This window comes from Bacillus coahuilensis m4-4 (assembly GCF_000171615.1).
Taxonomy (GTDB): Bacteria; Bacillota; Bacilli; order Bacillales; family Bacillaceae_K; genus Bacillus_T; species Bacillus_T coahuilensis.
In genome coordinates, this window is record NZ_ABFU01000028.3 from 115,344 (window position 1) to 173,014 (window position 57,671).

A 57,671-nucleotide genomic window follows, 5' to 3' on the forward strand; every position below is an offset into this window, starting at 1 on the left:
TTAATCCGGTTACCAACTTCTAGTTTCTCCATTTTTAGTCTTGGATCGTTCACTCGATTTCTAAGTAAGCTCATATTGTTTTCAAGTTTTTCATTAAAGCTCACTTTAGGACCATAAACTAAGGATTCTGATTCTGCCGTTTCTATAGATCTACTTTTAATATCTGCAACATCTAGTAATAAACCAAAAGGGTCGCCTTCAATAAATAAGTAGACATGTCCTCTAATAATGCCCATTAACACTTCATCTATAAGATTTGTCACATTTATATTTGATACGGGTAGTGTTGAATATAATGATTTATAGGACAGATCCAAAACTCTATTTGTTAAGGGAGTTAATACTTCTTCACTCATCCTGTCACTGCTTATGTTTTCTGAAAAAAAGCAAGTAGAATTTTTTTCCCTGAAGATGCATGATTTTTATAGTCAAGTCATCACTGTTGGATAACCCTTCTATAAGTTCTTCTTTCAATCTTTTTAAAGTAAGAGAGTGAACGGTAGCTTTTCGTTTTGTTTTTTTAAACATGTCATCCACTCCAATCTTGAAAGATTTATTTGTTTTAGTATTTATTATTGGTAAAAATTTATACGAAATTAAACTGAATAAATTAGGGCGATGAATAGAAAGATAAGCTAGAGGTGATAAATAATGAAAAAGAACAAAAAATGATCCATCAAGAGCGCAACTAGGTTCAAGTTTCACAAAAGGACAAGGTACTGACAAGGGTACATCTTCAAATTTCAAAAAGAAATGATTGAATAACAGTATTGACTTTTGCTGGAAATAGCGTAAAATAGAGTGTATATCTATAAATTTGAAATTACATTCACATGAGGAAACGCTCAAAACGATCCAATGTGAATGTTTTTTACATAGGCTACAGATTAATTAGACTTACTTGTTTGCCTACAAATAACTGAAAGGGGTTATCATATGGCATTTGGAAGAAAACAAGAAGAAGAAATTAAAACAGCAGAAACCACGATTTGGGAGTGTAATTCTGATTCATGCAATGCATGGGTTCGCGATAACTTTAAAATGAAGAAGAACCGTCTTGTCCTATTTGTGGGGGCTTAATGGAATCAAACACTAAAGTTCTACAAGTAGTAGAAAATCCTCATAAATCTTTTTAAACAAAAGCCTTGGCTTTTTGTTTTTTTTAATTTTGTTTTCCATTTGAAAAATCTTACGAACGCCCATATCAAAACGTAGCCCATAACATAGACTATACCGACACCAATAAATTTCGGTATGGGAGGGCATTGAATATGGAAAGCGTAAACATGAAGAAGAAAAGAAAGAACAACTTCATGAAGAACCGCAGGAAGAGGCACTATCACCTGCGCAATTCTGGGATGAATTTTTCTTAGGAAGAAAAATAGAAGTTGAGGTTGAAGCTGCTGCAATTGAAGAGGAAGAAACTAAAGAATTTAGATGGTTCTAACATGCCTAAGCCCAATCTATGGGTCTTTTTTTTGTTTACATAATAGTTGAGTGGGAATAGACGAGTATATAATTAAAGAGGTGAGATAAATGAGAGCATTAATTGTTAACACATCTTTAAAGAAAAGCAGTGAAACATCAAATACTCAAGCATTATTAGAGAACAGCGTACAACTTTTTTCTGAAAATGATATACATGTTGAAACGGTTCGGTTAGCTGACTATTCTATTGTATATGGTATTACTCATAAAAAAGTTGATGATCATGATCAGTGGCCAGAAATTCTCGATAAAGTTAAAGAAGCGGATATACTGTTAATAGGAACTCCTCTATGGATTGGTGAAAAATCTTCATTATGTACGTTATTTATGGAAAGACTGTATGGAAGTAGTTCTATTACGAATGATAAAGGTCAATATCACTATTACAATAAGGTAGCGGGGGTTGCAATAACTGGAAATGAAGACGGTGCAAAAGATGCAGCGAAATCCGTTATTTATGGATTAAGTCATATTGGCTTTACTATTCCTCCAAATGTTGATACGTATTGGGTAGGAGAAGCAGGGCCAGGTGAATCTTACATTGAAGCTGGCGGGAATCAAAATGAATTTACTCAGAATCATAGTAAAATTATGACGTACAATTTAATGCATTTCGCTAAGTTACTTAAGAATTATCCCATTCCTGCTGAAGGAAATGTAATCGAATAAAATAACCCCCTCATTTCTAGTGAGGGGGTTTTTTCTACTACATTGATTTCTTAAATTCTAAATACTCATCATATGTCATTAACTTATCAATGATACTTCCATCATCTTGAATGTCTATAATTCTGTTCGCAATGGTTTCAACAAATTGATGGTCATGAGAAGAGAAAAGTAAGGATCCTTTAAAATTGATAAGGCCATTATTTAACGCTGTAATGGATTCGAGATCTAAATGGTTTGTTGGCTCATCTAGAATTAACACATTTGCACCACTTAACATCATTTTAGAAAGCATGCAACGAACTTTTTCTCCACCAGATAAAACGCTGGGCTTCTTATTAACTTCTTCTCCAGAAAACAACATTCTTCCTAAGAAGCCTCTTAAAAAGCTTTCACTCTGATCATTTGGTGAAAATTGACGTAACCAATCCACGAGTGTTCTTTCTTCTCCGTTAAAGAATTCAGAGTTGTCTTTTGGGAAATAACTTTGTGAAGTAGTAATACCCCACTTAAATGTACCACTATCAGGTTCCATTTCACCTGACAATATATCAAATAATGCAGACTTGGCCATTTCATTTAATCCCACAAGAGCAATCTTGTCATCTTTGTTCATCGTAAAACTAACTTGATCTAATACTTTTACACCATCAATCGTTTTCGAAATGCCCTCTACACGTAGTAAATCATTTCCAATCTCTCGCTCAGGAGAAAACGCTACATAAGGATATTTTCTCGATGAAGGTTTAATATCATCAAGGGAAATTTTATCAAGTAACTTTTTACGAGAAGTTGCTTGCTTTGATTTTGAAGCATTTGCACTGAATCGTTGAATAAATGCTTGTAATTCTTTAATCTTTTCTTCTTTTTACGGTTTTGATCTTGTGCCATTTTAGTGGCTAGCTGGCTAGATTCATACCAAAAGTCATAGTTCCCCACATAAATTTGAATCTTACTAAAGTCAAGATCCGCGATATGTGTACAAACTTTGTTTAAGAAGTGACGATCATGCGATACGACAATCACGGTATTCTCAAAATTAATTAAGAAATCTTCTAACCACTGAATGGCAGCAAGGTCAAGGTGGTTAGTAGGCTCATCTAGTAGTAATACATCAGGTTTTCCGAATAATGCTTGAGCTAATAAAACTTTTACTTTTTCAGAGCCAGTCAAATCAGCCATTTTTTTCGTATGTAGCTCTTCAGTAATACCTAGCCCTTTTAACAAAATTGCTGCTTCAGATTCAGCTTCCCAACCATTCAATTCAGCAAATTCACCCTCTAGCTCGGCAGCACGCATACCATCTTCATCTGTAAAGTCAGCTTTCATGTAAATCGCATCTTTTTCTTGCATGACTTTATATAGTCGACTATGACCCATAATGACCGTGTTTAATACTTCATGTTCTTCATATTCGAAGTGATCTTGCTTAAGTACTGCTAAACGTTCATCTGGGCCCATTGATACGTTACCTGTTTGCGCTTCAATTTCTCCAGATAATATTTTTAGAAATGTAGATTTTCCTGCTCCGTTAGCACCAATTAGCCCATAGCAGTTTCCTGGTGTAAATTTTATATTTACGTCTTCAAATAACTTACGATCTCCGTATCGTAAGCTTACGTTTGATACTGTAATCATTTTTTCAGCCTCCAAAACTCATATCCATCTGATTATATCATCTTTAACCTAAAAACTAAACAAAGGACTAACTTAACTCAAACTAGGTAGATTATTATATAGGTAAAATTATCTAGTAACAGCGTGGGAGAAGAAGTATACTAAATTAAATACATATTTAGACAGGAGGGTGATCAGTTGCAAACATTTAAAGATTTTTAATTAATATTTCATTATTAACTTCTTTTCTATTTTTATATACTCGGCTATATAAACGTCATCCTTTGGGAAAAATTCAACTGCCAATGAAAATAGTTATGGGTGCATCTGCTGGTATACTAGGCGTAATTCTAATGAATTTTTCAATTCAGGTTACAGAGGAAACCATCATTGACTTACGTAATATTCCTTTAATTCTTTCTGTATTATATGGGGGATGGTTACCTGGTCTCATTACTACGGTTTTCATAGTCGTCTTTCGTTTTTTAATTAGGCTTTAACATTTCTTCCATTGCAGCGGCCATTCTTATTGCTACTATGTATATTGGTTTCGTATTAATTAAGAGGAAGCAAATGAGCCTATATAACAAAACCTTTTGGTTCACATTGTATTCGTGTATTACCTCTACTATAGTATTTATCTATTTAATCCAAGACTTATTTGTTTTGGTGCGAATCGTGGTCTTATTTTGGACAAGTTCATTTTTTGCTGCTTTCGCAATGGTATATTTGCTCAATTACTTACGACAATCGTATGCTCTTTTAAAGCAATATGAAGAAGCATCTACCACAGACTTTTTAACTGGGCTTGGAAATGTACGCCAATTTGACGAAATGTATAACCAAGTTCTTCAGCAAACCATTGAAAAGAAGAAAGAGCTGTCCTTTATGATGCTAGATATTGATTATTTTAAGCGTGTAAATGACACGTATGGCCATAAAGAAGGCGATGAAATTTTAAAACAAATCAGTGCCATTTTAAAATACCAAGCAAGATCTTTTGACTTTGTATCAAGAAATGGTTGAGAAGAGTTTAGTATCGTAATGCCTGATACTCCAGTAGAAAAAGCAAAACAATTAGCTGAAAGGATTCGAATAGAGGTAGAACAAAACCAATTTATATTAACAACTGAGCAATCAATCAATATCACCATTTCAATTGGGATATCTCATTATCCTACTGTACAAGATCCAATTCATTTAATTCATTTTGCCGATCAATCTCTTTATAAGAGTAAAAGTGCAGGAAGAAATTGTGTAACAGTGTATCAGTCCATTGAAAATAATATAAATTCGTAGTATAGTAAAACCAACCTGTATTAACAAAGGAGATCATTTTATGTTAGGTGTCGTTTTTAACTAATCCGTTAACTTTATACGGTGTTTAAAGGATTTACCCATTAAATTCAAATATGGATTTATATGGGCTTATTAGGTTTACCTTTAAACAAAGTTAAAAACGTTTGCATTGAGTGAAATTAGACACGTAGGATAGGTCTACGTTTATTTATCACACTAATTTAGCCGCAATGAGCGTTTGTTCATTGCGGCTTTTTCTATTTATTTTTAGGAGGAATTAACGTTGAACGAAAAATCGTTTCAAGTACTAGAATTACAAAAGGTAAAAGACCAGGTGGCCATGTTAGCGATTACGAACGAGGGGAAAAAAGAATACAAAATATTAAACCGGTATCAAATAGTAAACAAAATCGAATCATGGTTAGCAGAAATTTCAGAAGCAAAGGAGATACTTAAAATTAGTCGCAGCGTACCAATACATGGATTAGAAGGGATGGAAAATATTCTTGTTAATTTAAATAAAGGAAGAACCATTCGCCCAAGTCAATTTAATCAAATTGTTAGTTTTTTAGATCACTGCAATAAGATAAAACGGTTTATGGAAGATAAACGGTTTGTAGCTCCTATTGTATCTTCATATGTTGAAAGTATTGAGGCTTTACCTCACCTGCTAGAAGAAATACAGCGCTGTATTCGACATGGACAGGTAGACGATTATGCTAGTAAAGCATTATTAAAAGTTAGAAAGGAATTAAAAATTGAAGAAGAGCGACTGAAAGATAAGCTTCAGCATATTGTGGGTTCAAAAAATACCAATCTTACTTGCAGGATGCGGTTGTTACACTTCGGAATGGTCGTTATACGATTCCAATTAAAAAAGAATATCATAAGAAGGTGGCAGGTACAGTGGTTGATCAGTCTGCATCAGGATCTACTCTGTATATTGAACCTGAAGAAATACAAGTTATTCAAGGAAAATTGAAGGAATCAAGTGGACAGAAGAGCTAGAGGAAGAACAAGTATTAATGTATTTAACTGGGTTGATTGAAAATGAACAATCCACAATAAATATTAGCGTGGAAACGATGTTAGTTTATGATTGTCTATTCGCCAAAGCAAAATATAGTGAACAAATTAATGGTACTAAAGTTAAGGTGAATGAATCTCATCATATCAATTTGATTGAGGCAAAACATCCTCTTCTCACAGATCCAGTTCCGTTAAATTTAACGCTTGGAAATGGTGTGCACGCACTCGTAATTACAGGACCTAATACTGGTGGAAAAACCGTGACCATTAAAACGGTGGGGATATTAACGCTAATGACTCAATGTGGGTTTCATATACCTGTACAAGAAGGGAGTGAAATCAGCATATTTCAATCGATTTATGTAGACATAGGGGATGGACAGAGCATTGAAGAAAATTTAAGTACTTTTTCATCAAGATTAGTCAATGTGATTGATATATTAAGAAAAACCAATGACCGTTCTCTCGTATTAGTAGATGAGTTAGGTTCAGGAACCGATCCAAGTGAAGGGATGGGGCTGGCCATTAGTATTCTAGATGAACTATATGAAAAAGGAGCAACCATCTTAGCAACCACGCACTTTAATGAAATGAAAAAAATTTGCCATTAATCGAAAAGGTTTTTTGAACGGCTCGATGGAATTTGACCTTGAAAAACTGCAGCCGACTTATCAATTACTTTTAGGAGAAACAGGGAATAGCCAAGCTTTCGAGATTGCCTTAAAGCTTGGGTTGCACCAAAAATTAATTGAAAAAGCACATTTTTATACGTACGGTACAGAAAAAAGCTTTAAACAAACGAATGCCAAGGAAGATACTTCCCAGCTAGCTCTGAATCGTTATGTAAAAAGAGAAACAAAGGAAATGGATATAAAAAGAAAACAAGGTCATTTTGCGTGTGGGCGATAGTGTAAGGGTAAAAGCAACAGATGAGATTGGGATTGTATACAAAGCTCCGAATGAAAAAGGAGAGATCATCATTCAAGTAAAGGGTGAAAAAAGAACCATTCAAGAAAAACGAATTGAACTATTTATTGCGAAAGAGGAATTATATCCAGACGATTATGATTTTGATATTATCTTTAAATCTGTAGATTATCGTAAAAATTCTAAACTTCTAAATAAACGGCATACTCCTGGTTTAGAGATTAATTCTGAAGATTAAAAAATAAGGAAGAGTTTTATAGATATTCTTGTATACTTTACTAAAGGAGGGATTGATATGAAAAAGGTATACAAGGATTTCTTTTTTTATCGAGACATTTTAATTGTTGTAAGTATTTTAATATTATTATTGATTGGGAATTTTTATTTCGTCAACCAATGGCAAAGTGTATTGTATTTAGCTTTAGGTGCCGTTTCATTTATATTGCTGGAATATGTTAATCACAGATTTATCTTTCATCTAAAACCACCTGAAAATAAACTAGGTATCCTTTTTTTAAAGAGAATACACTATGATCACCATTCAGATCCGGATAATTTAAAGCTATTGTTCTTACCTGTATGGTATAGTTTACCTGGCCTAATAATTCTGACAGCCATAATGTATGCGTTTACTAAAAATGCGGGTCACACTATAATGTTTGGAGAAGGACTGCTTAGTTTACTCCTCGTGTATGAATGGAAACATTACGTTGCCCATAGACCAATTACCCTAAAACTCGGTTTGGTAAATGGGTAAAGAAAACACATATTCTGCACCACTATAAAAATGAGAATTTTTGGTATGGGGTATCTAATCCTTGGATGGACTACTTTTTTGGCACAATGAAAGATGAGAAAGAAGTCGAAAAAAGTGCTACAGCAAAATCCCTTGAAAAGAGAATGTAGAATATTGTTTAACTTTGGTAATATATTTTGTATAATGGCAAGGAACGGTAATTAAATATGAGTAGTATAGGGTGACATTTTTATATGAAATGTCTTAAAAGGGAAGTTGGTGCAAGTCCAACACGGTCCCGCCACTGTAAGAGGGAGTAGTCTTAGTCATACCACTGCGATATGCGGGAAGGTTAAAGAACTACGTTGAACTCGAAGTCAGGAGACCTGCCTTATAACTAACACCAAAAGAGGCTTACGAGGATAAGCATGGTGTATGAAGACAAATTTCTGTCTTTCTACACGCGCGCATCTTCTTTCATAAGAAGATGCATATTTTATTTAGGGGGAAAGAGAGAATGAAAAATTGGAAAAAGTTTTTATTGATTTCGGTTTTTTCTACAAGCCTAGTAGCCTGTGGGAACACTGATCAACCAGTAGAAGAAGGAACCGGATTGGAGTCTAGTGAAGGAGAAAATGAAGAATTTCCTGTTACCATCACGGATGCTACTGGAGAAGAAATTTTGATTAAGAACGATCCTGAAAAGATTATTTCTTTAATTCCAAGTAATACAGAAATTTTATTTGAAATTGGAACAGGGGAAGACGTTATTGCTGTCACCGACAATGATAATTATCCGGAAGAGGTCATGGACTTAGAAAAAGTTGGTGGTTTTGAAATCAATGTAGAAAAAATTATAGCATTAGAACCTGATATGGTCTTTGCCCACGAATCTGGTCTATCTTCAATGGAATCTGGTCTACAACAAATTAAAGACGCTGGTATAACAGTATTAGTAGTAGATGATGCTTCAAATTTTGATGAAGTTTATAGCACAATTGAGTTTATTGGACAAGCTACAGGGTTTTCAGAGGAAGCATTAGAAGTGGTAGGTTCAATGAAAAATGAATTAGAAGCTATAGTTGAAAAGACGAAAACATCTGATCTCACACCTTCAGTATTTTTTGAAGTATCTCCATCACCAGAAATTTATACTGCTGGAAGTAATACGTTCTTAAATGAGATAGTAGTAATGTTGAATGCAGAGAATGCCGCATCAGATATTGAAGGATGGGCGATGCTAAATGATGAGCAAATTATAGATCGTAACCCTGAAGTGATCATTACAACATACGGTTATTATGTTGAAAATCCAATAGAGCAAGTATTGTCTCGTACTGGTTGGGAATCAGTGGATGCGATTAAAAATGAAAGAGTAATCGACATACATTCTGATCTAGTTACACGAACCGGCCCGAGATTAGTTGAAGGAGTAGAAGAAGTTGCAAAAGCTATCTATCCTGAGGTTTTCACCAAATAGATTTACCATACAATTAAGTATAGCTGTACTACTATTAATCTTATCTCTACTGTGTGGCATCTCTTTTGGTTCAGTTACCATACCGTTCAGCGAAATTGTTCAAATCTTATTTGCTTTTATAACAGGTCAGTCTATAACGGAAATACCATCTTCTACAATATCTATCGTGACCAATATACGTTTACCTCGTGTTATATTAGCGGCATTAGTTGGGGCGTCTCTTGCAATTGCAGGGGCCGCCTTTCAAGGTTTATTACAAAATCCCTTAGCTGATCCTTATACATTAGGGATATCCTCTGGGGCTTCATTAGGAGCGGTTCTAACTATATTTTACAACTATCTTTACCTTTTATTTCGTTTCTAACGTTACCAATTATGAGTATTCTTTGCTCATTTCTTACAATTTTCCTAGTGATTCAGTTTACCCAATTACTTGATAGGCAGATGAAAGTAGAATCTCTTATATTAACAGGAATTATTATCAGCTCTTTTTAGGATCCATTATTTCATTAATCATTTCCCTAACAGGGGAAGAATTAAGACAAATCATTGGGTGGTTACTGGGCAGTGTCGGCATGAGAGGATGGAGTCATATTGGGGTGCTTATACCATTTTTATCCATAGGGTTGATCATATTACTTCTATCTTCAAGAGAGTTAGATATTATCTCATTTGGTGAAGACAGAGCAAGACATTTAGGAGTGAATGTGAAAAGAAAAAAATGGTTGGTACTAGTAGGTTCCTCTATTGTTACGGGTGCAGCAGTCGCAGTTTCAGGTACTATTGGGTTTGTCGGACTCGTGATCCCACATTTTGTTCGATTGTTATTTGGCCCAACTCATAGTAGACTTCTGCCTCTATCGTTTATTTATGGAGCAAGCTTTTTAATATGGGCAGATTTATGTGCAAGAACCATTATCCAACCATCTGAGTTGCCTATAGGAGTTCTTACTAGTTTAATTGGTGCACCAGTATTTGGCTTACTATTAGTTCAACGTAAAAGAGAAAGAAGAGGATCTGTGTGATTGATGTTTTAAGATTAACAGGTGGTTATCATAATGAGCCGATTATTCGAGATCTTTCGTTTTCGGTTCAATCGAATGAATTTCTGGGCATTCTTGGTCCAAATGGTTCAGGTAAATCTACATTATTACGATTGTTATTGGGAGAACTGCCTGTCATTTCTGGGGAAGTGAAAATTAACGGAAAGAATATTAACCATTTTGATACAAAAGAATTAGCCAGAAAAATGGCTGTTCTTCCTCAACATGTTCATTTTTCACTCCCCTATACAGTGATTGAAACAATCGAATTAGGAAGGTATGCTCATAAGAAGGGATGGCTTCCTCATTTATCAAAGGAAGATCGTGACGTCATAAAAAGAATCATTGACTTAACGAGAATTCATACTTTACTTCATCGATCTTTAGACGAATTATCTGGTGGAGAACGACAAAGAGTTTTTCTTGCACAAGCATTGGTTCAGGAACCTGAAATTCTTATATTAGATGAACCTACAAACCATCTAGATATTGGGTATCAAAAAGAACTTTTAGACTTATTAAAATTATGGTCCGTGGATAAACGCTTAACTATTATTGGAGTATTTCATGATATTAATTTAGCTTCTATGTATTGTAATCGTATTGTCTTGTTGAAAGAAGGGAGAATGGTGACGATGGGGAGCCCTTATGAGACGATAAGCGAAACGAATATTAGAAGTGTGTACGAGACAGATGTTCACCAAACTCACCACCCTTCAATCCCAAAGCCTCTTATGACTCTATATGGAGATCATCCAGAACATAGTGTAACGATTAAGAAAGAAGCTATTAAAAAGACAAATGATTACATAGAGTATGTTTCACCGGTTCCACTGAGGACCATTTCATCTGATATTATCGGCGGAGGGATTAGCTGGAGAAAGAATTTTTATAACGTATGGGTAGATGAAGGGTATGATTGCAAAGATCCGAAATCAGATGTTCAATCCTTTTTAAACTCTTTAGGTAGAAACATTGATGAAAGTACTTGCATGATGACAGCTGTTCCTTTAGAACGATGTGTGGTAACCGAATTTAAGGATCAAGATGTTTCGATTGTGATTACAGTTACGGCAGGAACTTTTCATGCACTAGACATCTCGAAAGCAGAAAAATACCCTTCATTAGGAATTGGGACCATTAATACATGGATTTTCGTCAATGGACATGCTACGGATGAAGCTTTGATTCAAGGTGTAATGACAGCAACTGAAGCGAAATCAAAAGCCATGATAGATGAAGGAATACTAGATGTGACACACGGTACATTGGCTACTGGAACCCCTACTGATAGTATTGCAATCGGATGTACTCAGAATGGAGTTTTTTTAGAATATGGTGGTCCTGTAAGTCACTTAGGCTCACTCATTGCAAAAGGTGTCTACGAGACAATCAGAAAAGCGATACAATCAACGGAGTGAATGACATTGGGAGACTTACTATTTGTAACAGGTGGAGTACGTAGTGGAAAACTTCCTATAGTGAACACCTTGCTTACGAATTTCATCAAGGGTGTAATGGCAATTTAATTTACCTAGCTACCTCATCTATAACAGATTCAGAGATGTTTGAACGGATTAACCGTCATCAAAAAGATAGGAACAATTCAGCATTACCTTGGGTGACGATAGAGAAAGAAAGAGATTTAGATGAAATTTTTCACCTTTTAAAACCACAAGATGTGATCGTTATAGACTGTTTGACTACGTGGTTAAGTAACGAAATGTTTAGTGTATCTACTGTTCTAAATCCAAAGAATAAAATGATTCAAACGATAAAAAGTATACTAAAAAAATCGGCCATCGTGATCATTGTGAGCAATGAAATAAGTTTTGAATGGATTGAACCAAACTCGTTAACCTATTCCTATTGCGAAACCTTAGGCGAGCTGCATACTTGGATCGTTCTTACCTGCAGCAAAGCGATTGAAATGGACATGGGAATTCCGATTATTCATAAGAAAATTAATTTTTTCACCACAAGGGGAGGCTAATGGATTGAGCCACATATGGAAAGGCTTCCTATTTTCACTACAATTTCTGACGATTATACCTATAAAAATTGACATCGATTTACATCCAACTAGTATAAAACGTTCCGTCCAATTGTTTCCTATAATAGGGATATTAAAAGGTGTTCTTCTTTTCATATGCATGAACTTCGTGGGAATAAGTGATTTATCATTCATAACACAAGCATTTTTCCTCTGGCTTGTAAGTATAGTGATTACAGGTGGACTTCATCTGGACGGCTGGATGGACACTAGTGATGCTTATTTTTCATATAAAGACCCTCTGAAAAGACTTGAAGTTATGAAGGATCCAAGAGTGGGTGCGTTTGGAGTCATCTCGTTAATTATGTTACTTAGCACTAAGTTTATATTCATTTATGAAATAATCCGAATGACATCAGAAACCTCAGGATGGTTAATCGTGATACCTCCATTTATTAGCTATATAGCATTATCTCTACAGTTGGTCACATTTCCTGCGGCTAAGAAAGATGGGATGGCCAATTTCTTTCGTCAGCATGTAAAACCAAAACACCTTTACATATGTTGGATGTATGGACTGATAGTATGTATATTTGGGTTCGTTTATGATATCTATTTAGGGTTTATTGTAATGTTATTTGTCGGTTTTGCTGTGGTATTTTACGTTTGGGTGAAAAAGAAGGTTGTAAAATGGTTCAATGGAATTACAGGAGATGTATTAGGGGCAAATCTTGAGGGAATGGAGTTATTCTTATGGGGAATACTTTTTCTATTTCACTACTGCGACATGGTATGACTCTTGCAAATGTTGAAAAAAAGTATATAGGCTGGCAGAGTTCTTCACTATTAAAAACAGAAGTGGCCAGATTAAGTCGTCTTGCTCCATACATGAAACGAATGGATTCCGTTTCATGTAGCGATTTAGTAAGAGCAATAGAGACTGCTCAATTAGTCGTGCCTAACAAACTGATTGAAAAATAAGTGAATTTCGTGAACTTCATTTTGGTGATTGGGATGGCTTGACTCATCACGAATTGCAGCACAATCCCAACTATCAGCAATGGATACAAGAGCCGTTCAACATACCCATTCCAAATGGGGAACATTTTACAGAATTCAGATGTAGAGTAAATAGAGGTTTTTCTTTGTTGCTTAAAGAAATAAGAAATAAACCAAATCATCATCATCTGATTGTATCACATGGTGGAGTAATGAGAGTTTTATTAGATTCCTTTGCTCCAGCTAGTAAGAAAAGCTTTTGGGAATGGGATATTTCCCATACAGTCTTATATACCTTAACGTGGAATTTAGAAAGAAATGAAGGAGACCATCGATGTACTTTATTACAGGTGGAGCATTTAACGGAAAAATAGATTGGACAAAGAATAATCTAGTCTATACTCAAAATGTGAAATGGGTAAAGGAGGAAGAATCTATTTTCCCACTAGGTGGTGAGGACAATTCCACTATTGTTATAACAAATTTAGAGAAGCGAATCTATTGTATGTTGGACCAAGTAGATTCTTCTAAAATTAGAATCATATGGGTTCAGATGCTGCTAGATTTAAAAAATTGGGAGCTACATGGTAACAATCGACATGTTCTCATTATTGGAAATGATATAACGAGGGGAATCGTGCCAATGGATGCATCCATAAGACAATTTCGAGATTTAGTTGGATGGCTCTATCAGGATACGGTAAAGTATTGTGATGATGTGTATAAAATATGGTATGGACTACCTACTAAACTTAAATAGGAGGAATCATAATGAAATTGTATACGAAAACTGGTGACAAAGGACAAACGAGTTTAATTGGTGGAAGAGTTCATAAAGATCACATAAGAGTGGAAGCCTACGGTACAATTGATGAATTAAATTCCTTTATAGGAGCTGCAATCGTAGAACTTCATGATAACCATGTAGAGGATATTCGAGAAGATTTAGAAAGAATTCAACATGAGTTATTTGATTTAGGAGCAGACTTATCCAATGTATCAAAGAATCTTACTGAAAAGCTTTCAGAAGAGAATATTAAAGAGTTAGAAAGCAAAATTGATCAATACACAGATGAGTGCCCACCATTGGAACGATTTATTCTACCTGGAGGAACTAGAGGAGCAGCTCTATTGCATATTGCGAGAACGATTACAAGAAGAGCAGAACGTTTAATCGTAAGCTTAGTTGCTGAACATGAGATGGTGCCAAAGCATTCTCTGGCCTATATTAATAGATTATCGGATTACTTGTTTGCTGCTGCAAGAGCTGTTAATCATCGCTCGGGAGTTAAAGATATCGAATACAATCGAGGAAGAAAAGTGTTTACTACAGCTAAGGTGAAAAAGGATGAAAACAAGTAGAGTCAATCTAATCGCAGCTTTTATTGCTTTGTCTGTCATTGGAGGCTTCATTAAAATACCATCTCCCATTAGTTCAATCGCATTAGATTCTGTCGCGCCTCTTATAGCAGCTAGCATGTTCGGAGGTATGATTGGTGGTTTTATAGGGAGTATTGGTCACTTGCTTTCTTCATTAAGCGGTGGTTTTCCACTAGGCCCCTTCCACTTTATTATTATGATTGAAATGTTTTGTATACTTTTCATTTATGCGCTTTTTTACAAGACTAATAAATGGGTCGCGTTTTTATTCTTTATTGGAGCTAACACCTTTTTAGCTCCATTGCCCTTTCTTTTTTTTCATGGGCCCATCATTTTTATTTTTTCCTTGCTTCCTTCTCTAGGGATTGCGACCGTTGTAAATATCATCCTAGTTATTATTCTTCTTCCAAAAATACAGTGGATTTATTCACATAGGTTTTCCGGTACCTTTCAGTGAGAGACATTATAACCTTACCATCTCATCAATTAATCATAAGCTGTGATAATAGCGGAGGAATTGGACAGAAAGATGAGGATGTTGTTAGAGTAGAGAATAGTCAGGTAGCTTATTATACTTTTCGTGTTGCCGTAATGGAATGTATTTCAGCTGGTGGAGCCCCTCAGTGTGTGATATTGCAAAATTTTAGTGGAACGAAAGCTTGGAACGAATATGTGACGGGTATTAAAAAGGAATGGAGGAGCTTGAGTTAGAACTACCGATAACAGGATCAACGGAAACGAATATGCCACTTCTTCAATCAGGAATTGGTATTACTATTATAGGTATAAAAACCAAGACGATAAACAGTACGTTTAATCCTGAGCTTCATGAATTAGCAATAATAGGAAAGCCTCTAGTAGGTGATGAAGTATTACATCAAGCAAATGAAATCGCTCCAATGCAAGTGTTCAAAAAGTTTACGGAACTTTCTCAAGTTTTATATACAGTTCCGGTAGGGTCTAAAGGAATTGCCTTTGAAATTGAACAAATCTTACTATATAAGAATTCTATACATTCTGATCTGGATCTGACTAAATCAAGCGGACCATCAACTTGCTTTATAGCGGGTTATAACAAAGAGATAGCAGATGATATCAAACTGCTAGCAGAAAAATATTTCATCCAATTATTGTCCTTCCTATTGATTAGGAGGATGATTTTTTGTGTATAACAAAAAATGAGTATACAATACGTGTAAAGAGTGATAACTTTAATAATGTTTCACAAGGGTGAACGAAAGGACGTGTTTGATTTGAGATTAGAAGCAGGCTTAGTATTGCCGCTAACAGTGGATAGACAAGTGGATTTTGGTTTTTTCTTAACTAATGACTATGAAGATGTATTATTACATAAAGGCGAAATACTAGAAGATATCCAAGTAGGGGATGAAATTGAGGTATTTCTGTACAACGATAAGCAAGGTCGCTTATCTGCCACTATGAAAATCCCAACGATTCGCCAGGATGTTTATGATTGGTGTGAAGTTGTAGATAGTAATGAAAAGCTTGGTGTTTTCGTATCCATAGGGTTAAAGAAAGACATACTCGTATCAGCAGACGATCTGCCAAAGTTTGATGAACTATGGCCAGCTGTTGGAGACCAGCTTTATATGACGTTAAAAACAGACAGTAACGGATTACTGTATGGTAAATTAGCGACAGAGAATGTCATTGATGAAATAAGAAAACCAGCACCTAAACAATTACTAAATCAAGATATTGAAGGCCGAGTCTATCGGGTACTTCGTGTTGGAAGCTTTCTCATTACAGAAGAGGGATATCGTTGTTTTATCCATGAAAGTGAAAGAGAAGAAGAACCAAGACTCGGCTCATTAATGAAAGCACGTGTCATTGATGTAAAAGACGACGGAAATGTTAATGCCTCTTTCTTACCTCGTAAACAAGATAAAATGAGTGTGGACGCTGAAAAAATCTATGCTTATATGGAGACTAGAGCAGGGGCTATGCCTTATGGTGATAAAACACAACCTGATATCATCTTAGATAAATTTTCAATGAGTAAAGGTGCGTTTAAGAGAGCACTTGGACAATTGATGAAGAATGGTCGAGTTTATCAAGAGGATGGTTGGACTTATTTTTCAGAAAGAAAATAGAAATGAAAAAAGGCTGATCTGAAATCAGCTTTTTTTCAATGGAATTAAACAAATTTTCCGTAATCTGGTTTAGCGATTTCCTTAAAATGATGGGCCAAGTAAGCTAATTCTTTGGATAATGCTTCCGATTCCATAGGATTACCGTGACCTGTTATGACTTTTTTAGGTTTCAAGGATTCCAAGAGGATGACAGATTGTTCGGCCTTGGCCCAGTCCTCTGTAAAATATCTAGGAGGTCCATTTACTTCTGTATCTTGTACAAATACCTTGTAAAGTGAATCTTGTCTAACTGTGACAAAAGCATCACCTGCAATCAATAGACCATCCTTTTCTCGATAAAGCGAAATGTGTCCAGAAGTATGACCTGGAGTAGCAAACCATTTCCACTCTGGTAGAGTGGGTACGGTACCATCTTTTCTAAAGAATATAAATTTTCTTTTATATTAATTCCTTCGTTGGGAAAAGTTGGAGAAATTTTAGCAACTAAACCTCCTTCAACGCTTCCATCTGGTTTAGGATAATCTTTAGTACCATCCAAATAAGGAAACTCGTCATTATGTGCATAAACCTTGCTAGGTTTAGTTGATAAAAATTTATCAATATTACCAACATGATCGAAATGGCCGTGTGTGAGGATAATGCTTTCTAGTTCTTTTCCTTTCGTTATATCGTTGATCTTAGAAACCAATAAATCATATGTATCAGGAAATCCAGTATCAACAAGTACAAAAGTTGAATCTTTCACAATAACAATTACATTTACAATTTTTGTTGTAATGGAAAATACATCATCACTTAATTTATGGATGACTCCATTTTCAATAGATGTAAAAGGTAACACTCGATCCTTCATCATTCATCCCTCCTAAGAGTAGTATGATGATAAATCAGACATTTATGATGGTAATAAAAAAAGAAAGAGTAGAGAATGAGCTCTCTACTTTAAGAATTGAATTTAATTTCGTCGTCCATCTCATGATTGTGAGTAAAAATGATAATTTTTGAAGGTGTATTTACACTTGCAACTCTTTTCGCTTCTTCAATAGCCTCTTCTCTCGTTATGGATGAATAAATTGGGGAAACATCTTCTAACTTCACGATCCACCCATTATCATTCTCGTTTGGAACTACAGAATATTCTTTCATAGTTGCTCTCTCCTTTTTCTTTGATTTATGTTTTCAGTACCCGTAGAGGAGTGGATAAAACGTGACGAAAGCATATTTTTTTGGGAAGTATCACAACCTGTCCACCTTTTGAATACACTTTTACTAGAGGGTTAAGAATGGTTCGGTTCTTTTCTCTCTTGGTCCGCAGTATGTCCTCTCTTTCTAGAAGGCTTGTTTATGTAGACAAGCCTTCTTTTTTTTGCATTCGAGTTTTACTATCAAGGATCCGAAGAAGTTTTAATCGGTTATAACGCTGTACTAGTATAAATGGAATATTTGCTCCAAACGCATAAAAGCACATAATTAAAGCGATAGTAAAATCAGTAAAGAAGAAAAAAGGGAGACAGGGTAGTATTTGAAACCAATGCGATAACTCTGCTCGGTCTATTTCTATTTTTAGTTTGGTTTAATTTATCTTTTTTTAGTGCTGACAAGCGATTTCTTTTTTGTACCTTTTATAAAAAGACCTCCAGCATCTGGAATCCTGGACTTCCATTTATGAATGCTTAAATATTTTTCATAGAGGTGCTTATGATGTAATTCAAAGGGCGAGCTAGCTATCAGCCAATCAAAATGGATTAAGAACGATATATTCCATTTTGAAGACCACCAAGCTATACCTATTTGAACGATAATCCAATAGAGAATAAAAAGTAGAATCATTTTATATCTTCACCATCTTTTCTTATGACAATGTTTCTACCTTTCCATGTAGCATTTTTCCTGATAAACGTAATGAATAACGAATACAGAAAGGTCAGAAAAAAGAACAGAAGGTGAAAAGGGAATAGGAGCACAGAATAGAACTTTATATTAATGATATATTTTAACGTTCCATTTAAAATCAATGCTACAAGTACATATCCTAAAAAGTAGGAGAAGGTGAGATTTTGTGCTAACTCAATCGTAAAGGTATATAGCAGAGAGATCCATAGAATAATTACCATTAACAAAGACAAAGGAGTCATTATCGCTCCTTTTGAAAAGCTTTTTGCCCAGCCCCTCGTCATCTCACTTAGGGATGAGTACATTCTCATGTGTAAAATATTTTTTCCTACAAAGGCTTTTAACGTATATCCATTTTTTCTTGGCATATTGCAGTAAGCTTAAATTCTCAACGATTTCCGATTTTATTGATCGATGACCACCTAAAGTAAAGTAGGTTTGTTTTGATATAACCATACATTGACCATAGCCTCCTAGAACCTCTCCCCATGCCTTTGTAGCACCAGAGGAAGCAGCAACAATAAGATGGAAAAAGGATGATAAGCTTTCAATGAATGTTTTGGTTACATGATAGGGATGTATCGAGTATATAAGGTTAGGATGAAAAGGCAGAGTTTGGAGGGCACTACTCCCACGAGGGAACCAAGTATCCGCATCAACAAACACTAAAACATCCCCTTTAGCATGCTTAGCCCCATTCCAACACGCCCAAGACTTTCCTAACCAACCTGTCGGAAGAGGAGGGGTATCAATCACCACGACTCCATACTGTAAAGAAATTTCCTTTGTACAGTCTGTTGACTGATCATTTACTACAATAATTTCAGTGAGCTTTGATTCTCCTAAAGAAGATAAAAGAGTTTCTATATTATTTTCTTCATTCCTTGCAGGAATAATAATGCTAATGCTTGTAGACTTTGGTGATGGGTCAATCTGATAAGAGATTCTCCAAAATAAATAAACATGTACTAGTATCAATAAAAATATAATCATATTGTACCTCCTAAAAATAATCTCAGCATCTCCAGCCTTACCCTAATTTATGCAGCGGATACAATCAGTTTTATTAAAAAGTGCTGGTATAGAAATTCTTAGTAAGGAAATAATGGTATCTTGATAAACTCTCATTAAGGAGGAACTTAACAAATGAAATCAAATAAAAAAAGTGATCGTTATCGGTGGTGGGCTGGCGGGAATGTCAACAGCGATGCGCCTAGCAGATCAGTATGATGTAACAATCGTTGAAAAAGGTGAAAGATTGGGCGGGAAACTAAATAAAAGAAGTGGAAAGGGATATTCCTTTGACACAGGACCTTCCATTCTAACTATGCCTTGGGTTTTAGAAAAGCTTTTTGCTAGTGCAGGAAGAAACCTAGAAGATTATTTAACGATTAGTAGAGTAGAGCCTGGATGGAGAGCTTTTTATGAAGATGGCAAAACATTAGATATGTCTGCTGATTTACCAACCATGCTAGAAGAATTACGAAAAGTTTCGGAGTCAGATGCTAAGAATTTCTTACAGTATTTACAGTATACGAGTAAAATGTATGATCTATGTATGAAAAGCTTTTACAACAAATCTATTTCTGGCATTCAAGATTTAAGAGCGATTCATGATGTTAGAGAATTACTACAAATGGATCCTTTGAAAACAATGGATCAATCAACAAAAAAATATTTTAAGAGTAAGCATGTTCAACAATTATTTAACTTTCTTATTATGTACATAGGATCATCTCCCTATCATGCTCCTGCTATCCTTTCACAGCTTGCACATGTTCAGCTTGGTATTGGAGTTCATTATGTGCAAGGTGGTATGTATGAAATTGCAAGAGCAATGGAGAAAGTGTTAAAAGAGAAAAATGTGAATTTGATTCTCGAGACGAAAGTTTCTAGAATCATGACMTCTGGAAGAAGAACGACAGGTATCATAACCGATCAAGGAAAAAGAATAGATGCAGATATCATCGTATCAAATTTAGAAGCAATTCCATGTTATGAAACACTACTTCCAAAAGAACGAAAAAATGAAGTGGTCCTTGAAGATCTTCAGAAATTTCAACCAACTGTATCCGGTCTTGTTTTGTTACTAGGAATAAATCGCAAGTATGAACAGCTTGCGCATCACAATTTCTTTTTTTCAAATGACCCCAAAAAAGAATTCGATCAAATTTTTAACAAAAAACAACTAGCCGATGATCCGACTGTCTACATCGGTATTTCATCAAAATCTGATCATACCCAAGCACCTGAAGGGAAAGAAAATTTCTTTATCCTCACACATGTTCCACCACTAAAGAAGGGAGAAGATTGGTCTATTTATAGAGATCAATATCGTGAAAATGTTTTCTCTAAATTAGAACGGATGGGACTTGATGATATAAGAGAGCATATTGAATTTGAACATCAATTCATTCCAAACGATATCCAAGAATTGTATGGTTCAAACGGTGGTAGCATTTATGGAGTAGTGACAGATCGTAAACTAAATGGTGGATTTAAAATTCCAAATCAAAGCAAAGAATATGATAACTTGTATTTTGTAGGAGGCTCCACACACCCTGGAGGTGGAGTTCCAATGGTGACGTTATCTGGTCAATTAACCGCTGATTTAATTGAAGAAATTGAAGGGCTTAAAGATCAAGATCAACATGCTGGATAATGTATTGAAAAAAGAAGGCTGTATGCCTTCTTTTTTATGTGTGCCAGGCATGGCAACTATCTAGGTGGTGAAAGTCCACTGTGGGGGTACACATCGACCAACCACTAAGGAAGCGCAAGGTACTTATCGTGAGGTAAGGGCTGGAGGAAGCGTGGAATAAAATCTTGGCTTGACGAACAGAAACCTGATACTAAGGCTCTACAAAGGGATAAGGCTCCATAACAAGTCAAAGTCCAAAAGATGTGCGTAACTTTGTAGGGTAAATCAGGCAAGTAAAAGAGGAAGGATAGTTGTCTTACCCTGGGAGGTCTTGCGGATGTACGTAGGTACAGTCGAAAAAGGTTTGTCGCAAGAAGTCAGCAGAAGCCATAGTAATGAAGTAATTCATGAAGGGCTAAACAATTTATAGTGTTTCAACGCCACGAATGCGTAAGTGACCTACTCAGAATGTGTTAATGGGGAAAGTATGAGCGTACCTCAGAGGAAAACCAAAAGGGAGTTATCACTTATTACGTGAGAGGGAAGGAGAAACGAGTGTGGAACTTCTAGAACAGATTTTGAGTAATCAAAATATGAATGAAGCCTACTTGCGTGTATATAAAAATAAAGGCGCGAGTGGAGTTGATGGAGTAACAGTCGATGAACTGAAACAATATCTGAAAGAGAACAAGGATGAACTGCGCAGGCGCATCAGAACAAGAAAATACCAACCACAAGCTGCCTTAAGAGTGGAAATCCCAAAAGAAAATGGAAAGATGCGCAAATTGGGAATACCAACAGTAGTGGATAGAGTAGTTCAGCAAGCTATTCATCAAGTACTCAGCCCGATATTTGAAAAGCAGTTCAGTGAACTCAGCTATGGCTTTAGACCAAAAAGAAGTTGTGAGATGGCAATTGTAAAAAGCTTGGAATTTCTGAATGATGAACACGATTGGGTAGTGGACATTGACCTCGAAAGATTTTTCGATACAGTCCACCATGATAAGCTTATGCGAATTATATCCAATACAATAGACGATGGAGATGTTATCTCACTAATAAGAAAATACTTAGTTAGTGGGGTTATGGTGAATGGTAGATATGAAGAAACACCAGTTGGGACTCCGCAAGGAGGTAATCTCAGCCCTCTCTTAAGTAACATTATGTTGAACGAACTAGATAAGGAACTTGAAAATAGAGGACTACGATTCGTGAGGTACGCTGATGACGCTCTTATCTTTGTGAAGAGTGAAAAAGCAGCTATTAGAGTGATGAAATCAATCGTGAGATTTATAGAAGATAAATTAGGCTTGTTAGTCAATGCAGAAAAGAGTAAAATCTCCCGCCCGGGAGATTTGAAGTTTTTGGGCTTTGGTTACTACTACGATTTTAAAAATGGTAGATATCAAGTGAAACCTCACATAACTTCTGTACAGAAATTTCAAAGGAAGCTTCGACAATTGACAAAGCGAAACTGGAGTATCCCTTTAGATTACCGAATAATGAAATTGAAACAAGTCATTTTCGGATGGGTGAATTACTTTAGAATATCAAGCATGAAAAAGGTAATGACTCGTATTGATGGGAAGTTACGCTCAAGAATTAGGGTAATCATATGGAAACAATGGAAGGTACCGAGAAAACAAATCAAATCGCTAATTCAATTAGGAATTCCTAAGGAAGAAGCGAAAGGATTAACCTTTTGTCGAAAAGGCTACCGATATATAGGATTATCGAAAGTAGTTCAAAGAGCACTTTCAAACGAAAGACTAAAGCAGAGGGGAATTCCCTCTGCTTTGGAACGTTACCTAAAAGTACACACTGTAATATAAATTGAAACGCCGTATACGAGAACCGTACGTACGGTGTTGTGAGAGGGGCGAAAATAATTATATTATTTTCCCTCTACTCGATTTTTACGTTATGAGTATTAGTTTAAAAGAAGATTACATTTCAATTAATTTTTAAAAACACAACCTTATACACGTTTAGAATGTAGTAATATAGGGGAAAGAAATAGTTGGGCTACTCTTTATTACGATTCGTAACACACGTTGATTAACCAATACGCTCCATTCAACCCGAAAATTTATAGAAGGGAGTTGTATATATGGAAAGAATTTATGAACAGTTAGTTGAGTTAAATGTTGGGAACGTAAAATATAATGAGCCATTAAAGTATCATACTACTATAAAAATTGGTGGACCTGCCGATATTTTAATTGAACCTTATTCTATTGAAGCAATCGAAAAGATTATGAAGGTTATTATTAAGGGTGAAATTCCTTGGACGGTGATTGGACGAGGTTCTAATCTTTTGGTTTCTGATAAGGGTATTGAAGGAGTGGTCTTGAAGTTAAATAAAGGATTAGACCATATTGATATCAATGAAAATCAAGTCACAGTAGGTGCAGGGTATTCTCTTATTGTACTAGCAACGCAACTAAGTAAAAAAGGTCTAAAGGGCTTCGAATTTGCTGGTGGAATTCCTGGGAGTGTAGGTGGCGCCGTCTACATGAATGCAGGTGCCCATGGGATGGATTTATCGACTATATTAGTGAAAGCAAAGGTATTATTTGATGACGGTACAATAAGTTGGGTAACAAAAGAGGAAATGAAATACAGCTACCGAACTTCTGTCCTTCAAAAAAAACGTCCAGGTATCGTATTAGAAGCCATTTTTCAATTGGAAGCCGGGGATAAGCATTCTATACAAAATGAAATGCAAGTGAATAAGGACTATCGAAAAGAAACACAGCCATGGTCGAATCCTTGTGCGGGTAGTATTTTCAGAAATCCATTGCCTGAATATGCTGGAAGGCTTATAGAGACAGCCGGCTTAAAAGGGTATACGATTGGCGGAGCTAAAATATCAGACCTCCATGGAAATTTTATTGTGAATAATGGCAATGCAAGTGCCGAAGATGTACGGAAACTTATTCAATACATACAGCAAACCATTTATGATCTATATGGAATTCGAATGGAAACAGAAATTGAAATTATCGGTAGAAAATAGTGATTGACTCTTTTCTCTCATTTAAAGATGGTTTAAAATAATCTTATAGAATGTCATACGTCTTAATTTTCCAATTCGAAGAGTTATTTCGTTACTACGGTGAACGTTATATAGATGTTCTTTAATGACAACAACAGAGGGTTGTTGTCGTTCTCTTTTTAAGGGAGATAGAATGTATGAGTGGAGGAAAATGAATGGTTAGGGAAAAAGTCGTTTCCTTAGAAGATCGAGTACCTAAGCTAAAAGAACAGCGAAAGAAAAAGGCAAATAGAAGACTTGTCATGCTTTTGTCGTTGTTTTTTATATTAATATTATTAGTCGTCTATATTCAATCTCCACTTAGTCAGGTACAGGATTTGGTGATTGAGGGAAATGAATTATTAACAAATGAAACAATCGTAAACGAAACAGAAATTGAGATTGGAACGACGATTTGGTCTATTAGGAAATCCTCAGTTGAAGAAAAGATTAAAGAGCACCCTGTGATTAAAGATGTAAGAGTCCAACTGCTTTTCCCTAATAAGTACCTAATACAAGTAACGGAATATAAACAGTCCGCATTACTAGTGAATGGTACAGAGTGGTTTCCTGTATTAGAAAACGGCTATATCGTAAACGAACCAACTACAGATTGGTCGTTACAATCATATCCCATTGTAAGAGGATTTATTGAAGATAAGTATTTAGAATCCTTACTCACTCAGCTAACTAGCTTAGATGAACAAATTGTGCAACGCATTTCTGAAATTTATTATACTCCTAAAGAGACAGATGCTTATCATATTACTCTTTATATGAATGATGGGTTTGAGGTGAGTGCAACGATTAGAACGTTAGCTGAAAAATTAACCTTTTACCCTTCAATTATTAGCCAGCTAGACCCTAATCAAAAGGGAGTCATTGATTTAGAAGTTGGTACATACTTCAAAGCATATGAAACACCGAAGCAGGAAGGTGAAGAAACCACTAATGAAGAAAATTAAAAAAAAGAGCAAGAGGGAGCTATATATTCTTATCTCTAGTTTTTCTTGTTCTAGGGTTCATTCTATCTTTTTCCTATAATTTAACCAACCAACAAAAGATATCAGAGCCTACATCGTCGCTACAATTTAAAGAGGAAGATAGCTTACGTAATCAAATCAATGATCAAAAAGAATCAAACTTGGAACTACAAGAAAAATTGTATGCACTCCAAAATGAATTAAAGGATTATGAAACAGAATTATCAAAAAAGGAAGATGTTTATTTTAATTTAGTAGAGGACGTAAATAAGTATCGAATGTTTTTAGGAGAGGTCGATGTAAAAGGCCCAGGGCTAACAGTAAAATTAGAAGACGGTGCTTATGACCCAAAAGAAGACAATGTTAATAATTATTTAGTTCATGAGCATCATGTTTTTAAGGTGATTAATGAACTCTATATTGCAGGTGCGACTGCGATATCCATAAATGGGAAGAGAATTTCAGCGGACTCTTATATTGTTTGTAATGGACCGGTCATTACGGTTGATGGGGAACAATTTCCTGCACCCTTTGTCATTTCTGCAATAGGTGATTCTGAGGTATTAGAATCAGCTATTAACATAACAGGTGGTGTTAAGGATCAAATCGTTAACGATAACATCATATTCTCAATTGAAAAAATAAATCAAATGGTGATGGAGTCTGTTATCAACGAAATTTAGTACAGATATGTAAGGAAAGGTGAAAATGGTGTTTCGAAAGGGAATGATTGGTTTTACTGTCATCACTGCAGTAGTTGGTTTCATGTTGGCAATACAATTTCAAACAGTTAAGGAACCAGTTGTTCGTGATACGAGAGACATATGGGAATTGCGTAATGACCTACTAACGGAAAAAGAAAGGTACTCTATATTATTAGATCAAATTTCTGCGTTAGAAGATACAATAGAGAAATATGAGTCTGAACGTGAGACGAGTAAAGAACAAGCATTAAGAGATACGCTTGACATGTTAAAAAATGAAGCGGGTTTAACAGAGCGTGTGGGAACGGGTCTAACACTTTCCGTTGAACCAGTTACAGAAGAGATTCTTCTAGGTTCATCCATTCAACAAGTTTCACCTGATATGCTACAAAGACTCGTCAATGAATTGAATCGCTTTGGTGCACTGGCCATTTCCATTGACGGTCAAAGACTCGTAAACACGAGTGTAATACGTGATATTAATGGTAAAACAACCGTAAATGGTTTGCCTATTAAAAATATTCCTTTTACAATTGAAATCATAACGAAGGACATTGATTCTGCTCAAAATCTGTTTAATCAATTGCAAGTATCAGAAATAGTAGAAGGATTTTTTATTGATAATCTGAGAATTTCAATTTCTTCTCCTGAGGAGAATGTTGTAGTCCCAGCATATAATGACACAATAAGGATTCGCTTAATGGAGCAAGTTGAAGAAGGGGGTAACTCATAGTGTGGTTGCCAATAATGGGACTCTTAATTGGAGTTGCTCTAGGGCTACTTACAGATATTAAAATACCTGAAGAATACTCAAATTACTTATCGATTGCTGTACTTGCAGCTCTTGACACTTTATTTGGTGGAATTAGAGCGTATTTACAAGAAATTTACGATGAAAAGGTTTTTATTTCAGGATTCTTTTTAATATACTATTAGCTGCAAGTTTAGCTTTTCTAGGAGTTCATCTTGGTGTAGACTTGTATTTAGCTGCAGTTTTTGCTTTTGGAGTTAGATTATTCCAAAATATTGCGGTTATCAGAAGAATTTTACTTTCAAAATGGTCATCTACATCAACAAAAAACAAGAAAAAAGTTAATTATTTTAAAGGATAACAACCTGATCATGACGAATATTTACATATGGTATGTTCATGAATTTAGAGTAAGTTGTTGTTCTTAAATGAATAGAGTATTTAAGGAGGTGCCAAAGATTGAACAGCAATGAAATTTATGTAAGTTTAGACATCGGTACATCCACTACAAAAGTGATTATTGGCGAAATGACAAATGATTCTTTAAACATTATTGGAGTAGGGAATGTAGAATCCGAAGGGATCAGAAAAGGTTCCATTGTGGATATAGACGAAACGGTTCAGTCCATTAAACGTGCCATAATACAAGCTGAGAGAATGATAGGAATGAACATTAAACAGGTGATTGTCGGCATCTCTGGCAATCATGTGGCACTTCAACCTTGTCATGGCATTGTAGCTGTCTCTAGTGACAATCGTGAGATAACAAATGAGGACGTTGGTAGAGTGCTTGATGCTGCACAAGTAGTATCTATTCCACCAGATAGAGAAATCATTAATGTCATACCAAAACAGTTTATCGTGGATGGATTAGATGAAATTACAGACCCACGGGGTATGATTGGCGTTAGATTAGAAATAGAAGGTACGATCATAACAGGAAGTAAGACAATTTTACATAATACTCTTCGCTGTGTGGAGAGAGCAGGTCTTGAGATTTCAGATATTTTCTTACAGCCTTTAGCAGCAGGGACTATTGCATTATCTAAGGATGAAAAGCAAATGGGTACCGCGCTTATTGATATAGGTGGCGGCTCTACTTCTGTTGCAATCTTTGAACACGGTTATTTAAAAGAGTCTTTTGTTCTACCAGTTGGAGGAGTGCATATAACAAAAGATTTGTCAGTAGGTCTTCGTACTTCCACTGAATCTGCTGAAGATATTAAGAAACAATATGGACATGCTTTCTATGACGATGCATCACCAGATGAAATTTTCAGTGTACCAATTATCGGAAGTGATCAGCATGAACAATTTAACCAGCTTGAGCTTTCTGATATTATTGAGGCAAGATTAGAAGAACTATTTGAGTTAGTCTTACACGAATTAAGAAAACGTGGAATGGAAGACCTTCCAGGAGGCATTGTTTTAACCGGAGGTACATCTAATTTACCTGGTATATTAGAACTTGCTCAATATACGTTTAACAACCGAGTCCGCATTGCAATTCCTGATTACATTGGGGTTAGAGAGCCACAATTTATTACATCTGTTGGTCTAATTAAATATGCTTTTAAACATGCTAGATTACAAGGAAGAAATATAAATACGACGCTTACTCCACAAGAATCAAACGAGAGTCGTCAATCATTTAAGCAGGAAGCTAAAGTAAATACCAAACCAACTAAAAGAGAAGAGGATAAGGTCTCATCTAAGATGAAAAAAATATTTGGCCTCTTTTTTGAGTAGACATCGAGATGTAATTTCCATAAAATAGGAGGATTTATCATGTTGGAGTTTGATACGAATATAGATCAACTTGCTACAATTAAAGTTATCGGAGTTGGCGGTGGAGGAAATAACGCTGTCAACCGTATGATTGAACATGGTGTTCAAGGTGTAGAATTTATAGCAGTGAATACCGATGCACAAGCGTTGAATTTATCCAAAGCAGAAATAAAAATGCAAATTGGTGGAAAGCTGACGAGAGGTTTGGGAGCAGGTGCAAACCCTGAAGTAGGAAAAAAAGCAGCTGAAGAAAGTAAAGAACAACTAGAAGAAGCTCTAAAAGGAGCGGATATGGTATTTGTTACAGCTGGAATGGGCGGAGGTACAGGTACTGGAGCTGCACCAGTAATCGCTCAAATCGCAAGGGATTTAGGTGCATTAACAGTAGGTGTTGTTACTAGACCGTTTACCTTTGAAGGAAGAAAACGTTCTACTCAAGCTACTGGTGGTATTTCAGCAATGAAAGAAGCGGTTGATACACTTATTGTGATCCCTAATGACCGTCTACTAGAAATTGTTGACAAAAGTACTCCAATGCTTGAGGCATTTAGAGAAGCGGATAATGTATTGCGACAAGGTGTACAAGGTATTTCAGATTTGATCGCTACACCAGGTTTAATTAACCTAGACTTTGCCGATGTTAAAACGATCATGTCTAACCAAGGTTCTGCATTAATGGGAATTGGTGTGGCTACTGGAGAAAATCGTGCAGCGGAAGCAGCCAAAAAAGCAATATCTTCTCCTTTACTAGAAAAGTCTATTGATGGAGCTCAGGGTGTTCTAATGAATATCACTGGTGGAATGAACTTAAGTTTATATGAAGTTCAAGAGGCAGCTGATATTGTTGCTTCAGCTTCTGACCAAGAAGTAAATATGATCTTTGGTTCCGTAATCAATGAGAACTTAAAAGAAGAAATTGTAGTTACAGTAATTGCTACGGGCTTTAACGAAGAAGTTATTCAACAAAATAAGCCAGTTAGACCTACTGTTCAAACAAAACAGCCTCATACACCAAAAAGGGAAATGAAGCAAGAACAGCAGCCTGTAAATGAGCAACGTCAAACGACAACTCAACAAGTAGAAGACACTTTAGATATTCCTACTTTCTTACGTAATCGTAACCGACGTCGCTAATGAAAATTTTTAAAAACTAGACTGTCTAATTAATCTGCTACCATCAGATTAATAAATGCAGTCTAGTTTTTTTATATGTAAACGATTCCTGTATGATTTTGGATTCGGCAAATTCTAAAAGCAAAAAGTTCTTAGACACACCCATGTTGATTCCTAGTATCAAATAAACTCTCCTCTACTTTGCATGGTATTTAACCTACTCTAAAACGACAAAATCTTTTGTATTTTCTTTATATTTTACCCACAAACTGACACACTTCAAAAATAATCCACTGTATACTAACCGTAAACCATAGACAAGGAGTAGGAGGTCTTCTGAAATTTGGTCGTCTATCTTGATATAATCTGGTTATTAAATTTCCTTGTAGACAGTATGCTCCTTGCATTAACCGCTCTTTTCCTTAAGAGAAGTGTGAAATTGTGGAGATTTTTTATCGGAGGATTTATCGGGTCCATCATTCTCATCTCTTATTTTATGGAGGGGCTCTCATTTTTGTTACATCCAGTAGGAAAAATTGTCGTATCCATCTTTATGGTCTTAGCAACGTTTGGGTATAAAAGATGGAAGTATTTTGTTCAATCGCTTGGAATGTTTTATTTTCTTTCTTTTTTAGCGGGAGGCATGATTATTGGCTCTCATTATTTTATTCAGTGGGATAAAAGCTTATTACACGCAGTTTCAAAAGGGAGTGTCCAAGGCTTTGGGGACCCCATTTCATGGGTCTTTGTTCTTTTAGGATTTCCTGTTATTTGGTATTTTAGTCAATCGCAGAGAGAACAAATTCAAATCATCAATATTCAGTACGATCAGTTAGTTACCGTAAAAATAAAGATCATTGATATTTCTATTACGGTAAAAGGGTTGGTTGATTCAGGTAATCAATTGGTTGATCCTCTTTCCAAGTCTCCAGTTATGATCGTCTCCATTCAAAATATTCAGGAACAGTTTCATCCATTATTTGTAGAATGGTGCAAGGATGAAGAACAATTCAATCTTCCTGAACAACTAGAGGATCAATGGTTAGAAAGAGTTCGGTTAATACCTGCAAAATCCATTGGGAAAGAACATCAGATGTTGAAAGCCTTTAAACCAGACCTTATAGAAATTATGACGAACGATCAATCTTATGTTGTTAAAAAAGGGTTGGTCTCGTTTACTACTAGAGCTCTTTCTGCTGATGATGTGTTTGATTGTATTGTTCAGCCTAAGATGGTGTCTGATAACGCAAAAGGAAAGGTTTCATAAATGCACAAAGGGGAGATTAGGTGAAGCGTTTACGATTTAAATTGATGTACTGGTGGCACAAATTACGGTTGAAGCTAGGGTTAAAATCAGATGAAATCTACTATATAGGAGGAAGTGAGGCCCTACCTCCGCCCTTATCTAAAGAAGAAGAAGAAGTGCTTCTTCAGAAGTTACCTGGTGGTGATCAAACTGCGCGATCATTATTGATTGAGCGTAATCTTAGACTTGTTGTGTACATAGCAAGAAAGTTTGAAAATACTGGTATTAATATTGAAGATTTAATTTCTATTGGAACAATTGGTTTAATTAAAGCAGTCAACACATTCAACCCAAGAAAAAAAGATAAAGTTAGCTACATATGCCTCTAGGTGTATTGAAAATGAAATACTGATGTATTTGCGTAGAAATAACAAAATACGCTCGGAGGTTTCCTTTGATGAACCTTTGAATATTGATTGGGACGGCAATGAATTGCTTTTATCTGATGTATTAGGAACAGATGATGATATTATTACAAAGGATATCGAAGCAACCGTGGACAAGAAATTATTGTTTTCTGCCCTACATCAATTAAATGATCGAGAAAAGCAAATAATGGAGCTGCGATTTGGGCTGAATGGTGAAGAAGAAAAAACAACAAAAAGATGTCGCTGATATGTTAGGAATTTCACAATCGTATATTTCTCGTTTAGAGAAAAGAATTATCAAGAGGCTAAGAAAAGAATTTAATAAAATGGTGTAACAAAATACCTAAGGGTGCCTGACATCCTTAGGTATTTTTTATAACTATTCTGTATTTTAAAACTTTAATTCTCTATGCCTTGCTATATAAGACTTTATATTTTTCAGAAGAATCAACAATTTGAGAGTGTGCATATTTTTTCCTGCAGGGGAGATACTGTTTTTTGAACATCATCTCCTGTTAGGAGGGAAAAGAAATGTCACGCAACAAGGTAGAAATATGTGGAGTAGATACTTCAAAACTTCCTGTATTAAAAAACGAAGAAATGAGAGAGCTTTTTAGAAAGATGCAGGCAGGAGACACGTATTCCAGGGAGAAGCTTGTGAATGGTAACCTGCGATTAGTATTAAGTGTCATTCAACGATTTAATAATCGTGGTGAATATGTAGACGACTTATTTCAAGTAGGCTGTATCGGTCTAATGAAGTCAATTGATAACTTCGACTTAAGTCAGAACGTACGGTTCTCTACATATGCAGTGCCTATGATAATTGGAGAAATTAGAAGATACTTAAGAGACAATAATCCAATTAGAGTTTCAAGGTCGCTTCGTGATATTGCTTATAAAGCACTTCAAGCAAGAGAAAAGTTGATGGGAGAAACATCAAAGGAACCAACCGCAGAAGAAATCGCGAAAGTGTTAGATGTACCTCATGAAGATATCGTATTTGCACTTGACGCGATCCAAGATCCAGTATCATTGTTCGAACCCATTTACAATGATGGGGGGGATCCTATCTTTGTGATGGATCAGCTAAGTGATGAAAGAAATCGAGATGTCAACTGGATAGAAGAAATTGCATTAAAAGAAGGATTAAGACGCTTAAACGATCGAGAAAAAATGATCATCAGGAAGCGCTTCTTCCAAGGAAAAACTCAAATGGAAGTAGCAGATGAAATTGGCATATCTCAAGCACAAGTATCGCGACTTGAAAAGGCAGCAATCAAACACATGAATAAAAACATTCAGTAAAAAGCAGACATTTAGTCTGTCTTTTTTTTCTTATTTGCATATATATTTAGTAATAGGGATGTAGAAATGAGGGAGAAAGATGGTAAGAATTTCTGATTTTCAAGTAAAGGATGTTGTGAACGTATCAGATGGAAGAAGACTAGGAAACATTGGGGATATAGAAATAAATTTGGATACAGGTAAGATTGAAGCTGTTGTGGTTGGAGGGACGGGTAAGGTGTTAGGATTTTTTGGAAAAGAAGAAGAAATCGTCATTCCGTTCCGATCGATTGTGAAAATAGGAGAAGATGTCATTTTAGTCAGGTTAACGGATGTCCATTATGTACAGGAAAAACTTGAACAACCAAAGAGCCAATGAAAAGGAGTCATGACGTGACTTCTTTTTTTGTGGTAAACTATCACTATATGTTGAAAGAAGGTAGAAACAAATGGAGCCTTTTGTACATGCTTCGACAAGCACTCTGATTATTGAAAAGTGGGTAACACAATTTCCTAATCTCACAATCGGTTTTACAACTAAGCTAGGTGGGGTAAGTAAAAACCAATATAGGGAATGCAATCTAGGGCATCATGTCGGTGAAGATAGACGTAGCGTTAATGTAAACCGAGTTTTCGTGGCAGATCAAATAGAACAACCTTTACATAATTGGGTTTCAGCAGAACAAACACATGGGAAACGAATCGAAAAAATTACTCCACTTATTCGGGGGCGCGGGGCTACTTGCTATGAAGATGCAGTGAAAGACTGCGATGGTTTCTATACGAATCATCCTGAAATACTTTTAACTCTTGCATATGCAGACTGTGTTCCTTTATTCTTCCTTCACCCTCATTCCAAATTAATAGGTATTGCCCATGCAGGTTGGAAAGGAACGGTTCTTGGTATTGGTAATGAAATGGTTCAAACTTGGGTCCAAGACGAAGGGGTTCCAATAAATGAAATCCATGTGGCGATAGGACCTTCGATTTGTACTACCTGTTATGTAGTGGATGATCCTATTATTACTAGATTAAATGAAACTATAGCGAATCCCACTTCTTTCTATACGGAAGTGTCATCTGGGCAATACCAATTAGACTTAAGAGGATTAAATAGAGAAATTCTTATTGAGGCAGGTATTATTAAAGAAAATATACTTACCACTAATTATTGTTCAGCATGTGATCAAAATTATTTTTTCTCATAGGAGAGATGAGGGAAAGACAGGTAGGATGCTAGGATTTATTGGTTGGAAGGGATGAAATCATTGCTTGTTAAAGACAATTTAAACCTATTGAATCAAAAAAATAAGAAAAAGCTTGTCTAAAATCTGGACGAGCACCAGAAGATGTTTCTATTATTGGTGTTACCAAATATGTGTCAATACAAAGAGCAAAAGAGGCAATTGATGCAGGTGTTCAACACCTTGGAGAGAACAGAGATGAAGGTTTTCTAGCTAAGTTTGAAGAAATTGGCTCAAATGTAACATGGCACTATATTGGAAATCTTCAAACACGCAAAGTAAAATCTGTCATTAACAAAGTAGACTACTTACATTCACTAGACCGCCTGAGTTTAGCGAAAGAAATTGAAAAAAGAGCAAATGCTCCTGTCCTATGCTTCGTTCAAGTCAATGTTTCAGGAGAAGAATCTAAACAGGGAATAGCTCCTGAACATATTATGGAATTTATTAAAGAACTAGCACATTTCTCAAACATAAAAGTAGTGGGCTTAATGACCATGGCCCCGTACAGTTCAGATGAGGTACTTCTACGTACTATTTTTCAAAAGCTACGTGTGCTTCGTGACGAGATAAAAAATTTGAATTTAGACTATGCCCCTTGTCAAGAACTCTCCATGGGAATGTCAAACGACTTCGAACTAGCGATTGAGGAAGGTGCCACGTATATTCGAATTGGAACTAGCCTTGTAGGCAATAAGGAGGAAGAATAGGATGGGAATTGGTACATCTTTTAAAAAGTTGTTCTTTTATGAAGATGAAGATGAATATGATTATGTAGAAGAAAAGTCTCAGAGCTTTGAAGAAGAGCAGCCCATGCTACGTTCTAAGCAGAAGCAAAAGCAAAACGTAGTAAGCCTTCAGAGTGTTCAAAAGCAATCAAAAATGATGATAGTTGAGCCACGAATGTATTCAGAGGCACAAGAAATTGCAGACCATTTGAAAGGGAAACGGTCTGTATTAGTTAACCTACAACGAGTATCACACGATCAAGCAAAACGAATTATTGATTTTCTAAGTGGAACAGTTTATGCTTTAGGTGGAGATATTCAAAAAGTCGGCGTAGATATCTTCTTATGTACGCCAGATACTGTGGAAGTTCAAGGTGCAATATCTGCACTTGAGGAAATAGAAGATTCTCATAATTCAAGGTGGTAATGAAATTGTCAATTATTATTGGTACACTTCAAACTGTATTAACAATGTACACGTATGTTCTGATTATTTACATCTTAATGTCCTGGTTTCCAAATGCACGAGAAACTTCATTTGGACAAGTTTTATCTAGATTGAGTGAACCTTATTTAGAGCCATTCCGTCGCTTTATTCCGCCATTAGGTATGTTTGATATTTCACCGATTGTTGCCATAATCGTACTTAATTTCGCAAATTACGGGCTAGCGGCAATCGGAACCTGGTTTTAAAGGAGTCTAGAAATAGGCTCTTTTTTGTATGCAAAATTGAACTAGCAGAAGGGGACAATATGCACATATATCAACATTTTAGACCTGAAGAAAAAGAATTTATTGATACGGTTATAAGATGGAAAGAAGAAGTGGCCAATCAGTACGCTCCTAAGCTAACGGATTTCCTTCACCCTAGGGAAAGACAAATTGTCGAAGCAATCATTGGGTCCCAGAGTGAAGTATTGGTGTCTTTCGAAGGATTACTTCCTGACGCAGAGAGGAAACGTTGTTTGATCTATCCAGACTATTTTCAACCTAAAATAGAAGACTTTGACTTGGCCCTATTAGAAGTAGAGTATCCCAGAAAGTTTATAACATTAGAGCATAGACAAATATTAGGTGCCTTAATGTCATTAGGTATTCGAAGGGAAAAATACGGAGATATTTTATTATCTGACGATCGAATTCAACTTATCGCGGCTAATGAATTAAAATCATATATTACGCTCCAATTTACTGAAGTAGGAAAAAGTCAAATTGAACTGATTGAAAAAAATCGAAAAGAAATTATCCAACCGAATGAAGAGTGGTCAGAATATCAAACGACCGTCTCGTCTCTACGTTTAGATGTTATGTTATCCACTCTGTTAAAAATCAGTAGAAATAAAGCTCAAGCTTATATCACGACAAATAAAGTAAAAGTAAATTGGCGAGAAGAAGACAGAGTATCTTTTATATGTGAACCAGGTGATATGATCTCTGTCAGAGGAAAAGGAAGGCTTAAAATTTTTTCTCTTGATGGTCAAACAAAGAGAGAAAAGTGGAAAGTTACGGCTGGATTGTTAAAATAACGAAAAAATTTAAAGGAATTTCCCCATAATCTGTCGAAAAACAGTATAATAGCAGTAAGACTACTTTGACTGTGGAGGTGGCGTCATGCCTTTAACACCATTAGATATACATAATAAGGAATTTAGCAGAGGATTTAGAGGGTACGATGAAGATGAAGTAAATGAATTTCTTGACCAAATTATTAAGGATTATGAATTACTTATTCGTGAAAAGAAAGAGCTTGAAGAAAGATTACTTTCAACGGATGAAAAGCTTAGTCATTTCTCAAACATTGAACAAACGCTAAATAAATCAATTATTGTCGCACAGGAAGCAGCAGAAGAAGTAAAAAGCAATGCCCAAAAAGAGGCTAAACTCATTGTTCGTGAAGCAGAAAAAAATGCGGACCGAATTGTAAATGAATCGTTAGCGAAGGCTAGAAAAATTGCACTTGAAGTAGAAGAGTTAAAAAAACAAGCGAAGGTTTTCCGTACGCGCTTCAAAATGCTCATCGAAGCTCAGCTTGATATGCTGAAAAACGATGATTGGGATACATTATTAGAATTTAAAATGGATGCCTCCGAACTAAAATCTTTAGAAGAAGAAGACACATTATCTTGACGAACACCTTTCTTGTTTCATATAATAACTTAACAATGATAAATTAATGAACGTCTGCGTTGAATGGGAAGAGTACTATTAAGACTAAATGTAGCGAGCTAGGGATGGTGTGAGCCTAGTTTTAAGGATAATAGGAAAATCACCCAGGAGCACTTTCAGTGAACGGGCCACTTAGTAGCTTAAAGCGAGTTATTCACGTTACGAATTCCAAGGAGAATAGCGCGTATGCTATTTACTAGGGTGGTACCGCGGGAAAACCTTCTCGTCCCTTTTCGGGACGAGGAGGTTTTTTATTTTTATCTGAGACAGTGTAAAAGTACATGTCTCCGTTAAAACTGAAAGCATAAACGGCGTTTAAGAGGAGGAATGAAGATGGAATACAAAGATACATTGCGAATGCCAAAAACAGAATTTCCGATGCGAGGAAATCTTCCGAATCGTGAACCTCAGATTCAAGCAAAATGGGAAGAACTAAATATCTATCAAAAGGTTCAAGAACATACAAAGGGTCGTCCTTTATTTGTCCTGCATGACGGACCTCCATACGCAAATGGAGATATCCATATGGGCCACGCTCTTAATAAAGTGTTGAAAGATTTTATTGTCCGTTATAAATCAATGTCAGGATTCCAAGCTCCGTATGTGCCAGGTTGGGATACGCATGGGTTACCGATTGAACAAGCGTTAACTAAAAAAGGCGTGAAACGTAAAGAAATGAGCGTTGCTGAATTTAGAGAGCTTTGTGAAGAATATGCACTTGGTCAAGTAGAAAGTCAAAAAAGAACAATTCAAACGTGTAGGGGTTCGCGGTGATTGGGAGAATCCTTATATTACGTTAAAGCCTGAGTACGAAGCAGAACAAATTCGAGTGTTCGGAGAAATGGCGAAAAAAGGCTACATCTATAAAGGGAAGAAGCCAGTATATTGGTCTCCAACCTCAGAATCAGCTCTAGCAGAAGCAGAGATTGAATATCACGACAAGAAATCACCTAGTATTTATGTAGGGTTTAGTGTAGTTGATGGAAAAGGTCTTCTCGAAGAAGGGACTCAAATTGTCATTTGGACGACAACACCTTGGACAATTCCTGCTAACCTAGCCATTGCCGTACATGCTAGCTTAGATTACGTTATTGTTCAAACAGAAGATAAAAAATATGTTGTTGCGAAAGACTTACTTGAATCCGTTGCAAAAGAAGTGGGTTGGGAAGAGTACAGCGTAGTTCAAACTGTTAGGGGCGCTGAGCTTGAATACGTAAAGGCAAAACACCCATTATATGACCGTGAGTCGTTAGTTATCTTAGGTGATCATGTTACAACCGAGACCGGAACTGGCTGTGTTCATACAGCACCTGGACACGGTGAAGATGATTTCTTAGTCGGAAAGCAATATGGTTTGGACGTATTATGTCCTGTAGATGATAAAGGTGTGATGACAGAAGAAGCTCCAGGTTTTGAAGGCTTATTTTACGATCAAGCCAATAAACCCATCACAGACAAATTAGAAGAAGCTGGAGCATTATTAAAATTATCATTCTTTACTCACTCTTATCCTCACGACTGGAGAACAAAAAAACCAATTATTTTTAGAGCAACTGCACAATGGTTTGCATCGATTGATAAATTCCGTGAAGAATTATTAACAGCTGTAAAAGAAACAAACTGGATCCCAGCATGGGGAGAAACCCGTTTATTTAATATGGTACGTGATCGTGGAGATTGGTGTATCTCCAGACAACGTGCATGGGGAGTTCCAATTCCAGTATTCTATGCTGAAAATGGAGAAGAAATTATCACCGATGAAACTATCAACCATGTAATCCAATTATTTAAAGAACATGGATCTAATGTTTGGTTCCAGCGTGACGCGAATGATTTACTACCAGAAGGCTTTACACATGAAGGAAGCCCTAACGGAGTATTTACAAAAGAACAAGATATCATGGATGTTTGGTTTGATTCTGGGTCCTCACATCAAGCAGTACTAGAAGCTCGTGAAGAATTGCAGCGACCTGCTGATTTATATCTTGAAGGTTCAGACCAATATCGTGGGTGGTTCAACTCAAGTTTAACAACTGGTGTTGCGGTTACAGGAAAAGCCCCATATAAAGCAGTATTAAGCCATGGATTCGCGCTCGACGGTCAAGGACGTAAAATGAGTAAAAGCTTGGGTAATGTTATGGTTCCGAACAAAGTAATTCAACAGCTCGGAGCGGATATTCTTCGTTTATGGGTTTCATCTGTTGATTATCAAAGTGATGTTCGCGTATCTGATGCGATCTTAAAACAAGTAGCAGAAGTGTACCGTAAAATCCGTAACACCCTTCGATTCTTACTAGGTAATCTACATGATTTTGCACCTGAAACTAACAGAGTAGAATACAATCGTTTACGTGAAGTTGATCAATTTATGATGATTAAATTAAACAAATTGATTGCCGATGTGAAAAAAGCTTATGAACAGTATGAATTTGCAACAATTTATCACTTGATCAATAATTTCTGTACTGTTGAGCTTAGCTCATTTTACATGGACTTCGGTAAAGATATTCTGTACATCGAAGGAGAAGACCATCCAGAACGACGTGCAATGCAGACCGTTATGTACGATACACTTTTTGCTTTAACAAAATTACTAAGCCCAATTCTTCCTCACACAGCGGACGAGGTATGGGTGTTCATTCCAGGAGTCGAAGGAGAAAGCGTCCAGCTTACCTCAATGCCTGAATCTGAGACATTCAATAATGCAGAACAAATCGTTGTAAAATGGGAAAAATTCTTATCCTTACGCGACCAAGTGTTAAAAGCATTAGAAGAAGCGCGTAATGAAAAAGTCATTGGAAAATCACTTGAAGCCAAGTTAACTCTTTATGTTTCAAAAGAAACAGGAGAGCTTATCGAGTCAATTGAAGAAAGTCTAAAACAACTATTTATCGTTTCTGCCTTTGAAGTAGCTGGAACACTAGAGGATTCACCTGCTTCTGCAACCACATTTGAAAATGTAGCCATCGTTGTATCACAAGCAGAAGGTGAGAAATGTGAACGTTGCTGGACTGTTTCTACTGATGTAGGAGAGGCTGAAGCTCACCCAACATTATGTGTACGTTGTGCGGATGTTGTGGAAACCTACTATAAATAAGTTGAAGGAACCGAGTTTATTCTCGGTTTTTTTTTACTATTTTGGGCTGTAACTGGCGCAAGCGAGCGAATAGGTGGGCAGATGTAGGAACTAGAAGTGGGAAACTACGCGCTAGTGATCATTAAAAAAACGCCAGAAGAGCAATTAGAAACACCAAAAGTAATAATAAAGGTCTCAAAACGCAAACACAACCAGAACACACGAACTCATATCTCCCACTTTCCTATTTTTCCTTATCTTACATTCAATCAAAACGGCTCTCACACACCATACTAAGGAAAAAGGAGGGGCAGTCATGAACGAACTATTATTAACTGAACTGGAAATGATGCTAGAAGAATTACATCAAGCCAATCCTAAACACCCTCAAGTGAAAGAAATGGTAAAAAGAGAACGTCGTGATATCGCTCGAATATTAGAGGTAGGCTACAATATGGAAGCAAGCGAAGAGCTAACGTATTTTCCTCAAGATATGGAATGCTGGAAGTCTTATTTAAAGGCTCCTATTCACTATGAAAAGAACTCTTATAAAAATTTTCCCAAATCGTAAAGGTTTATGCTAAAATGCAAAGGTAATACTTTTAGTAGATGGAGGCTATCCTATGGTATTTTATTACCTTATTGCAGCAATTGTCATACTGTTAGATCAGTGGACAAAAGCATTAATCGTAAAAAATTTCACACTTGGTGAAAGTATAGAAATTATTCCAAATGTTTTGTATTTAACGTCTCATAGAAATACAGGTGCAGCATGGGGCATTTTGGCTGGCCAAATGTGGTTTTCTATATTGTTACAACGATAGTCATCATTGGAATCCTTTTTTACCTTCATACAGAAGCGAAAGGAAATAAACTGTTTTCAGTAAGTTTAGCTCTATTATTAGGCGGTGCTATTGGGAATTTTATCGATCGGATCTTTAGAAAAGAAGTGGTTGATTTTATTGATACATATATCGGATCATACGATTTCCCAATCTTTAATATTGCAGATTCAAGTTTAACAATTGGTGTCATCTTTGTTATGATTAGCATCATTTTAGACGAGCGGAAAAAGAAGGAGCTATAGAATGGAACGTTTTGAACATACGGTAACACAAGAGCAGGTTGGGGAGAGAATCGATAAAGTAGTCTCTACCATTAATAGTGATTGGTCAAGATCTCAAGTACAACAGTGGATTAAAGACGGTCATGTTTTAGTAAATATGGAACAAAAGCGAACGAATTATAAAAGTCAGGCTTCAGATGTGATTACCATTGAAGTGCCTGAGGCTGAAGTTTTAGATGTTGAAGCGGAAGATTTAAACCTAGATGTTTATTATGAGGATCAAGATGTCATTGTCGTGAATAAACCAAAAGGGATGGTTGTCCACCCTGCACCAGGTCATTATTCAGGAACTTTAGTAAACGGCTTGATGCATCATTGTAAGGATTTATCGGGAATTAATGGAGTAATGCGTCCTGGAATCGTCCACCGTATTGACAAGGATACGTCTGGACTTCTAATGGTTGCAAAAAATGATGTAGCCCATGAACATCTGGTTAACCAATTAGTTGAGAAATCAGTCACACGAAAATATATGGCTCTTGTTCATGGTGTCATTCAACATGATTACGGTACAATTGATGCGCCAATTGGACGAGATAGTAAAGATCGACAGAGCATGACCATTGTAGATCAAGGGAAGCATGCTGTTACTCACTTTGAGGTGAAAGATCGATTTGAACAATATACGTTAGTGGAGTGCCAGCTTGAGACGGGAAGAACCCATCAAATTCGTGTTCATATGAAGTATATTGGATTTCCGTTAGTAGGGGACCCAAAATATGGACCAAAGAAAACGATGGACATTGGTGGACAAGCGTTACACGCAGCGGTTTTAGGTTTTATTCATCCTCGGACTGAAGAATACCTGGAATTCACTGCACCGATTCCAAGTGAGTTTAATGAGCTTCTACAAAATTTGCAAAAATGAATTGACAGAGTGTAGGAAAAGGCTTATAGTAGCAATAGCTTAATACATTACCTTTAATTAAGTCCAGAGAGGCTTTAAAAGGACCTAACATCATGTTTAATTACTATTATGATGCTTGGCATCCTTATGCCCTCTCGGAACTATCGAGAGGGCTTTTGTTTTGGAATAAATACGCTAAGGAAGGAGGAAAATATATGACAGAGAAAGCCGTCGTATTAGACTCTCCAGCTATTAGAAGAGCATTAACACGTATCGCCCATGAAATTATTGAACGAAATAAAGGGATTAAAGATTTGGTGCTAGTTGGTATCAAAACAAGAGGGATATACTTAGCCAACCGTCTTGCTGAAAAGATTGAACAAATCGAAGGCGAAACAGTCAACGTAGGTGAACTTGATATTACTTTATATCGAGATGATTTAACCATTAAGCATGAGGAACCTGAAGTGAAAGGCTCTGATGTCCCAACAGAAATTAGTGGTAAAAGGTTGTACTTGTAGATGATGTTCTTTATACAGGCCGGACTGTAAGAGCTGCCCTAGACGCGTTGATGGATATTGGAAGACCAAGTCAAATTCAATTAGCTGTTTTAGTCGACCGTGGTCACAGAGAACTACCAATTCGAGCTGATTTTGTTGGAAAGAATATTCCTACATCAAGCGAAGAGCAAATTGTTGTTCAGCTGACGGAAGTAGATGAGAATGATCAAGTGAGTATTTATGAAAAAGAATAGCACCCTTTTAATGGCAGTCCAGAGAGGCTGACAAAGGGGAATAGGAAACAGATGAATCTATGATAGGGTTCTCGTTTCTCTGTACCCTCTTTGTATACAAGCAAAGAGGTTTTTTTATGGGAAAAATGAGGAGGAATATAAAATAGAAAAAAGATATCGTCTTAGACGTTCATGAAAAACCATCACCAGAGAAATGGCTGCTATTTAGTATCCAGCATTTATTTGCGATGTTTGGAGCAACCATTTTAGTTCCATTTCTTGTAGGATTGCCCCCAGCTGTAGCGCTTGTTTCAAGTGGAGTGGGCACGTTAGCCTACTTACTTATTACAAGAGGACAAATTCCTGCGTATTTAGGATCCTCCTTCGCCTTCATTTCACCAATCCTTATTGCCAAAGAAGGATATGGGATGGGCGGAGCTATGGTTGGAAGTTTTTTAGCGGGTATTGTGTACGGAATTGTTGCACTCTGTATTGCAACCTTTGGGGTTGGTTGGATCAAAAGAATTTTACCACCTGTGGTTGTGGGACCGGTTATTATTGTCATCGGACTTGGACTTGCTGGTACCGCAATTAGCATGAGTATGAATGATGCAAACGGAGAGTATAGTACAACAAATTTTCTTGTTGCACTAGCAACACTTGGGATTACCATTCTTTGCTCCGTCGTGTTAAAAGGTTTCTTTAAACTAGTACCAATCCTAATTGGGATTGTCTCTGGTTACACAATTGCAGCATTTGCTGGCCTTGTGGATTTTACAAATGTTATAGAAGCAAAATGGATTCAAGCACCAGATTTCTTTCTTCCATTCTTATCCTACACCCCTAGTTTTTCTTGGAGTATTGTAGCGATTATGGTACCCGTTGCCATTGTGACCTTGGCAGAGCATACAGGAGATCAGCTTGTGTTAAGTAAAGTAGTAGGAAAGAACTTTATTGAAAAGCCAGGTTTACACCGATCGATTCTTGGTGACGGAGTAGCAACAGTGATTGCATCACTCATTGGTGGGCCACCAAACACCACATACGGAGAAAATATCGGAGTTCTTGCTATAACAAGAGTATACAGTATATATGTGGTAGCAGGAGCAGCCGTCTTAGCGGTAGCCTTCGGATTTATCGGAAAGATTTCAGCTTTAATCAGTTCCATCCCAACACCTGTAATGGGAGGAGTATCGATTCTCTTATTCGGAATTATTGCATCCAGTGGGCTCCGTATGCTAATAGATAATGGAGTTAACTTAGAGAACAACCGAAATTTAATTATCTCTTCCGTGATCTTAGTCATCGGAATTGGAGGGGCATTCATTAAATTAACAGCAGATGTGTCACTAAGCGGAATGGCATTAGCAGCTATTGTGGGAGTTATATTAAATCTTGTTCTTCCAGGAGGAGAAAAAGAAGAAAGTCAGCTGTTTGAAGAATCAGAAGTTAAAAATAGTATTGAAACTGCATAGTACCTTTTAAATTGGTCCAGAGAGACCAGCAAGGGTTTTAAAGAGGCAGGGATGTATTCCGATGCTTCTTTCCGTACACCCTTGACACTGTTAAGGGTGTTTTTATAAAAAGGGAGGAAAGGCGCATGAATCATTTATTTACGATAAAAGACTTAAGTACGGATGAAATTCACCATATACTTACCCAAGCAGATCGTTTTAAAAACGGAGAAACTTGGTTGCCATCAGATCAAGTATTTGTTTCCAATTTGTTCTTCGAAGCGAGTACAAGAACTAAGATGAGTTTTGAAATAGCCGAAAAACGACTTGGTTTGCAAGTGATTCCGTTTGAAACTACAACGAGCTCCACTGTAAAAGGAGAAACGCTATACGATACAGTGAAGACCCTAGAAAGTATTGGGGTTAAGCTAGTGGTCATTCGCCATCCTGAAGATTCCTACTTCTCTCAACTAGTAGATGGTATAAATATTCCTATTTTAAACGGGGGAGATGGGAGTGGAAATCATCCTACACAATGTTTATTAGACTTGTTTACGATCAAAGAAGAGTTTCAGCAATTTGAGAATCTGACCGTCAGTATCATAGGAGATCTCCGTCATAGTCGGGTTGCTAGAAGTAACGCAGAAGCGCTAACAAAGCTTGGAGCAAACGTTATCTTCTCAGGACCAGAGGATTGGTTCGATGAAGAATATAACCAACACGGTCCTTTTTTACCTGTAGATGAAGCTGTTATGGAAAGTGATGTGGTAATGCTACTAAGGATACAGCATGAACGTCACAAGGAAACAGCCCACCTGACACAAGAAGAATATCATCAACAGTATGGCTTAACGATAGAACGGTACAATCGAATGAAACAAGGAAGCATTGTGATGCACCCTGCTCCAGTAAATCGTGATGTAGAAATTGCCTCCGAATTGATAGAAGCGCCACGATCGAGAATTTTCAAGCAAATGGAAAATGGTGTTTATATACGAATGAGTGTCATAAAAAGAGCATTACATAAGGGGGAAGAAGGATGGATTGGCTAATTCAAAATGGTAGAGTGCTAGACCAAGAGGGAGAGCTTGTTAAGAGAGACCTTCGGATAAAGAATGGCAAAATTGTGGATATGGCAGAAACTCTTTCTGTACAGGATGAATCCGTTATTGATGCAAAAGGACACGTCATTTTACCTGGGTTTGTAGATCTCCATGTTCATCTTCGTGAACCAGGAGGAGAGAAAAAAGAAACGATTTATACGGGGACTCTTGCTGCCGCAAAAGGTGGATTCACCACCATTGCCAATATGCCGAATACTAGACCAGTGCCGGACAATCAAGAGACAATGAAATGGCTAATGAATCGAATTCAAGAAACTGCCCATGTAAGAGTGTTACCATATGCTTCGATTACTGTAAGACAATTAGGCAAGACCTTAACGAACTTTGATGAATTAAGTGAAACGGGAGCGTTCGCTTTTACCGATGACGGTGTTGGGGTTCAAACGGCTGGTATGATGTTTGAAGCCATGACGGAAGCTGCGCGCATCGGAAAATCTATTGTAGCGCATTGTGAAGATAATTCATTACTATACGGAGGCGCTGTACATAAAGGCGCATTTTCAGAAACGTCTGGAATACCTGGCATATTATCGGCTAGTGAAGCTGTACACATTGCAAGAGATGTGCTACTTGCTGAAGCAACAGGATGTCACTATCACGTTTGTCATATTTCAACAAAAGAAAGTGTAAGAGTCGTAAGAGATGCTAAGCGAGCGGGTATAAACGTAACGGCAGAAGTTACTCCTCACCATTTGCTTCTCTGTGAAGAAGATATTCCAGGAAATGATGCGAATTATAAAATGAACCCACCACTTCGTGGCCTTTCTGACAAAGAAGCACTATGGGAAGGGTTACTGGATGGAACCATTGATTTTATCGCAACAGATCATGCACCTCATACGGAAGCAGAGAAATCAGAAGGAATGCTTGCTGCCCCGTTTGGTATTGTGGGTTAGAATTGCCTTTCCTCTCCTCTATACCAAATGTGTTCAAGAAGGAAAGTTAAGCTTAAAAGAACTGGTTGATTTTATGACCGTAAAGCCTTCAAAATCTTTCCGTTTATCGTACGGAACGCTTGAAGTTGGAAGTCTAGCAGATATCACACTGGTTAATCTTGACGAGGAACGAGCTGTAGAGCCTTCAACGTTCCTCTCCAAAGGAAAAAATACTCCATTTGCTGGAGAACGTTTGAAGGGTTGGCCAGTAGCTACTTTGGTAGAGGGAAAAATTGTATGGAAGGATGAACAATGATGAGAAGAATGCTCCTTTTAGAAGATGGAACGGTATTTAATGGTGAGGCATTTGGTGCAGATGTGAACACGTACGGTGAGGTTGTATTTAATACGAGTATGACTGGATACCAAGAAATTCTTTCAGATCCTTCCTATTGTGGACAAATTATTACCTTTACGTATCCCCTCATAGGGAACTACGGCATAAACCGAGATGATTTTGAAAGCATTACTCCCTATATAAAAGGAATGATTGTCAGAGAAGTAGCCGATTTCCCAAGTAACTGGAGAAATGAACTTCCATTAGATACATTGCTAAAACAGCGGGGCATTCCAGGGATATCAGGAATTGATACGAGAAAGTTAACAAGAAAAATTCGTGAGTACGGCACGATGAAAGGGATTATTTGTCCAGTGGACATAAACATTCACGAGGCCCTACAAACGCTAATTGCTACCGAGCTACCAACAGATCAAGTTAAAACGGTATCCACCAAAACTTCGTATCCGTCACCTGGTAGAGGAAAAAGAGTTATTTTAGTAGATTTTGGTATGAAGCATGGAATACTTCGTGAGTTGAATCGTAGGAACTGTGATGTGATTGTTGTGCCATATAACACAACTGCCGAGGAAATTAGACAATTACATCCAGATGGAATCATGCTATCAAACGGACCAGGAGACCCAAAAGATGTTCAGGAAGGGATTAACATGATTCAGGAACTACTTGGTGAAATTCCGTTGTTTGGAATCTGTCTAGGTCATCAACTGTTCGCATTAGCTTGTGGTGCGGATACGTATAAAATGAAGTTTGGCCACCGTGGCGCCAATCAACCTGTGAAGGATTTACGTACAGGTAAAGTGGCATTGACTTCTCAAAATCACGGGTTTTCAGTTGATCAAGATTCTTTAGAAGGAACGGGTTTAGAAGTTACCCATATTGCTCTGAACGATCAAAGTATTGAAGGCTTAACACATACGAAATATCCAGCCTTTACTGTCCAATATCATCCCGAAGCTTCACCTGGTCCTGAAGATGCAAATACGTTATTCAATGACTTCCTAGATTTAATGGAAGAGAATAGAAAGGAGAAAACTCATGCCTAAACGTACGGATATTTCATCCATCTTAGTCATTGGTTCAGGTCCAATCATTATTGGTCAAGCAGCCGAATTTGATTACGCAGGTACACAAGCATGTCTTGCGTTAAAAGAAGAAGGATACAGAGTCATTCTTGTAAATTCAAATCCAGCCACGATTATGACGGACGCAGAAATGGCCGATAAGGTCTACATTGAACCACTAAGCTTAGAGTTCGTCAGTCGGATTATCCGTAAAGAGAGACCTCATGCAATCCTACCTACACTTGGAGGACAAACGGGATTAAACCTAGCTGTAGAACTTGCGGCTTCAGGAGTATTAGAGGAATGCAGAGTGGAGATCCTAGGTACAAAACTTTCTGCGATAGAGCAAGCAGAAGACCGAGATTTATTTAGAAATCTTATGAATGAGTTATCCGAGCCTGTTCCAGAGAGTGAAATCATTCGAAACGTAGTTGAAGCGAAAACATTTGTAAAAGAAGTTGGCTATCCTGTCATTGTTAGACCTGCTTACACTCTAGGCGGTACTGGTGGAGGGATTTGTCATAATGAAGAGGAACTCGAGGAAATTGTAACATCTGGACTGAAATATAGCCCTGTTACACAGTGTTTAGTAGAGAAAAGTATTGCAGGCTTTAAAGAAATAGAATACGAGGTTATGAGAGATGGCAATGATAACGCCATCGTTGTATGTAATATGGAGAACTTTGATCCAGTCGGAATTCACACAGGAGATTCGATTGTAGTAGCACCAAGCCAAACATTAAGTGACAGAGAATATCAAATGCTACGAAACACCTCATTAAAAATAATAAGAGCCCTTGGGATAGAAGGTGGCTGTAATGTCCAATTAGCACTAGATCCAAATAGCTTCCAATATTATATTATTGAAGTAAATCCAAGGGTGAGTCGATCCTCCGCCTTAGCAAGTAAAGCAACAGGATATCCCATCGCCAAATTAGCTGCAAAAATTGCCGTTGGGTTAACACTAGATGAAATGATGAATCCTGTAACAGGTAACACTTATGCAAGCTTTGAGCCAGCTTTGGACTATGTGGTCACAAAGATTCCAAGATGGCCTTTTGATAAATTTGAATCAGCCAAGCGTAATTTAGGCACGCAGATGAAAGCGACTGGAGAAGTGATGGCAATTGGGCGAACGTTTGAAGAATCGCTATTGAAAGCCGTACGCTCCCTTGAAAGTAATGTGTTTCACCTTGAATTAGAAGATGGACACACCTTTAGTGATGAACTCATTGAAAAACGTATTCGAAAAGCCGGAGACGAGCGCCTCTTTTATATTGCTGAAGCAATAAGAAGAGGAGTAACAATCGAAACCATACATGAATGGAGTCAAATTGACTTATTTTTCTTTGTACAAAATACGAAAAATTCTTCAGTTTGAGAAAGTCTTAATGGATCATCCTTTTGAGAAAGAGTGGGCGTTAAAGGCTAAGAGACTAGGATTCTCTGATTATAAAGTGAGTGAGCTTTGGAAATCGAAGGAAAGTACGTTTTATCAATGGCGAAAAGATGCTGGAATTTCTGCTGTCTATAAAATGGTCGATACTTGTGCAGCAGAGTTTCACTCCGAGACTCCTTACTTTTATGGTACCTATGAAGAAGAAAATGAAAGTGTCGCTACTGATAAAGAGAGCGTCATTGTACTCGGATCTGGTCCTATCCGGATTGGGCAGGGGGGTTGAATTTGATTATGCTACGGTACACTCTGTATGGGCCATTAAAGAAGCAGGGTATGAAGCGATTATTGTCAATAACAATCCAGAAACTGTATCAACGGATTTTAGCATTAGCGACAAACTGTACTTTGAACCTTTAACTATTGAAGATGTGATGAACATAATCGATTTAGAGAACCCAAAAGGAGTCATTGTACAATTTGGAGGACAAACAGCGATTAACTTAGCGGATCAGCTTGTAGCAAGAGGCGTTACAATTCTTGGTACTGATCTTGAAGATATGGACCGAGCAGAGAATCGAGACAAGTTTGAAGCAGCTCTTACAAGATTAGAGATTCCTCAACCACTTGGAAAACGGCCACTTCAATAGAAGGAGCCTTATCAATCGCAGCTGAAATCGGTTATCCCGTTCTCGTCAGACCATCTTACGTACTTGGCGGAAGAGCCATGGAAATCGTGTACCAGGAAGAAGAGCTCCTTCACTATATGCACCATGCAGTGAAAGTTAATCCTGCCCACCCCGTTTTAATTGACAGATATTTAACAGGGCGCGAAATTGAAGTGGATGCCATTTCTGACGGAGAAGATGTCGTCATTCCAGGTATTATGGAGCATATTGAGCGTGCTGGGGTGCATTCAGGAGATAGTATTGCTGTATACCCTCCGCAAAAATTAACACTAGAGCAAAAAGCTTTGATTGAACAATATACTGTAAAGTTAGCGCGCGGATTGAAAATTAAAGGGCTGTTAAATATTCAATATGTCGTATCAAAAGGTGAAATTTTCGTTCTTGAAGTAAATCCAAGATCAAGTAGAACGATCCCTTTTTTAAGTAAAATAACGGAAGTACCAATGGCAAATGTAGCAACAAAGGTTATATTAGGAGCCTCATTAAAGGAACTAGGATACAAAACGGGGTTACTTGAGGAAAACCAGGGGTTTACGTAAAAGTACCTGTGTTCTCTTTTGCAAAGCTAAGACGACTTGATATCACGCTTGGACCAGAGATGAAATCGACTGGTGAAGTCATGGGGAAAGATACCACTCTTGAAAAGGCACTCTACAAAGGGCTAGTTGCTGCAGGCATGAATATTAAAGATCATGGATCTGTACTACTAACCGTTGCAGATAAAGACAAAGAGGAAGCAGTCCTTCTTGCAAAGCGTTTTGTCAATATTGGGTACCGAATTATGGCGACTAAAGGAACAGCGGAAGTACTTCAAGAAGCGGAAATTGCTGTAGAAGAAGTGGATAAAATTGGATCAAAGGGTCCTACCCTTTTAAATGTAATTCAAGATGGACAGACACAGCTTATTATTAATACATTAACCAAAGGAAAACAGCCAGCACGTGATGGATTTAGAATTAGAAGAGAGGCGGTTGAAAATGGGATCCCATGTTTAACTAGCCTTGATACAGCTGAGGCCATTCTTCAAGTGATCGAAAGTATGACATTCTCAAGTGAAGCATTACCACTTCCAGTGAAACGAAACGTGGTGACACAATGAGAAAGGAATTGATGACAATACGCTATCATCAAGAAATTGCCCACAATATTTATGAGCTGGAGGTAGAGGGTACGTTAGTGCAGGATATGAATTCTCCAGGACAATTTGTTCACATTAAAGTTGGAGAAGGAGAGCCTTTACTGAGAAGGCCAATAAGTATTGCAAGCATTAACCATCACGATGAAGCGTTTACTATGATTTATAGAAAAGAAGGAAAAGGAACGACCCTTCTCTCTACAAAAAAACCAGGAGATACCCTAGATGTATTAGGTCCATTAGGTCACGGGTTTCCTGTTCATTTAGAAAAAGGACAAAAGGCTCTTTTAATTGGAGGAGGGATAGGAGTACCTCCCCTTTATGAACTGTCTAAACAGCTTGTATCGAAAGGTGTAGAGGTTACACATGTACTTGGATTCCAAACAAGCTCAGTAGCCTTTTATTTAAAAGAATTTAGCCTATTAGGTACCACCCATATTGCAACAGTAGACGGCACACTAGGATCAAAGGGATTTGTTACAGACTGCCTAAGAGAAAAGAATATCGATTATGATGAATATTATTCTTGTGGACCGAAAGTGATGTTAAAGGCATTAGAAGAAACATTAACAACAGCTAATGGATATATTTCTTTAGAAGAACGAATGGGGTGTGGGATTGGAGCATGCTTCGCGTGTGTGTGTCATAGACAATCAGATCCCACAGGGAACGCTTATGTAAAGTTTGTAGTGACGGCCCAGTTTTTAAAGCAGGGGAGGTTGTTCTGTGAGTAGACTATCCATCCATTTACCAGGTTTGCAACTAAAGAATCCAATTATGCCTGCCTCTGGATGCTTTGGGTTTGGCCAGGAGTATAGCAGGCTATATGATTTGTCTTGCTTAGGAGCCATTATGATAAAAGCTACTACCCCTCTGCCACGATTTGGAAATCCAACACCTAGAGTCGCTGAGACTTCAAGTGGCATGTTGAATGCCATAGGACTCCAAAATCCTGGACTTGAAGGTGTAATAGAGAGTGAACTAGAAAGGTTAAAACAATTTGACGTTCCAATCATTGCGAATGTGGCAGGTAGTGTAACAGAAGATTACGTTCAAGTGGCAAAAGAAATGTCAACGGTATCAAATGTAAATGCCCTAGAATTAAATATCTCGTGTCCGAACGTAAAAACAGGCGGTATTGCATTTGGAACCATCCCAGAAGTAGCTATGGAATTGACGAAAGCAGTAAAAGAAGTCTCCAGTGTCCCGGTATACGTCAAATTAAGTCCAAATGTATCTGATATCGTAGCCATGGCAAAAGCAGTGGAGCAGGGTGGTGCTGACGGGATTACGATGATCAATACCCTTATTGGTATGACCCTTGATGAAAAAACAGGTTTACCAATCCTCGCTAATAAAACAGGTGGACTTTCTGGTCCTGCGATTAAACCTGTAGCGCTTCGAATGATTTATGAAGTAGCGCAGCATGTAGATCTTCCGATTATTGGCATGGGTGGTATTCAATCAGCTCAAGATGTTATTGATTTTATTTCAGTAGGTGCAAGTGCAGTCGCAGTTGGTACAGCAAATTTCATTGATCCATTTGTATGCCCTACCATTATTCATGATTTACCTGAAAAGCTTGACGCACTCGGTGTGCAGCATATTTTAGAGTTACAGGGAAGGAGCCTGCCAAATGGAAAAAGAGCCACTTATAGCGCTTGACTTTGAATCATCAGAAGAAGTAGATTCATTTTTACATCATTTCTCTCAACCCTTGTTTGTAAAAGTGGGCATGGAGCTGTATCTTCAAAACGGTCCTGAAGTGATTCAGCGAATAAAAGATAAGGGTCATCGAATTTTCCTAGATTTAAAGCTCCATGACATCCCAAACACTGTAGGCCGTGCAATGCAAGGGCTAGCCAAGCTTGAAGTTGACATGATCAATGTCCATGCAGCGGGTGGAAAGGACATGATGATGAGAGCGATGGATGGCCTTGAGCGTGGATCAAAGGGTGTAGTACCTAAGCTTATTGCGGTGACCCAACTCACATCTACTACAGAATCACAAATGAGACAGGAACAAGGAATCTCAAGTACATTAGTAGACTCTGTGAAAAGATATAGTATACTTGCTAAAGAAGCTGGACTAGATGGTGTTGTTTGTTCTCCATATGAAGCTGACTTGGTTCGAAAGCTTTGTGGAGATGAATTCTTACGAGTCACCCCTGGAATTCGCTTACCACATGGGGATCATCATGATCAAAAAAGAGTGACAACTCCTTGTGATGCAAGAAAACTAGGCTCAACTCATATAGTAGTAGGAAGAAGTATCACAAAATCTAGCGATGCTGTTCAAGCATACAATGAAATTTCAAAATTATGGGGGCTAGAACATGAGAAAAAGTATTGCTAAGCACTTACTTGATATCCGTGCCGTCTCGTTGCAAACAACTGAGCCATACACATGGTCTTCTGGCATGAAGTCGCCAATATACTGTGATAATCGTTTAACCCTTTCGTATCCAAAGGTAAGAGAAGTTATTGCAACAGGACTAGTGGATAAAATCGAAAAAATCTTTCCTGAAGCAGAAATGATTGCAGGAACAGCAACTGCAGGAATTCCACATGCTGCTTGGGTAAGTGACCGATTACGTCTTCCTATGTGCTACGTTCGCTCAAAAGCGAAAGGACATGGGAAAGGTAGCCAAATCGAAGGTAGAGTGAATGAGGGTCAGAAAGTGGTTGTCATTGAAGATTTAATTTCAACTGGTGGAAGTGTTCTAACAGCTGTAAAAGCGCTTAAAGAAGCAGGATGTGAAGTAATTGGCGTAGTGGCAATCTTTACATATGGGTTCAAACAAGCAGAGGCATTACTTGAACAAGAAGGATTAAATGGGAAACCCTAACGGACTATCAAACACTTCTTGAAGTTGCCGCTAAAGAAAATGTAATAACTGAAGCTGAATTTGCCAATCTTGAAAGCTGGAGTAAAGCCCCAGAAGCATGGGGAAAACTTCCAAACTAAACAGTAAGGTTATCCTGTTGTAGGATAGCCTTTTTTGTATGAATTGCGAGGTATTGAAGTATTTTAAATAGAGAAGTGAATGGCAGATGTAGGCCGGGCGAAGGGAAGGCGCGAGGCGAGTGAAATTAGGCGCAAGGTTGTTGGAAAAGAGCGTAGTGGACAAGAAAACAAGCGGGGAGTTGCCAGAGAACCGAGAAGAAAACGCCTGAGAGAGAAAGCCGGGCGTGAGCCGAGTATAATTAAACGCAATGACACGAATAATTAGCACAGTGAACAAGAAAGAGCGCGCGAACCTGCCGAAGATCCAACATAAAAGAACCAATCGTGTCGAACTCCAATGCTGATGGACAGATAACCCAGTAAAAGTATAGTCTTAACCTATAGGTATCATAAAAGAAATGACACTCAAAATAATACTTGCAGATGCAATTGTTTAATGTTAAGATATTGAATAAGGAGGTCAAGTGATATGCAAAACTATAACCTCAATGATTCTATATGTTTCGTCATAAACCTTGCGGGTAAAAACATGGTAAACAGTATAGCTACAAGTTTTAAGCAAGCGGGATATGATATTACGTATGAGCAATGGACAGTTCTTACGCAACTCTGGAATCAAGATGGAAGAACTCAAAATGAAATAGCATCGATGACAAGCCGCGATCAAACCTGTACTTCGAGACTTATCGATAACTTAGAAAAACACAATTATTTAACTCGTCAACCAAGTGCAGCGGACCGTCGCATAAAAGAAATATATTTAACGGCAAATGGAAAAGAACTTCAAGAGAAGCTGAGTGAAATTGCGCAGCAAACCATCGACCGTGCTACCGTTGGGATTAGTCCAGCTGAGATGGCGTTATGTAAGGATGTATTAAAAAGAGTCGCTTGTAACCTTGGTTAAAAATTTTACTTAATACATGCATGTACAACTATTGTTTGTACAATGTTTAGGAGGTAAAGGAATTGATTAATTTATATATTACACCTAGTTGTGCTTCTTGTCGTAAAGCGAAGGCTTGGTTTGAAGAGCAAGGATTAGAGTATAAAGAAATCAATATTTTTAAAGAAGAACTAACGTTAGATGAGTTCAAAGCGATTATTAGAATGACAGAAGACGGTACATCTGAAATTATTTCAGAACGTTCTAAAGCATTTCAAGAGCTTGGACTTGATATAGAAGATTTAAGCATCACTGAACTTTATGGTGTTGTTCGCGATAATCCAAGTATTTTAAAACGACCGATCATTATGGATGAAAAACGATTACAGGTAGGGTTTAATGACGAGGAAATTCGTAGCTTCTTACCTAGAAAAGTGCGTGAATATGAAGTGAGAAGATTGTTAGATTTAGCAAACTAATCAAAAGCTGTCCTTACCAAAAAGGGCAGCTTTTTTATCTCATCTTATTCGTCACCGGTTTGTCTAGGGGATAAGACTGTATCATTTTACATAAAATAGGAGAAATTCTATTTTGGATTGCGGTGATGAAGTTGTACCATGCTTTTATTATAACAACAATCATCTTATTTTCTTTGCGAAAAGGAAATTGGAGAAACTGGAGAGAATATTTACCCACAATGTATTATTTCTCGTTTTTTAATTTGTTTTATCAGTATATTTCTTTTACCATTGATCGAGTGTGGGAATTGAAAAAGCTCTTTGTCAGCATGTTTGTAACGGATGTGTTGTATACCTTTCTTGTTTATCCTGCTATAGTGGTTATGTTTTTAGGGAATTATTCAGACAACAGACGAGTACAATTCTATCATTATGCTAAATATATTACGGTATCGATGAGTATTGAAACGCTTGCAGCGAAACTTCATTCTATTGAATACTTTAATGGATGGACTATATGGTGGACCTTATTTTTTTATTGTACGATGTTCCCACTTTTGAGACTGCATCATGTTTATCCTTTACGTGCATTAGTAATATCTTTTGGCTTGATTACTTTTTATCTTTGGAAGTTTGATTTTTCCATTCTCTAGGTGTCTAATTTTGAAACCTTACTCACTCATTAGTCGTAAATGTAAGAGAAGGGGGAATAGTGTGTTACAAGTTATTCTTACGGTTGTTTCTTTATTCACAATCTATTTTGCTATCAACTCCATTGTTCACTTAAAAAAGACAATGGTCGCTTCTAAATCAAGTTACTTCCCAAATGAGCCTGAGATGAAGTCCATTCTCTTTCCTAATGAATGGGAGCAAATGGAGCCTGTGAACGAAAATTCATCCTCTTACAAATGGGTCATTAGAGGAAATCTTATTGCGATTGTTGTGACAATCGTGATTTATCTCATTTTGTTAAAGTATGGTCCAGTGAATCTTAGTACTTTACCATTATTCTTGTATATCATAACAACAGTTTTTACAGGGTTTAATCTACGAGTACGAAATCTTTATATTGTCGAGCATGGTCTCATTGTAAAAAACAAACTGTATAATAAAGAAAAGATTTCTTTTATTGAAATAAGAAAAAATAATTAAATGGCATCCTTTATATGGGTTAAGTCAAGAAATAAATAACGGGTACAGAATAAAGATTGTTAAAAGGCTTTCACTAGCTAGTGATATTGTTGTTATAACTGAAGATAAAGTCCTTGATAGATTTATTAAAGAAGCTAAACGATTGCAGATTACAGTTCTTATTCAAGAAGCTGTTGACCAAACAATTAAAAAAGTAAAATAATGTAGATTGCTAGGGTAGAAAAAGGTGTTTCCAATGACAGAATTTACAGAACGAACGTTAATGATTATAAGTGAGATTCCTAAGGGAAAAGTCATGACATATGGTCAGGTTGCTTATATGGCTGGAAGCCCAAAAGCGGCTAGACAAGTGGTGAGAATATTACATAGTATGAGTGAAAAGTATCACTTACCATGGCATCGAGTGGTCAATAAAAAGGGGGAGATTGCTCTCCGGTCTGATGATGCAAAAATGGAGCAAATCACACGGTTAGAAGCAGAAGGAATTACCGTTCAACAAGGTGTGATTAACCTAGATGAATTTCAGTGGATGTCAGAGTAAAAAATGCCCCATATCGGTAGTAAACCCCAATAGATAGATATTTTACTCTAACTGATTGGGTTTACTGCCAAAAGGGGCATTTTTTATGCTTTTAATGCTCGAACTTGGTCAATGCTTGGGGTTACGAATACGGTCTGCTGATGATCATAGGTGACAAATCCAGGCTTTGACCCATTTTGGTTTTTTTACATGTTTAATTTTTGTGAAATCAACAGGTACTGAACTTGATTCCTTTGCTTTACTAAAATAAGCGGATAGAATGGCTGCTTCTAGGATGGTTTCTTCACTAGGGTCATTGCTCCGGATAACAACGTGTGATCCTGGAATATCTTTTGTATGTAACCAAATGTCTTCTCGGTGAGCTAGTTTATTGGTTAGGTAATCATTTTGTTTGTTGTTTTTTCCTACTAAAATGGTTGTTCCATCAGATGCTCTGTATTCATCTAAGTTTGGTTTTTGCGTACTTTTCTTTTTCTTAGTGAATACCTTTTTTAAATACCCTTCTTCTCTAAGTTCTTCTCGAATTTCCTCTAAGTCTTGAGTTGATGCGCTTTCTAGTTGTTGGATAAGCGTATCTAAATACTCAATTTCTTCCAATGCTTTCTCAATTTGTACAGCGACCATTTTCAAGGCTGTTTTACTTTTCTGATACTTAGTGAAATACTTCTGGGCATTATCAGAAGGAGATTTTCGAGGGTCCAAGGTTATGGTAATGGTGCTCCCATCTTCCTCATAATAATTTACAACGCTAATTTCTTTCATCCCTTGTTTGATTTGATACATGTTGGCTGTTAATAATTCACCATATAATTGAAATGTGTCAGCATTGGCAGCTTCTCTTTGTGTATCTTCAAGTTTAGTAATTTTCGTCACATTCTTTTCTCGTTCATTTTTTAGTAATCGTTCTAAATCATGACCTTGTTGCTTAACACGATCACGTTCAGCTTTTTGGTCATAAAATCGATCAAGTAATGAACTTAATGAAGGAAACGTTACTACGTCTGAAGCAGTA

At 37.0% G+C, this 57,671-nt stretch carries 53 protein-coding genes, 16 pseudogenes, 1 riboswitch and 1 other annotated feature (2 of these 71 cut by a window edge); of the genes and pseudogenes, 60 read left to right on the forward strand and 9 right to left on the reverse strand.

The genetic code is table 11. From position 1 onward, the window contains the following. Both M44_RS21090 and M44_RS27935 read right to left on the reverse strand, forming a co-directional pair. Positions 1-356, reverse strand: the start of a protein-coding gene (locus M44_RS21090) for a spore germination protein (protein ID WP_010172220.1). 970 nt of this gene lie to the left of the window's left edge; only the first 356 of its 1,326 coding nucleotides appear in the window; it begins with the start codon at positions 354-356; its stop codon lies off the left edge, out of view. Positions 357-360: 4 nt separating this feature from the next. Further along, positions 361-726, reverse strand: coding sequence for a hypothetical protein (locus tag M44_RS27935; protein WP_010172222.1), 366 nt, complete (start codon positions 724-726; stop codon positions 361-363). 210 nt (positions 727-936) lie between these two features. On the opposite strand from M44_RS27935, the gene M44_RS21095 reads away from it, so the two are divergent. Together M44_RS21095 and rosB are read left to right on the forward strand one after the other, a co-directional pair. After that, positions 937-1,080 (forward strand): cold-inducible protein YdjO-related protein, encoded by a 144-nt coding sequence (locus M44_RS21095; protein WP_010172224.1) that lies wholly within the window; start codon positions 937-939, stop codon positions 1,078-1,080. A gap of 456 nt (positions 1,081-1,536) precedes the next feature. After that, positions 1,537-2,157: an 8-demethyl-8-aminoriboflavin-5'-phosphate (AFP) synthase RosB gene (gene rosB, locus M44_RS06825; RefSeq protein ID WP_010172227.1), complete on the forward strand. Its 621-nt coding sequence runs from the start codon at positions 1,537-1,539 to the stop codon at positions 2,155-2,157. 37 nt (positions 2,158-2,194) lie between these two features. Here rosB and M44_RS21100 read toward each other — a convergent pair. Further along, positions 2,195-3,792, reverse strand: a pseudogene (locus M44_RS21100) (ABC-F family ATP-binding cassette domain-containing protein). A 206-nt stretch (positions 3,793-3,998) separates the two neighbouring features. On the opposite strand from M44_RS21100, the gene M44_RS24965 reads away from it, so the two are divergent. The 20 genes and pseudogenes from M44_RS24965 (at position 3,999) to M44_RS06920 (ending at position 16,771) form a co-directional block, all read left to right on the forward strand. Next, the gene (locus M44_RS24965) at positions 3,999-4,271 is read left to right on the forward strand and encodes a LytS/YhcK type 5TM receptor domain-containing protein (protein WP_474371657.1); all 273 of its coding nucleotides are present in this window, start codon (positions 3,999-4,001) and stop codon (positions 4,269-4,271) included. 220 nt (positions 4,272-4,491) lie between these two features. Then, a pseudogene (locus M44_RS27940) lies at positions 4,492-5,070 on the forward strand (GGDEF domain-containing protein). A 283-nt stretch (positions 5,071-5,353) separates the two neighbouring features. Continuing rightward, on the forward strand, positions 5,354-6,052 hold the full coding sequence (locus M44_RS27945; protein WP_029326763.1) for a MutS2 family protein: 699 nt from the start codon (positions 5,354-5,356) through the stop codon (positions 6,050-6,052). A gap of 43 nt (positions 6,053-6,095) precedes the next feature. Beyond that, positions 6,096-6,710, forward strand: coding sequence for a MutS-related protein (locus M44_RS27950; RefSeq protein ID WP_029326764.1), 615 nt, complete (start codon positions 6,096-6,098; stop codon positions 6,708-6,710). 13 nt (positions 6,711-6,723) lie between these two features. Then, positions 6,724-7,008 (forward strand): hypothetical protein, encoded by a 285-nt coding sequence (locus tag M44_RS27955; RefSeq protein ID WP_237705220.1) that lies wholly within the window; start codon positions 6,724-6,726, stop codon positions 7,006-7,008. Further along, the gene (locus tag M44_RS27960) at positions 6,998-7,264 is read left to right on the forward strand and encodes a hypothetical protein (RefSeq protein ID WP_010172237.1); all 267 of its coding nucleotides are present in this window, start codon (positions 6,998-7,000) and stop codon (positions 7,262-7,264) included. The genes M44_RS27955 and M44_RS27960 overlap by 11 nt, the downstream gene beginning before the upstream one ends. A gap of 57 nt (positions 7,265-7,321) precedes the next feature. Further along, positions 7,322-7,932, forward strand: a pseudogene (locus M44_RS21115) (sterol desaturase family protein). A gap of 52 nt (positions 7,933-7,984) precedes the next feature. Further along, positions 7,985-8,170: riboswitch (cobalamin riboswitch) on the forward strand. Positions 8,171-8,279: 109 nt separating this feature from the next. After that, positions 8,280-9,242 carry an ABC transporter substrate-binding protein gene (locus tag M44_RS06865; protein ID WP_010172242.1) on the forward strand — a complete coding sequence of 321 codons (963 nt, stop codon included), beginning with the start codon at positions 8,280-8,282 and terminating at the stop codon, positions 9,240-9,242. Next, positions 9,205-10,267 (forward strand): annotated as a pseudogene (locus M44_RS27965) (FecCD family ABC transporter permease). Before M44_RS06865 ends, M44_RS27965 begins: the two are co-directional and overlap by 38 nt. After that, on the forward strand, positions 10,264-11,706 hold the full coding sequence (locus M44_RS06875; protein ID WP_010172248.1) for an adenosylcobinamide amidohydrolase: 1,443 nt from the start codon (positions 10,264-10,266) through the stop codon (positions 11,704-11,706). Before M44_RS27965 ends, M44_RS06875 begins: the two are co-directional and overlap by 4 nt. 59 nt (positions 11,707-11,765) lie before the next feature. Continuing rightward, positions 11,766-12,278 (forward strand): annotated as a pseudogene (locus M44_RS06880) (bifunctional adenosylcobinamide kinase/adenosylcobinamide-phosphate guanylyltransferase); the annotation flags it as partial. Positions 12,279-12,282: 4 nt separating this feature from the next. Beyond that, on the forward strand, positions 12,283-13,074 hold the full coding sequence (gene cobS / locus M44_RS06885) for an adenosylcobinamide-GDP ribazoletransferase (protein WP_010172252.1): 792 nt from the start codon (positions 12,283-12,285) through the stop codon (positions 13,072-13,074). Continuing rightward, positions 13,032-13,259, forward strand: a complete 228-nt coding sequence (locus M44_RS28765) for a histidine phosphatase family protein (RefSeq protein ID WP_081447440.1) — start codon at positions 13,032-13,034, stop codon at positions 13,257-13,259. Before cobS ends, M44_RS28765 begins: the two co-directional genes overlap by 43 nt. After that, the gene (locus tag M44_RS27970; RefSeq protein ID WP_081447441.1) at positions 13,256-13,651 is read left to right on the forward strand and encodes a histidine phosphatase family protein; all 396 of its coding nucleotides are present in this window, start codon (positions 13,256-13,258) and stop codon (positions 13,649-13,651) included. The genes M44_RS28765 and M44_RS27970 overlap by 4 nt, the downstream gene beginning before the upstream one ends. Continuing rightward, positions 13,612-14,037, forward strand: a complete 426-nt coding sequence (locus tag M44_RS06900) for a bifunctional adenosylcobinamide kinase/adenosylcobinamide-phosphate guanylyltransferase (protein WP_010172257.1) — start codon at positions 13,612-13,614, stop codon at positions 14,035-14,037. Before M44_RS27970 ends, M44_RS06900 begins: the two co-directional genes overlap by 40 nt. A gap of 11 nt (positions 14,038-14,048) precedes the next feature. Beyond that, a complete protein-coding gene (locus M44_RS06905; protein ID WP_010172259.1) occupies positions 14,049-14,639 on the forward strand; it encodes a cob(I)yrinic acid a,c-diamide adenosyltransferase in 591 nt (196 codons plus the stop codon). Beyond that, positions 14,626-15,114, forward strand: coding sequence for an ECF transporter S component (locus M44_RS06910; RefSeq protein WP_010172261.1), 489 nt, complete (start codon positions 14,626-14,628; stop codon positions 15,112-15,114). The genes M44_RS06905 and M44_RS06910 overlap by 14 nt, the downstream gene beginning before the upstream one ends. Beyond that, a complete protein-coding gene (locus M44_RS24980) occupies positions 15,111-15,368 on the forward strand; it encodes a hypothetical protein (RefSeq protein ID WP_050770930.1) in 258 nt (85 codons plus the stop codon). The genes M44_RS06910 and M44_RS24980 overlap by 4 nt, the downstream gene beginning before the upstream one ends. After that, complete coding sequence (locus M44_RS21125) at positions 15,350-15,829, forward strand: hypothetical protein (RefSeq protein WP_050770931.1); 480 nt, start codon at positions 15,350-15,352, stop codon at positions 15,827-15,829. The genes M44_RS24980 and M44_RS21125 overlap by 19 nt, the downstream gene beginning before the upstream one ends. 45 nt (positions 15,830-15,874) lie before the next feature. Beyond that, positions 15,875-16,771 (forward strand): CvfB family protein, encoded by an 897-nt coding sequence (locus M44_RS06920; RefSeq protein ID WP_010172263.1) that lies wholly within the window; start codon positions 15,875-15,877, stop codon positions 16,769-16,771. 44 nt (positions 16,772-16,815) lie between these two features. Here the strand turns inward: M44_RS06920 and M44_RS29355 are convergent, their stop codons facing one another. The 5 genes from M44_RS29355 to M44_RS06945 form a co-directional block, all read right to left on the reverse strand. Next, positions 16,816-17,199, reverse strand: coding sequence for an MBL fold metallo-hydrolase (locus tag M44_RS29355; protein WP_081447442.1), 384 nt, complete (start codon positions 17,197-17,199; stop codon positions 16,816-16,818). Continuing rightward, a complete protein-coding gene (locus tag M44_RS21130; RefSeq protein ID WP_081447443.1) occupies positions 17,085-17,627 on the reverse strand; it encodes an MBL fold metallo-hydrolase in 543 nt (180 codons plus the stop codon). The genes M44_RS29355 and M44_RS21130 overlap by 115 nt, the downstream gene beginning before the upstream one ends. A gap of 86 nt (positions 17,628-17,713) precedes the next feature. Next, positions 17,714-17,917, reverse strand: coding sequence for a DUF2188 domain-containing protein (locus tag M44_RS06930; protein WP_010172268.1), 204 nt, complete (start codon positions 17,915-17,917; stop codon positions 17,714-17,716). Positions 17,918-18,113: 196 nt separating this feature from the next. Continuing rightward, positions 18,114-18,332: a glycosyl-4,4'-diaponeurosporenoate acyltransferase CrtO family protein gene (locus M44_RS29835; RefSeq protein WP_420167098.1), complete on the reverse strand. Its 219-nt coding sequence runs from the start codon at positions 18,330-18,332 to the stop codon at positions 18,114-18,116. 617 nt (positions 18,333-18,949) lie between these two features. Beyond that, positions 18,950-19,657 carry a glycosyltransferase family 2 protein gene (locus tag M44_RS06945; RefSeq protein ID WP_010172272.1) on the reverse strand — a complete coding sequence of 236 codons (708 nt, stop codon included), beginning with the start codon at positions 19,655-19,657 and terminating at the stop codon, positions 18,950-18,952. A 163-nt stretch (positions 19,658-19,820) separates the two neighbouring features. On the opposite strand from M44_RS06945, the gene M44_RS21135 reads away from it, so the two are divergent. The 38 genes and pseudogenes from M44_RS21135 (at position 19,821) to M44_RS07145 (ending at position 56,659) form a co-directional block, all read left to right on the forward strand. Then, positions 19,821-21,326, forward strand: a complete 1,506-nt coding sequence (locus M44_RS21135) for a phytoene desaturase family protein (protein ID WP_040365351.1) — start codon at positions 19,821-19,823, stop codon at positions 21,324-21,326. Between the two features lie 536 nt (positions 21,327-21,862). Beyond that, positions 21,863-23,137 carry a group II intron reverse transcriptase/maturase gene (gene ltrA / locus M44_RS06960; protein WP_010172277.1) on the forward strand — a complete coding sequence of 425 codons (1,275 nt, stop codon included), beginning with the start codon at positions 21,863-21,865 and terminating at the stop codon, positions 23,135-23,137. 278 nt (positions 23,138-23,415) lie between these two features. Continuing rightward, on the forward strand, positions 23,416-24,324 hold the full coding sequence (murB, locus tag M44_RS06965; RefSeq protein WP_010172278.1) for a UDP-N-acetylmuramate dehydrogenase: 909 nt from the start codon (positions 23,416-23,418) through the stop codon (positions 24,322-24,324). 194 nt (positions 24,325-24,518) lie between these two features. Then, positions 24,519-25,307, forward strand: a complete 789-nt coding sequence (locus tag M44_RS06970) for a cell division protein FtsQ/DivIB (protein WP_010172280.1) — start codon at positions 24,519-24,521, stop codon at positions 25,305-25,307. 179 nt (positions 25,308-25,486) lie between these two features. Continuing rightward, a complete protein-coding gene (locus M44_RS06975) occupies positions 25,487-26,008 on the forward strand; it encodes a DUF881 domain-containing protein (RefSeq protein ID WP_010172283.1) in 522 nt (173 codons plus the stop codon). Between the two features lie 25 nt (positions 26,009-26,033). Then, the gene (locus M44_RS06980) at positions 26,034-26,762 is read left to right on the forward strand and encodes a DUF881 domain-containing protein (RefSeq protein WP_010172285.1); all 729 of its coding nucleotides are present in this window, start codon (positions 26,034-26,036) and stop codon (positions 26,760-26,762) included. Further along, positions 26,762-27,141 (forward strand): annotated as a pseudogene (locus tag M44_RS21140) (small basic family protein). The gene M44_RS06980 and the pseudogene M44_RS21140 overlap by 1 nt, the downstream one beginning before the upstream one ends. 98 nt (positions 27,142-27,239) lie before the next feature. Next, positions 27,240-28,529, forward strand: a complete 1,290-nt coding sequence (gene ftsA, locus M44_RS06990; RefSeq protein WP_010172288.1) for a cell division protein FtsA — start codon at positions 27,240-27,242, stop codon at positions 28,527-28,529. 39 nt (positions 28,530-28,568) lie between these two features. Further along, the gene (gene ftsZ, locus M44_RS06995) at positions 28,569-29,702 is read left to right on the forward strand and encodes a cell division protein FtsZ (protein ID WP_010172289.1); all 1,134 of its coding nucleotides are present in this window, start codon (positions 28,569-28,571) and stop codon (positions 29,700-29,702) included. A gap of 322 nt (positions 29,703-30,024) precedes the next feature. Continuing rightward, entirely contained in the window at positions 30,025-30,948 is a 924-nt protein-coding gene (spoIIGA, locus tag M44_RS07000) for a sigma-E processing peptidase SpoIIGA (RefSeq protein ID WP_010172291.1), read from the forward strand. Between the two features lie 44 nt (positions 30,949-30,992). Further along, positions 30,993-31,690: pseudogene (gene sigE / locus M44_RS21145) on the forward strand (RNA polymerase sporulation sigma factor SigE). 196 nt (positions 31,691-31,886) lie between these two features. Further along, positions 31,887-32,663: an RNA polymerase sporulation sigma factor SigG gene (sigG, locus tag M44_RS07010; protein ID WP_010172292.1), complete on the forward strand. Its 777-nt coding sequence runs from the start codon at positions 31,887-31,889 to the stop codon at positions 32,661-32,663. A gap of 79 nt (positions 32,664-32,742) precedes the next feature. Next, complete coding sequence (locus tag M44_RS07015) at positions 32,743-33,021, forward strand: YlmC/YmxH family sporulation protein (RefSeq protein ID WP_010172294.1); 279 nt, start codon at positions 32,743-32,745, stop codon at positions 33,019-33,021. A 70-nt stretch (positions 33,022-33,091) separates the two neighbouring features. Then, entirely contained in the window at positions 33,092-33,850 is a 759-nt protein-coding gene (gene pgeF, locus M44_RS21150) for a peptidoglycan editing factor PgeF (protein ID WP_010172295.1), read from the forward strand. A 60-nt stretch (positions 33,851-33,910) separates the two neighbouring features. Further along, positions 33,911-34,596, forward strand: a pseudogene (locus tag M44_RS21155) (YggS family pyridoxal phosphate-dependent enzyme). 1 nt (position 34,597) lies between these two features. Next, the gene (locus M44_RS07030) at positions 34,598-35,041 is read left to right on the forward strand and encodes a cell division protein SepF (RefSeq protein WP_010172298.1); all 444 of its coding nucleotides are present in this window, start codon (positions 34,598-34,600) and stop codon (positions 35,039-35,041) included. Further along, entirely contained in the window at positions 35,041-35,307 is a 267-nt protein-coding gene (locus M44_RS07035) for a YggT family protein (RefSeq protein WP_153007660.1), read from the forward strand. The genes M44_RS07030 and M44_RS07035 overlap by 1 nt, the downstream gene beginning before the upstream one ends. A 59-nt stretch (positions 35,308-35,366) precedes the next feature. Further along, the gene (locus M44_RS07040; RefSeq protein WP_010172300.1) at positions 35,367-36,140 is read left to right on the forward strand and encodes a YlmH family RNA-binding protein; all 774 of its coding nucleotides are present in this window, start codon (positions 35,367-35,369) and stop codon (positions 36,138-36,140) included. 85 nt (positions 36,141-36,225) lie between these two features. Then, positions 36,226-36,741 (forward strand): DivIVA domain-containing protein, encoded by a 516-nt coding sequence (locus tag M44_RS07045; protein WP_010172301.1) that lies wholly within the window; start codon positions 36,226-36,228, stop codon positions 36,739-36,741. Positions 36,742-36,791: 50 nt separating this feature from the next. Continuing rightward, positions 36,792-37,014 (forward strand) — a binding site (T-box leader). Between the two features lie 99 nt (positions 37,015-37,113). Next, a pseudogene (ileS, locus tag M44_RS21160) lies at positions 37,114-39,877 on the forward strand (isoleucine--tRNA ligase). Positions 39,878-40,172: 295 nt separating this feature from the next. Further along, positions 40,173-40,427, forward strand: coding sequence for a hypothetical protein (locus M44_RS07055; RefSeq protein ID WP_010172302.1), 255 nt, complete (start codon positions 40,173-40,175; stop codon positions 40,425-40,427). Positions 40,428-40,479: 52 nt separating this feature from the next. Then, a pseudogene (gene lspA / locus M44_RS21165) lies at positions 40,480-40,943 on the forward strand (signal peptidase II). A 1-nt stretch (position 40,944) separates the two neighbouring features. Then, the gene (locus M44_RS07065) at positions 40,945-41,850 is read left to right on the forward strand and encodes an RluA family pseudouridine synthase (protein ID WP_010172307.1); all 906 of its coding nucleotides are present in this window, start codon (positions 40,945-40,947) and stop codon (positions 41,848-41,850) included. 194 nt (positions 41,851-42,044) lie between these two features. Continuing rightward, positions 42,045-42,583: pseudogene (gene pyrR / locus M44_RS21170) on the forward strand (bifunctional pyr operon transcriptional regulator/uracil phosphoribosyltransferase PyrR). Positions 42,584-42,738: 155 nt separating this feature from the next. Beyond that, entirely contained in the window at positions 42,739-44,037 is a 1,299-nt protein-coding gene (locus M44_RS07075; protein ID WP_029326771.1) for a solute carrier family 23 protein, read from the forward strand. Between the two features lie 125 nt (positions 44,038-44,162). Further along, entirely contained in the window at positions 44,163-45,068 is a 906-nt protein-coding gene (locus M44_RS07080) for an aspartate carbamoyltransferase catalytic subunit (RefSeq protein ID WP_010172315.1), read from the forward strand. After that, positions 45,056-46,331: pseudogene (locus M44_RS21175) on the forward strand (dihydroorotase). Before M44_RS07080 ends, M44_RS21175 begins: the two are co-directional and overlap by 13 nt. Further along, positions 46,331-47,419 (forward strand): carbamoyl phosphate synthase small subunit, encoded by a 1,089-nt coding sequence (locus M44_RS07090; RefSeq protein ID WP_029326772.1) that lies wholly within the window; start codon positions 46,331-46,333, stop codon positions 47,417-47,419. Before M44_RS21175 ends, M44_RS07090 begins: the two are co-directional and overlap by 1 nt. Continuing rightward, positions 47,412-50,621, forward strand: a pseudogene (carB, locus tag M44_RS21180) (carbamoyl-phosphate synthase large subunit). The gene M44_RS07090 and the pseudogene carB overlap by 8 nt, the downstream one beginning before the upstream one ends. Beyond that, a pseudogene (locus M44_RS07100) lies at positions 50,618-51,387 on the forward strand (dihydroorotate dehydrogenase electron transfer subunit). The pseudogenes carB and M44_RS07100 overlap by 4 nt, the downstream one beginning before the upstream one ends. Further along, the gene (locus tag M44_RS07105) at positions 51,384-52,322 is read left to right on the forward strand and encodes a dihydroorotate dehydrogenase (protein ID WP_010172324.1); all 939 of its coding nucleotides are present in this window, start codon (positions 51,384-51,386) and stop codon (positions 52,320-52,322) included. Before M44_RS07100 ends, M44_RS07105 begins: the two are co-directional and overlap by 4 nt. Next, positions 52,294-53,013, forward strand: coding sequence for an orotidine-5'-phosphate decarboxylase (pyrF, locus tag M44_RS07110; RefSeq protein WP_010172326.1), 720 nt, complete (start codon positions 52,294-52,296; stop codon positions 53,011-53,013). The genes M44_RS07105 and pyrF overlap by 29 nt, the downstream gene beginning before the upstream one ends. Continuing rightward, positions 52,994-53,625 (forward strand): annotated as a pseudogene (gene pyrE / locus M44_RS21185) (orotate phosphoribosyltransferase). The gene pyrF and the pseudogene pyrE overlap by 20 nt, the downstream one beginning before the upstream one ends. A 529-nt stretch (positions 53,626-54,154) precedes the next feature. After that, entirely contained in the window at positions 54,155-54,529 is a 375-nt protein-coding gene (locus tag M44_RS07125) for a MarR family winged helix-turn-helix transcriptional regulator (protein ID WP_237705221.1), read from the forward strand. A gap of 62 nt (positions 54,530-54,591) precedes the next feature. Further along, on the forward strand, positions 54,592-54,987 hold the full coding sequence (gene spxA / locus M44_RS07130) for a transcriptional regulator SpxA (protein WP_010172333.1): 396 nt from the start codon (positions 54,592-54,594) through the stop codon (positions 54,985-54,987). 125 nt (positions 54,988-55,112) lie between these two features. Continuing rightward, positions 55,113-55,619: a CBO0543 family protein gene (locus M44_RS07135; protein WP_029326774.1), complete on the forward strand. Its 507-nt coding sequence runs from the start codon at positions 55,113-55,115 to the stop codon at positions 55,617-55,619. A 61-nt stretch (positions 55,620-55,680) separates the two neighbouring features. Beyond that, positions 55,681-56,118 carry a hypothetical protein gene (locus M44_RS07140; protein ID WP_010172337.1) on the forward strand — a complete coding sequence of 146 codons (438 nt, stop codon included), beginning with the start codon at positions 55,681-55,683 and terminating at the stop codon, positions 56,116-56,118. Positions 56,119-56,353: 235 nt separating this feature from the next. Continuing rightward, positions 56,354-56,659 (forward strand): MGMT family protein, encoded by a 306-nt coding sequence (locus tag M44_RS07145; protein WP_010172338.1) that lies wholly within the window; start codon positions 56,354-56,356, stop codon positions 56,657-56,659. Between the two features lie 83 nt (positions 56,660-56,742). Here M44_RS07145 and M44_RS21190 read toward each other — a convergent pair. Continuing rightward, positions 56,743-57,671, reverse strand: a pseudogene (locus M44_RS21190) (Rqc2 family fibronectin-binding protein); it runs 770 nt beyond the window's last position.

Coding starts and splice junctions, on each gene's coding strand:
- M44_RS06910 (WP_010172261.1), top strand. CDS start 14,626: ATGAAAACAAGTAGAGTCAATCTAATCGCAGCTTTTATTGCTTTGTCT.
- murB (WP_010172278.1), top strand. CDS start 23,416: ATGGAAAGAATTTATGAACAGTTAGTTGAGTTAAATGTTGGGAACGTA.
- M44_RS06900 (WP_010172257.1), top strand. CDS start 13,612: ATGTACTTTATTACAGGTGGAGCATTTAACGGAAAAATAGATTGGACA.
- M44_RS07035 (WP_153007660.1), top strand. CDS start 35,041: ATGAAATTGTCAATTATTATTGGTACACTTCAAACTGTATTAACAATG.
- M44_RS21130 (WP_081447443.1), bottom strand. CDS start 17,627: ATGATGAAGGATCGAGTGTTACCTTTTACATCTATTGAAAATGGAGTC.
- M44_RS21095 (WP_010172224.1), top strand. CDS start 937: ATGGCATTTGGAAGAAAACAAGAAGAAGAAATTAAAACAGCAGAAACC.
- M44_RS06920 (WP_010172263.1), top strand. CDS start 15,875: ATGTTTCACAAGGGTGAACGAAAGGACGTGTTTGATTTGAGATTAGAA.
- M44_RS27950 (WP_029326764.1), top strand. CDS start 6,096: ATGTATTTAACTGGGTTGATTGAAAATGAACAATCCACAATAAATATT.
- M44_RS06970 (WP_010172280.1), top strand. CDS start 24,519: ATGGTTAGGGAAAAAGTCGTTTCCTTAGAAGATCGAGTACCTAAGCTA.
- M44_RS21125 (WP_050770931.1), top strand. CDS start 15,350: ATGGAGGAGCTTGAGTTAGAACTACCGATAACAGGATCAACGGAAACG.
- M44_RS07045 (WP_010172301.1), top strand. CDS start 36,226: ATGCCTTTAACACCATTAGATATACATAATAAGGAATTTAGCAGAGGA.
- M44_RS06945 (WP_010172272.1), bottom strand. CDS start 19,657: ATGATTATATTTTTATTGATACTAGTACATGTTTATTTATTTTGGAGA.
- M44_RS06930 (WP_010172268.1), bottom strand. CDS start 17,917: ATGAAAGAATATTCTGTAGTTCCAAACGAGAATGATAATGGGTGGATC.
- M44_RS07030 (WP_010172298.1), top strand. CDS start 34,598: ATGGGAATTGGTACATCTTTTAAAAAGTTGTTCTTTTATGAAGATGAA.
- rosB (WP_010172227.1), top strand. CDS start 1,537: ATGAGAGCATTAATTGTTAACACATCTTTAAAGAAAAGCAGTGAAACA.
- sigG (WP_010172292.1), top strand. CDS start 31,887: ATGTCACGCAACAAGGTAGAAATATGTGGAGTAGATACTTCAAAACTT.
- M44_RS07055 (WP_010172302.1), top strand. CDS start 40,173: ATGAACGAACTATTATTAACTGAACTGGAAATGATGCTAGAAGAATTA.
- ftsZ (WP_010172289.1), top strand. CDS start 28,569: ATGTTGGAGTTTGATACGAATATAGATCAACTTGCTACAATTAAAGTT.
- M44_RS06905 (WP_010172259.1), top strand. CDS start 14,049: ATGAAATTGTATACGAAAACTGGTGACAAAGGACAAACGAGTTTAATT.
- M44_RS07040 (WP_010172300.1), top strand. CDS start 35,367: ATGCACATATATCAACATTTTAGACCTGAAGAAAAAGAATTTATTGAT.
- M44_RS07135 (WP_029326774.1), top strand. CDS start 55,113: ATGAAGTTGTACCATGCTTTTATTATAACAACAATCATCTTATTTTCT.
- M44_RS06980 (WP_010172285.1), top strand. CDS start 26,034: ATGGTGTTTCGAAAGGGAATGATTGGTTTTACTGTCATCACTGCAGTA.
- M44_RS07015 (WP_010172294.1), top strand. CDS start 32,743: ATGGTAAGAATTTCTGATTTTCAAGTAAAGGATGTTGTGAACGTATCA.
- pyrF (WP_010172326.1), top strand. CDS start 52,294: ATGGAAAAAGAGCCACTTATAGCGCTTGACTTTGAATCATCAGAAGAA.
- M44_RS07065 (WP_010172307.1), top strand. CDS start 40,945: ATGGAACGTTTTGAACATACGGTAACACAAGAGCAGGTTGGGGAGAGA.
- M44_RS28765 (WP_081447440.1), top strand. CDS start 13,032: ATGGGGAATACTTTTTCTATTTCACTACTGCGACATGGTATGACTCTT.
- pgeF (WP_010172295.1), top strand. CDS start 33,092: ATGGAGCCTTTTGTACATGCTTCGACAAGCACTCTGATTATTGAAAAG.
- M44_RS07145 (WP_010172338.1), top strand. CDS start 56,354: ATGACAGAATTTACAGAACGAACGTTAATGATTATAAGTGAGATTCCT.
- M44_RS07125 (WP_237705221.1), top strand. CDS start 54,155: ATGGTAAACAGTATAGCTACAAGTTTTAAGCAAGCGGGATATGATATT.
- M44_RS06865 (WP_010172242.1), top strand. CDS start 8,280: ATGAAAAATTGGAAAAAGTTTTTATTGATTTCGGTTTTTTCTACAAGC.
- M44_RS07080 (WP_010172315.1), top strand. CDS start 44,163: ATGAATCATTTATTTACGATAAAAGACTTAAGTACGGATGAAATTCAC.
- M44_RS07090 (WP_029326772.1), top strand. CDS start 46,331: ATGAGAAGAATGCTCCTTTTAGAAGATGGAACGGTATTTAATGGTGAG.